The sequence below is a fragment of the Mycolicibacterium tusciae genome (assembly GCF_002086795.1).
Lineage (GTDB): Bacteria > Actinomycetota > Actinomycetes > Mycobacteriales > Mycobacteriaceae > Mycobacterium > Mycobacterium tusciae.
The window spans coordinates 115,344-170,512 of the sequence record NZ_MVIM01000004.1 but is presented as its reverse complement, the minus strand read 5'-3'; the positions used below and the strand labels follow the sequence as shown (position 1 = coordinate 170,512).

The 55,169-nt window shown below is 65.9% G+C and carries 60 protein-coding genes (2 of these 60 cut by a window edge); 29 read left to right on the top strand and 31 right to left on the bottom strand.

From position 1 onward, the window contains the following. The 4 genes from cysT to BST47_RS09430 form a co-directional block, all read right to left on the bottom strand. A protein-coding gene (cysT, locus tag BST47_RS09440; protein ID WP_083125270.1) for a sulfate ABC transporter permease subunit CysT crosses the window boundary here: on the bottom strand, positions 1-748 show its 5' portion. Its footprint begins 131 nt before the window's first position; the window shows 748 of its 879 coding nt (coding positions 1-748); the start codon lies at positions 746-748; its stop codon lies off the left edge, out of view. Beyond that, positions 745-1,776 (bottom strand): sulfate ABC transporter substrate-binding protein, encoded by a 1,032-nt coding sequence (locus BST47_RS09435; RefSeq protein WP_083125269.1) that lies wholly within the window; start codon positions 1,774-1,776, stop codon positions 745-747. Before BST47_RS09435 ends, cysT begins: the two co-directional genes overlap by 4 nt. 116 nt (positions 1,777-1,892) lie before the next feature. Further along, positions 1,893-1,985 carry an Ms4533A family Cys-rich leader peptide gene (locus tag BST47_RS31600; protein WP_416366905.1) on the bottom strand — a complete coding sequence of 31 codons (93 nt, stop codon included), beginning with the start codon at positions 1,983-1,985 and terminating at the stop codon, positions 1,893-1,895. Between the two features lie 136 nt (positions 1,986-2,121). After that, positions 2,122-2,322, bottom strand: coding sequence for a hypothetical protein (locus tag BST47_RS09430; protein WP_083125268.1), 201 nt, complete (start codon positions 2,320-2,322; stop codon positions 2,122-2,124). 32 nt (positions 2,323-2,354) lie between these two features. On the opposite strand from BST47_RS09430, the gene BST47_RS09425 reads away from it, so the two are divergent. Beyond that, positions 2,355-3,578, top strand: coding sequence for an FAD-dependent oxidoreductase (locus BST47_RS09425; protein WP_083125267.1), 1,224 nt, complete (start codon positions 2,355-2,357; stop codon positions 3,576-3,578). A gap of 67 nt (positions 3,579-3,645) precedes the next feature. Beyond that, positions 3,646-5,655, top strand: a complete 2,010-nt coding sequence (locus tag BST47_RS09420) for a glycoside hydrolase family 15 protein (RefSeq protein WP_083125266.1) — start codon at positions 3,646-3,648, stop codon at positions 5,653-5,655. Positions 5,656-5,689: 34 nt separating this feature from the next. On the opposite strand, the gene BST47_RS09415 is transcribed toward BST47_RS09420, so the two are convergent. The 3 genes from BST47_RS09415 to lepA are packed head-to-tail and all read right to left on the bottom strand — an operon-like array spanning position 5,690 to position 9,037. Continuing rightward, a complete protein-coding gene (locus BST47_RS09415) occupies positions 5,690-6,403 on the bottom strand; it encodes a sensor domain-containing protein (RefSeq protein ID WP_083125265.1) in 714 nt (237 codons plus the stop codon). Positions 6,404-6,459: 56 nt separating this feature from the next. Continuing rightward, positions 6,460-7,173, bottom strand: a complete 714-nt coding sequence (locus BST47_RS09410; protein WP_083125521.1) for a sensor domain-containing protein — start codon at positions 7,171-7,173, stop codon at positions 6,460-6,462. A gap of 16 nt (positions 7,174-7,189) precedes the next feature. Continuing rightward, positions 7,190-9,037 (bottom strand): translation elongation factor 4, encoded by a 1,848-nt coding sequence (gene lepA, locus BST47_RS09405; protein ID WP_083125264.1) that lies wholly within the window; start codon positions 9,035-9,037, stop codon positions 7,190-7,192. A 95-nt stretch (positions 9,038-9,132) separates the two neighbouring features. On the opposite strand from lepA, the gene BST47_RS09400 reads away from it, so the two are divergent. Beyond that, positions 9,133-9,723 (top strand): type II toxin-antitoxin system PemK/MazF family toxin, encoded by a 591-nt coding sequence (locus BST47_RS09400; RefSeq protein WP_083125263.1) that lies wholly within the window; start codon positions 9,133-9,135, stop codon positions 9,721-9,723. On the opposite strand, the gene BST47_RS09395 is transcribed toward BST47_RS09400, so the two are convergent. Then, the gene (locus BST47_RS09395) at positions 9,720-10,328 is read right to left on the bottom strand and encodes a GNAT family N-acetyltransferase (RefSeq protein WP_083125262.1); all 609 of its coding nucleotides are present in this window, start codon (positions 10,326-10,328) and stop codon (positions 9,720-9,722) included. The two genes, BST47_RS09400 and BST47_RS09395, sit on opposite strands and share 4 nt — an antisense overlap. Continuing rightward, positions 10,321-10,749 (bottom strand): CBS domain-containing protein, encoded by a 429-nt coding sequence (locus BST47_RS09390; protein WP_083125261.1) that lies wholly within the window; start codon positions 10,747-10,749, stop codon positions 10,321-10,323. The genes BST47_RS09395 and BST47_RS09390 overlap by 8 nt, the downstream gene beginning before the upstream one ends. Before the next feature lie 162 nt (positions 10,750-10,911). Between BST47_RS09390 and BST47_RS09385 the strand changes: the two genes are divergently transcribed. The 3 genes from BST47_RS09385 (at position 10,912) to BST47_RS09375 (ending at position 14,006) form a co-directional block, all read left to right on the top strand. Beyond that, complete coding sequence (locus BST47_RS09385) at positions 10,912-11,931, top strand: aldo/keto reductase (protein WP_083125260.1); 1,020 nt, start codon at positions 10,912-10,914, stop codon at positions 11,929-11,931. Positions 11,932-11,968: 37 nt separating this feature from the next. Further along, entirely contained in the window at positions 11,969-12,832 is an 864-nt protein-coding gene (locus tag BST47_RS09380; RefSeq protein ID WP_083125259.1) for a ribonuclease Z, read from the top strand. A 235-nt stretch (positions 12,833-13,067) separates the two neighbouring features. Further along, entirely contained in the window at positions 13,068-14,006 is a 939-nt protein-coding gene (locus BST47_RS09375) for an esterase family protein (protein WP_083125258.1), read from the top strand. 2 nt (positions 14,007-14,008) lie between these two features. Here the strand turns inward: BST47_RS09375 and BST47_RS09370 are convergent, their stop codons facing one another. Genes BST47_RS09370 through BST47_RS09360 form a run of 3 tightly spaced genes read right to left on the bottom strand, consistent with a single transcriptional unit; the run spans position 14,009 to position 17,546 of the window. Further along, positions 14,009-14,848, bottom strand: a complete 840-nt coding sequence (locus tag BST47_RS09370) for a transglutaminase family protein (protein WP_083125257.1) — start codon at positions 14,846-14,848, stop codon at positions 14,009-14,011. Beyond that, positions 14,848-15,825 carry an alpha-E domain-containing protein gene (locus tag BST47_RS09365; protein WP_083125520.1) on the bottom strand — a complete coding sequence of 326 codons (978 nt, stop codon included), beginning with the start codon at positions 15,823-15,825 and terminating at the stop codon, positions 14,848-14,850. Before BST47_RS09365 ends, BST47_RS09370 begins: the two co-directional genes overlap by 1 nt. Next, positions 15,825-17,546: a circularly permuted type 2 ATP-grasp protein gene (locus BST47_RS09360; RefSeq protein ID WP_234809632.1), complete on the bottom strand. Its 1,722-nt coding sequence runs from the start codon at positions 17,544-17,546 to the stop codon at positions 15,825-15,827. Before BST47_RS09360 ends, BST47_RS09365 begins: the two co-directional genes overlap by 1 nt. A gap of 150 nt (positions 17,547-17,696) precedes the next feature. Between BST47_RS09360 and rpsT the strand changes: the two genes are divergently transcribed. After that, complete coding sequence (gene rpsT / locus BST47_RS09355; RefSeq protein ID WP_083125256.1) at positions 17,697-17,957, top strand: 30S ribosomal protein S20; 261 nt, start codon at positions 17,697-17,699, stop codon at positions 17,955-17,957. A gap of 34 nt (positions 17,958-17,991) precedes the next feature. On the opposite strand, the gene holA is transcribed toward rpsT, so the two are convergent. From holA to BST47_RS09340, 3 genes are read right to left on the bottom strand one after another with little or no spacing between them, the layout of a single operon-like run. Then, positions 17,992-18,954: a DNA polymerase III subunit delta gene (holA, locus tag BST47_RS09350; RefSeq protein WP_083125255.1), complete on the bottom strand. Its 963-nt coding sequence runs from the start codon at positions 18,952-18,954 to the stop codon at positions 17,992-17,994. Further along, positions 18,951-20,486: a ComEC/Rec2 family competence protein gene (locus BST47_RS09345; protein ID WP_083125518.1), complete on the bottom strand. Its 1,536-nt coding sequence runs from the start codon at positions 20,484-20,486 to the stop codon at positions 18,951-18,953. The genes holA and BST47_RS09345 overlap by 4 nt, the downstream gene beginning before the upstream one ends. A gap of 5 nt (positions 20,487-20,491) precedes the next feature. After that, a complete protein-coding gene (locus BST47_RS09340) occupies positions 20,492-21,316 on the bottom strand; it encodes a ComEA family DNA-binding protein (RefSeq protein ID WP_083125254.1) in 825 nt (274 codons plus the stop codon). 158 nt (positions 21,317-21,474) lie between these two features. Between BST47_RS09340 and BST47_RS09335 the strand changes: the two genes are divergently transcribed. The 4 genes from BST47_RS09335 to BST47_RS09320 all read left to right on the top strand — a co-directional run bounded on the left by BST47_RS09335 (position 21,475) and on the right by BST47_RS09320 (position 23,839). Further along, positions 21,475-22,227: a hypothetical protein gene (locus tag BST47_RS09335; RefSeq protein WP_083125253.1), complete on the top strand. Its 753-nt coding sequence runs from the start codon at positions 21,475-21,477 to the stop codon at positions 22,225-22,227. 109 nt (positions 22,228-22,336) lie between these two features. Then, the gene (nthB, locus tag BST47_RS09330; RefSeq protein ID WP_234809631.1) at positions 22,337-22,975 is read left to right on the top strand and encodes a nitrile hydratase subunit beta; all 639 of its coding nucleotides are present in this window, start codon (positions 22,337-22,339) and stop codon (positions 22,973-22,975) included. Beyond that, positions 22,965-23,558 (top strand): nitrile hydratase subunit alpha, encoded by a 594-nt coding sequence (nthA, locus tag BST47_RS09325; RefSeq protein ID WP_083125252.1) that lies wholly within the window; start codon positions 22,965-22,967, stop codon positions 23,556-23,558. Before nthB ends, nthA begins: the two co-directional genes overlap by 11 nt. Then, the gene (locus BST47_RS09320; protein ID WP_083125251.1) at positions 23,555-23,839 is read left to right on the top strand and encodes a nitrile hydratase accessory protein; all 285 of its coding nucleotides are present in this window, start codon (positions 23,555-23,557) and stop codon (positions 23,837-23,839) included. The genes nthA and BST47_RS09320 overlap by 4 nt, the downstream gene beginning before the upstream one ends. On the opposite strand, the gene BST47_RS31595 is transcribed toward BST47_RS09320, so the two are convergent. Beyond that, complete coding sequence (locus BST47_RS31595; RefSeq protein WP_420094027.1) at positions 23,836-24,114, bottom strand: DUF6841 family protein; 279 nt, start codon at positions 24,112-24,114, stop codon at positions 23,836-23,838. The genes BST47_RS09320 and BST47_RS31595 overlap by 4 nt on opposite strands. A 159-nt stretch (positions 24,115-24,273) precedes the next feature. On the opposite strand from BST47_RS31595, the gene BST47_RS09315 reads away from it, so the two are divergent. After that, positions 24,274-25,131, top strand: coding sequence for an alpha/beta fold hydrolase (locus BST47_RS09315; protein ID WP_083125250.1), 858 nt, complete (start codon positions 24,274-24,276; stop codon positions 25,129-25,131). Between the two features lie 4 nt (positions 25,132-25,135). Here the strand turns inward: BST47_RS09315 and BST47_RS09310 are convergent, their stop codons facing one another. Genes BST47_RS09310 through BST47_RS09300 form a run of 3 tightly spaced genes read right to left on the bottom strand, consistent with a single transcriptional unit; the run spans position 25,136 to position 28,375 of the window. Next, entirely contained in the window at positions 25,136-25,963 is an 828-nt protein-coding gene (locus BST47_RS09310; RefSeq protein WP_083125249.1) for a mycofactocin-coupled SDR family oxidoreductase, read from the bottom strand. A gap of 2 nt (positions 25,964-25,965) precedes the next feature. Further along, on the bottom strand, positions 25,966-26,766 hold the full coding sequence (locus tag BST47_RS09305; RefSeq protein ID WP_083125248.1) for a mycofactocin-coupled SDR family oxidoreductase: 801 nt from the start codon (positions 26,764-26,766) through the stop codon (positions 25,966-25,968). After that, positions 26,753-28,375, bottom strand: coding sequence for a flavin-containing monooxygenase (locus BST47_RS09300; protein WP_083125516.1), 1,623 nt, complete (start codon positions 28,373-28,375; stop codon positions 26,753-26,755). Before BST47_RS09300 ends, BST47_RS09305 begins: the two co-directional genes overlap by 14 nt. A gap of 374 nt (positions 28,376-28,749) precedes the next feature. Here BST47_RS09300 and BST47_RS09295 point away from each other — a divergent pair, with 374 nt between their 5' ends. The 7 genes from BST47_RS09295 to BST47_RS09265 all read left to right on the top strand — a co-directional run bounded on the left by BST47_RS09295 (position 28,750) and on the right by BST47_RS09265 (position 35,194). Then, a complete protein-coding gene (locus BST47_RS09295; RefSeq protein WP_083125247.1) occupies positions 28,750-29,928 on the top strand; it encodes an acyl-CoA dehydrogenase family protein in 1,179 nt (392 codons plus the stop codon). A gap of 3 nt (positions 29,929-29,931) precedes the next feature. Beyond that, on the top strand, positions 29,932-30,840 hold the full coding sequence (gene bphC / locus BST47_RS09290; RefSeq protein WP_083125246.1) for a biphenyl-2,3-diol 1,2-dioxygenase: 909 nt from the start codon (positions 29,932-29,934) through the stop codon (positions 30,838-30,840). A 3-nt stretch (positions 30,841-30,843) separates the two neighbouring features. After that, positions 30,844-32,307 (top strand): FAD-dependent oxidoreductase, encoded by a 1,464-nt coding sequence (locus tag BST47_RS09285; RefSeq protein ID WP_083125245.1) that lies wholly within the window; start codon positions 30,844-30,846, stop codon positions 32,305-32,307. Between the two features lie 165 nt (positions 32,308-32,472). After that, a complete protein-coding gene (locus BST47_RS09280) occupies positions 32,473-33,300 on the top strand; it encodes an IclR family transcriptional regulator (RefSeq protein ID WP_083125244.1) in 828 nt (275 codons plus the stop codon). Further along, positions 33,297-34,232, top strand: coding sequence for a LipP1 family hormone-sensitive lipase (locus BST47_RS09275; protein ID WP_083125243.1), 936 nt, complete (start codon positions 33,297-33,299; stop codon positions 34,230-34,232). Before BST47_RS09280 ends, BST47_RS09275 begins: the two co-directional genes overlap by 4 nt. After that, positions 34,225-34,572 carry an alpha-amylase family protein gene (locus tag BST47_RS09270; RefSeq protein WP_083125515.1) on the top strand — a complete coding sequence of 116 codons (348 nt, stop codon included), beginning with the start codon at positions 34,225-34,227 and terminating at the stop codon, positions 34,570-34,572. The genes BST47_RS09275 and BST47_RS09270 overlap by 8 nt, the downstream gene beginning before the upstream one ends. Then, on the top strand, positions 34,565-35,194 hold the full coding sequence (locus BST47_RS09265) for a Dabb family protein (protein WP_083125242.1): 630 nt from the start codon (positions 34,565-34,567) through the stop codon (positions 35,192-35,194). The genes BST47_RS09270 and BST47_RS09265 overlap by 8 nt, the downstream gene beginning before the upstream one ends. On the opposite strand, the gene BST47_RS09260 is transcribed toward BST47_RS09265, so the two are convergent. Both BST47_RS09260 and BST47_RS09255 read right to left on the bottom strand, forming a co-directional pair. Beyond that, the gene (locus tag BST47_RS09260; RefSeq protein ID WP_083125241.1) at positions 35,191-36,078 is read right to left on the bottom strand and encodes an SDR family NAD(P)-dependent oxidoreductase; all 888 of its coding nucleotides are present in this window, start codon (positions 36,076-36,078) and stop codon (positions 35,191-35,193) included. The two genes, BST47_RS09265 and BST47_RS09260, sit on opposite strands and share 4 nt — an antisense overlap. After that, entirely contained in the window at positions 36,075-38,063 is a 1,989-nt protein-coding gene (locus BST47_RS09255) for a flavin-containing monooxygenase (RefSeq protein WP_083125240.1), read from the bottom strand. Before BST47_RS09255 ends, BST47_RS09260 begins: the two co-directional genes overlap by 4 nt. 35 nt (positions 38,064-38,098) lie before the next feature. On the opposite strand from BST47_RS09255, the gene BST47_RS09250 reads away from it, so the two are divergent. The 6 genes from BST47_RS09250 (at position 38,099) to BST47_RS09225 (ending at position 44,415) form a co-directional block, all read left to right on the top strand. Next, entirely contained in the window at positions 38,099-39,250 is a 1,152-nt protein-coding gene (locus BST47_RS09250) for an acyl-CoA dehydrogenase family protein (RefSeq protein WP_083125239.1), read from the top strand. A gap of 11 nt (positions 39,251-39,261) precedes the next feature. After that, on the top strand, positions 39,262-40,818 hold the full coding sequence (locus BST47_RS09245) for an acyl-CoA synthetase (RefSeq protein ID WP_083125514.1): 1,557 nt from the start codon (positions 39,262-39,264) through the stop codon (positions 40,816-40,818). Between the two features lie 49 nt (positions 40,819-40,867). Then, on the top strand, positions 40,868-41,353 hold the full coding sequence (locus tag BST47_RS09240; protein ID WP_083125238.1) for a polyketide cyclase: 486 nt from the start codon (positions 40,868-40,870) through the stop codon (positions 41,351-41,353). Continuing rightward, a complete protein-coding gene (locus BST47_RS09235) occupies positions 41,350-42,198 on the top strand; it encodes an SDR family oxidoreductase (RefSeq protein ID WP_083125237.1) in 849 nt (282 codons plus the stop codon). Before BST47_RS09240 ends, BST47_RS09235 begins: the two co-directional genes overlap by 4 nt. Then, positions 42,195-43,139 carry an alpha/beta hydrolase gene (locus BST47_RS09230; RefSeq protein ID WP_083125236.1) on the top strand — a complete coding sequence of 315 codons (945 nt, stop codon included), beginning with the start codon at positions 42,195-42,197 and terminating at the stop codon, positions 43,137-43,139. Before BST47_RS09235 ends, BST47_RS09230 begins: the two co-directional genes overlap by 4 nt. A gap of 199 nt (positions 43,140-43,338) precedes the next feature. Then, positions 43,339-44,415 (top strand): hypothetical protein, encoded by a 1,077-nt coding sequence (locus BST47_RS09225; RefSeq protein ID WP_083125235.1) that lies wholly within the window; start codon positions 43,339-43,341, stop codon positions 44,413-44,415. A 3-nt stretch (positions 44,416-44,418) separates the two neighbouring features. Here BST47_RS09225 and BST47_RS09220 read toward each other — a convergent pair whose 3' ends face one another. Genes BST47_RS09220 through BST47_RS09210 form a run of 3 tightly spaced genes read right to left on the bottom strand, consistent with a single transcriptional unit; the run spans position 44,419 to position 46,707 of the window. Further along, complete coding sequence (locus BST47_RS09220; protein ID WP_083125234.1) at positions 44,419-45,225, bottom strand: SDR family NAD(P)-dependent oxidoreductase; 807 nt, start codon at positions 45,223-45,225, stop codon at positions 44,419-44,421. A 10-nt stretch (positions 45,226-45,235) separates the two neighbouring features. Continuing rightward, positions 45,236-45,526, bottom strand: a complete 291-nt coding sequence (locus BST47_RS09215) for a ferredoxin (protein WP_083125233.1) — start codon at positions 45,524-45,526, stop codon at positions 45,236-45,238. Then, positions 45,526-46,707, bottom strand: a complete 1,182-nt coding sequence (locus tag BST47_RS09210; protein WP_083125232.1) for a 3-ketosteroid-9-alpha-monooxygenase, oxygenase component — start codon at positions 46,705-46,707, stop codon at positions 45,526-45,528. Before BST47_RS09210 ends, BST47_RS09215 begins: the two co-directional genes overlap by 1 nt. A gap of 100 nt (positions 46,708-46,807) precedes the next feature. On the opposite strand from BST47_RS09210, the gene BST47_RS09205 reads away from it, so the two are divergent. After that, positions 46,808-48,511: a 3-ketosteroid-delta-1-dehydrogenase gene (locus BST47_RS09205; protein WP_083125231.1), complete on the top strand. Its 1,704-nt coding sequence runs from the start codon at positions 46,808-46,810 to the stop codon at positions 48,509-48,511. On the opposite strand, the gene BST47_RS09200 is transcribed toward BST47_RS09205, so the two are convergent. Continuing rightward, a complete protein-coding gene (locus BST47_RS09200; RefSeq protein ID WP_234809629.1) occupies positions 48,512-49,183 on the bottom strand; it encodes a PadR family transcriptional regulator in 672 nt (223 codons plus the stop codon). It abuts the gene before it with no gap. 121 nt (positions 49,184-49,304) lie between these two features. Between BST47_RS09200 and BST47_RS09195 the strand changes: the two genes are divergently transcribed. The 3 genes from BST47_RS09195 to BST47_RS09185 are packed head-to-tail and all read left to right on the top strand — an operon-like array spanning position 49,305 to position 51,813. Continuing rightward, positions 49,305-49,886 (top strand): PaaI family thioesterase, encoded by a 582-nt coding sequence (locus BST47_RS09195; RefSeq protein ID WP_083125230.1) that lies wholly within the window; start codon positions 49,305-49,307, stop codon positions 49,884-49,886. 60 nt (positions 49,887-49,946) lie between these two features. Further along, the gene (locus BST47_RS09190) at positions 49,947-50,750 is read left to right on the top strand and encodes an SDR family NAD(P)-dependent oxidoreductase (RefSeq protein ID WP_083125229.1); all 804 of its coding nucleotides are present in this window, start codon (positions 49,947-49,949) and stop codon (positions 50,748-50,750) included. 10 nt (positions 50,751-50,760) lie between these two features. Further along, positions 50,761-51,813: an NAD(P)H-dependent amine dehydrogenase family protein gene (locus BST47_RS09185; protein WP_083125228.1), complete on the top strand. Its 1,053-nt coding sequence runs from the start codon at positions 50,761-50,763 to the stop codon at positions 51,811-51,813. Here BST47_RS09185 and BST47_RS09180 read toward each other — a convergent pair. From BST47_RS09180 to BST47_RS09155, 6 genes are all read right to left on the bottom strand, one after another. Continuing rightward, entirely contained in the window at positions 51,810-52,646 is an 837-nt protein-coding gene (locus BST47_RS09180) for a DegV family protein (RefSeq protein ID WP_083125227.1), read from the bottom strand. The genes BST47_RS09185 and BST47_RS09180 overlap by 4 nt on opposite strands. Beyond that, positions 52,637-53,365, bottom strand: coding sequence for a diglucosylglycerate octanoyltransferase (octT, locus tag BST47_RS09175; protein ID WP_083125226.1), 729 nt, complete (start codon positions 53,363-53,365; stop codon positions 52,637-52,639). Before octT ends, BST47_RS09180 begins: the two co-directional genes overlap by 10 nt. Beyond that, positions 53,355-54,023 carry a glucosyl-3-phosphoglycerate phosphatase gene (gene gpgP, locus BST47_RS09170; RefSeq protein ID WP_083125225.1) on the bottom strand — a complete coding sequence of 223 codons (669 nt, stop codon included), beginning with the start codon at positions 54,021-54,023 and terminating at the stop codon, positions 53,355-53,357. The genes octT and gpgP overlap by 11 nt, the downstream gene beginning before the upstream one ends. Further along, positions 54,020-54,421 (bottom strand): ribosome silencing factor, encoded by a 402-nt coding sequence (rsfS, locus tag BST47_RS09165; protein ID WP_083125224.1) that lies wholly within the window; start codon positions 54,419-54,421, stop codon positions 54,020-54,022. Before rsfS ends, gpgP begins: the two co-directional genes overlap by 4 nt. After that, positions 54,418-55,056: a nicotinate-nucleotide adenylyltransferase gene (gene nadD, locus BST47_RS09160; RefSeq protein ID WP_083125223.1), complete on the bottom strand. Its 639-nt coding sequence runs from the start codon at positions 55,054-55,056 to the stop codon at positions 54,418-54,420. The genes rsfS and nadD overlap by 4 nt, the downstream gene beginning before the upstream one ends. Before the next feature lie 90 nt (positions 55,057-55,146). Further along, a protein-coding gene (locus tag BST47_RS09155; protein ID WP_083125222.1) for a vWA domain-containing protein crosses the window boundary here: on the bottom strand, positions 55,147-55,169 show its final stretch. 1,426 nt of this gene lie beyond the right edge of the window; the window shows 23 of its 1,449 coding nt (coding positions 1,427-1,449); its start codon lies off the right edge, out of view — the gene reads right to left on this strand; the stop codon is at positions 55,147-55,149.

Below are 55,169 nucleotides of genomic sequence, written 5' to 3'. Positions count from 1 at the left end.
GCTGGCGGATGTACTGGGAAGAAACCTCTGTCTCACCCGGAACCGCACCGCCGATGAGCACCACGGAACCGTACTCGCCGATCGCGCGGGAGAACGCCAGGCCCGCTCCGGACAACAGCGACGGCAACAACGCGGGCAGGATCACCAGCCGGAAGATGGTGAAGTTGTCGGCACCCAACGACGCCGCCGCCTCCTCGACCTCCCGGTCCAGTTCCAGAAGCACCGGTTGCACCGAACGAACGACGAACGGCAACGTGACGAACGCCAGCGCGATGCCGATGCCCCAGATGGTCTGCTGGAGCGAGATGCCAACCGGACTGTTGGGGCCGTACAGGGCCAGCATCACGAGGCTGGCGACGATGGTCGGCAGCGCGAACGGCAGGTCGATGATCGCGTCGACGTAGCGCTTTCCGGGGAAGTCGTCGCGTGTCAGCACCCACGCGACGATCAACCCGAAGAACAGGTTGACCACCGAAACCGCCACCGACACCGTCAACGTGACACGGAACGACTCGAGCGCGCCGTTGGAGGTGATCGCCTGCCAGAACGCGGTCCAGCCGCCGCCTGCGGACTGCCACACGATCGCGGCGAGCGGCAGCAGCACAATGACCGACAGCCATGTCGTCGCGACACCGACGCGCAGCCGCGTGCTGCCGTAGCGCTTCGTGAAGATGCCGCGAGGCGGCCCGGCTCCACCGTTTCCGGTGGATTTCGGCCGGGTCGCCTCGTCGTCAAGGGCAGCTGTCATCCCGTCGCCTGCTTGTAGATCTTGGTGATCGACCCATTGTCCTTGTCGAACAACGCGGGATCGACCTCACTCCAGCCGCCCAGATCCGCGATCGTCCACAGCTTCTCCGGAGTCGGGAAGTCGGTCGAGAACTCCTCGGCGACCGCGGGGTCGACCGGCCGGAAGCCGGCCTGGGCCCAGATCTTCTGGCCCTCAGGGGTGTAGAGGAAGTTCTTCAGCGCGTTGGCCTGCTCCTGATGCGCGCTGGAGGTGACCACCGCGACCGGGTTCTCGATCTTGAAGGTCTGCGGCGGGTTGACGTGTTCGACCGGCTTACCCTGGCGCTCGATGTTGATCGCCTCGTTCTCGTAGCTCAGTAGCACATCACCAGTGCCCTGCAGGAACAGATCGGTAGCCTCCCGACCCGACGAAGGCCTCGTCCGGATGTGCTCGGTGACCAACTTGTTGACGAAGTCGAGCCCCGCCTGCTGATCCTGGCCGCCGTTGCTCTTGGCGGCGTACGGCGCCAGCAGATTCCACTTGGCAGACCCCGAACTCATCGGGCTCGGGCTGACGACCTCGAGCCCCGGCTGCAGCAGGTCGTCCCAGTCCTTGATGTTCCTCGGGTTGCCCTTGCGCACGACGAGCGAGACGACCGAACCGAACGGGATGCCCTGGGTGGCGTCGGCGTTCCAGTCCTCGGCGACCTTCCCGGCCCTGACGAGGCGTTCGACGTCGGGCTCGACAGAGAAATTCACCAGGTCCGCAGGCTTACCGTCGGCTACGGCGCGTGACTGGTCACCCGAGGCGCCGTAGGACACGGTCACGGCGGTGTCCGTACCCTCCTGGGTGGCCGCAAAAGCAGGAACGATTTTGCTCCAGCCCGGCTCTGGGACCGCGTAAGCGACCACAGTCAGCGTCGTCCCATCGCCGCCGGTCGCCTCTTCGCCTCCGGGGACGTCGCTGGCTCCTCCGCCGCACGCGCTGAGCACCATCGCGGTGGCTGCCACGACCGCGGCGGTGCGCCACGTCTTGCGAATGTTGACCATGATGACCTTTCGTTGCGGGAGTTACGTGGTGATCCCGTCACGACAGCAAGGTTATGCATCAGTATGTCGGCACTGTTCAGCCGCTACCGACACCAGACCGCGGGACGGGTGTGGAGTCAGCGACAACAACAGACATCAGCAACGGCGGTGAAACCCACGGCAATGAGGGCCAGGATATGACCACTCTTGTTGCCGGATGCCGTACGCATGGCGCGAACAATAACAGAGCCTTCCCAGGTTCTCCGCTCGCGTTTGCCCGCTAGCGCGTCAGCCACCACATGACGACGACCAGCACCATGAGGATGACCAACACCAACGTCACCCGTGACCTAGGCATGCCACCTCTCATCGCTGGTCCACGTCCTCGTCGTCGTGCTTGACCCGGCGCAAGACCCGTATCCCGTTCCCCAGTGCTCCGTCGAGCACCACGGCGACCCCGTAGGCCAGGGCCAGAACGACCGGCATCACCACCGCGGTTTGAGCGACGAACGGCAGTCCGGAGAGCCACAGCTCCACACCGTCCCACCAACTCAGGAAGCCGCCCATGCGGCCAGACTATTCGATGCGAAAATGACGTCGTGCCGGGCGAGAAAACAGAAACCACATGCATCGTCGCCGGTGGCGGTCCCGCGGGCATCATGCTCGGACTCCTGCTCGCCCGTGCGGGCGTGAACGTCACGGTCATGGAGAAGCACGCCGATTTTCTGCGCGACTTCCGCGGCGACACCGTGCACGCCAGTACCCTGCGCCTGCTTGACGAACTGGGACTGACATCCGAGTTCGCGCAAGTTCCGCACCGTGAGATCGACACCCTGACCATGAGCGTCCAGGGCACCGAGGTGGGCATCGATCTGGGCCGAATTCCCGGTCCGCACAAGCATATTGCGCTCGTACCCCAGTGGGATTTCTTGGAGTTGCTGGCGGCCGCCGCGGAGAAGGAGCCGACGTTTCGCCTGCTTCGCAGCACCGAGGTGCTCGGGCCGATTCTCAGCGGCGGGAAGGTGGTCGGGGTGCGCTACCGCGGCGCTGACGGCGAGGCACGCGAGATGAGTGCCGCTCTGACGGTGGCGTGCGACGGGCGCTCGTCGACGCTGCGCGCGGCGATGGGTCTGCGGCCCCGAAGCTTCGGGGCGCCGATGGACGTGTGGTGGTTCAGGCTCCCCCGTGCGGCCGGCGATCCGCCCGGCCTGGCCGGTGTCCTCGGCGCCGGGGCGGCGCAGATCGTGATCGATCGCGGCGATTACTACCAGTGCGCCTACGTGATCCCCAAGGGCCGGGATGCCGAACTTCGCGCGCAGGGCATCGAGGCACTACACCGAGGCGTGGTGGGCCTCGTCCCGTGGCTGGCCGACCACGTCGCCTCGTTGACGTCGTTCGACGACGTCAAGCTGCTCGACGTACAGCTCAACCGGCTACGGCGTTGGTATTGCGACGGCCTGTTGCTGATCGGCGACGCCGCGCACGCCATGTCCCCCGTCGGTGGAGTGGGGATCAACCTTGCGGTGGCAGATGCCGTCGCGGCGGCGGGGATGCTGGCGAGTCCGCTGCGGGAAGGCACCGTCTCGACCAGGACCTTGGCCCGTGTCCAGGCTCGGCGCTGGCTGCCGGCGGCGCTCATACAGTCGGTGCAACGCGTCGTGCACAACCGCGTCATCGCGGTGGCTGTGACCTCGACGGGGCCGGCCAACGCGCCGCTGCTGGTCCGTATCGCGGCGCGGGTCCGCGCGCTGCGCACTGTGGCCGGGTACGGGATCGCCATCGGGCCCCTGCCCGAACACGTGCCGGAGTTTGCTCGGCGCTGAGCACGCCGCCGCAGGACACGCAGGCGATAAGTGGACGCCAGGCAGGTCGGCAGTCGATGATGTCGGGATGGTTCTGCAAGACGCCGCCGCCTCCGGTGGACCATCGAAGGACATCGATTACGACGCCCCGTTGTCGGTGACGGCCCCGGTGCCGTACACCGCCGGCGGGTCCTTGCGGAATCCGTTCCCGCCCATCGCCGACTACGCGTTCCTGTCGGACTGTGAAACCACCTGCCTGATCTCCTCGGCGGGGTCTGTCGAGTGGTTGTGTGTCCCGCGCCCCGACTCCCCCAGCGTGTTCGGCGCCATCCTGGACCGTCGTGCCGGCCATTTCCGCCTCGCGCCGTACGGGGTATCGGTGCCTGCCGCACGCCGCTACCTGCCCGGCAGCCTGATTCTGGAAACCACCTGGCAGACCCACACCGGCTGGGTGATCGTGCGCGACGCGCTCGTGATGGGTCCTTGGCACGACCTCGAGACCCGGTCGCGGACCCACCGTCGCACCCCGATGGACTGGGACGCCGAGCACATTCTGCTGCGCACCGTGCGATGTGTGAGCGGCACCGTCGAGCTGGTGATGAACTGCGAGCCTGCGTTCGATTACCACCGGGTCGCCGCGACATGGGAGTACTCGGCCCAGGCCTACGGCGAGGCGATAGCCCGCGCCAGCCGCGATCCTGACGCCCACCCGACGATGCGGCTGACGACCAACCTTCGGTTGGGTCTGGAGGGTCACGAGGCGCGTGCGCGCACCCGGATGAAGGAGGGTGACAACGCCTATGTCGCGTTGAGTTGGTCCAAGCATCCGGCGCCGCAGACCTACGACGAAGCTGCCGACAAGATGTGGCAGACCAGCGAGTGCTGGCGGCAGTGGATCAATATCGGTGAATTCCCGGATCATCCGTGGCGCGCCTACTTACAGCGCAGCGCCCTCACGCTCAAGGGCCTCACATATTCGCCGACCGGCGCCCTGCTCGCCGCGCCTACCACGTCGCTGCCGGAAACCCCTCAGGGCGAACGTAACTGGGACTATCGCTACGCCTGGGTGCGTGACTCGACGTTCGCGCTGTGGGGTCTTTACACGTTGGGTCTGGACCGTGAGGCTGATGACTTCTTCGCGTTCATCGCCGACGTGTCCGGCGCCAACAACGGTGAGCGCCACCCACTTCAGGTGATGTACGCGGTCGGCGGTGAACGCAGCCTCGTCGAGGAGGAGCTTCACCACCTGACCGGCTACGACAACGCCCGCCCGGTGCGGATCGGCAACGGCGCCTACAACCAGATGCAGCACGACATCTGGGGCACGATGCTCGATTCGGTGTATCTGCATGCCAAGTCGCGTGAGCAGATCTCCGACACGCTCTGGCCGGTGCTCAAGCAACAGGTCGAGGAAGCAATCAAGCACTGGAAGGAACCGGACCGCGGAATCTGGGAGGTGCGCGGCGAGCCGCAGCACTTCACGTCCAGCAAGATCATGTGCTGGGTCGCACTGGACCGAGGCTCCAAACTCGCGGAGTTGCAGGGCGAGAAGTCCTACGCGCAGCAATGGCGCGTGATCGCCGAGGAGATCAAGGCCGACATCCTCAAGAAGGGCGTGGACTCGCGCGGCGTGCTCACCCAGCGCTACGGCGACGATGCGCTGGATGCTTCACTGCTGCTGGCGGTGCTGACCCGGTTCCTGCCCGCCGACGATCCCCGCGTGCGCGCAACCGTTTTGGCGATCGCCGACGAACTCACCTCGGACGGTCTGGTGCTGCGGTACCGCGTCGAGGAAACTGACGACGGATTGTCCGGTGAGGAAGGCACATTCACGATCTGCTCGTTCTGGCTGGTGTCCGCGCTCGTCGAGATCGGCGAGATCCATCGCGCCAAGCACCTGTGCGAACGGCTGCTGTCCTTCGCCAGCCCGCTGCACCTCTATGCCGAGGAGATCGAGCCTCGCACCGGCCGTCATCTCGGCAACTTCCCGCAGGCCTTCACCCACCTGGCGCTGATCAACGCTGTGGTGCACGTGATCCGCGCCGAGGAGGAGGCCGACAGCTCAGGGGTTTTCGTGCCTGCCAACGCGCCGTCCTAGACCGTCGAATCACGTTGCGTCGATCTGCCGGCCGTTACTTCTCAGCGGCGTTGGCGACGATGTCGTTGACGATGGTCGCGGCCTCGTCCTCCGGTGAGTAGCTGCACGCCCACACCTCGACCGTGATGTTCGAGACCGGTGAAAGCGCATGCTGGCATGCCCATCCGGCGGCGTCCCGTTGCGTCGTCACCTGGGTGACCATGGCGTCTTCCGCATTGAAATTCTCGATATCCCAGTCATATGCGTCGCCGCCCTCGCCGACCGAAACGGTGGCGTCGTTGCAACTCTCCCACTGCGTTTTGGACTTCTCGAAGAAATCCTGCGCCTTGTCGGCTGACGGATAAAGCACCACCGTCTGCTCGACCCAGTGCTCGTTGTCGTCGCCTTCTTCGCGCGAAATCTGGTCCAGTACTGCGGTCCAGCCGCTGCCCGCGTACACGGGCTCCTCGGCCCCGTAGATCGCACCGAGGCATTCCGCGTCGGAAACCGCGTCGGAATGGTCGGTCATCTCGTCCAGCTCGCTGGTGACCTCCATGGCGGACGAGCCCATGATCGCGTTGATCTCCCCGATCGAGAGCACCAGGTCGTCGAGTTGCGACTCGTCCAGCGGTGGCACGTCGCTGATTCCCGCGTTCGGTGGACGTATCGCGGTACCCGTCACGGTGCTCACGCAGCCGGTGAGCAGGACGGATGCCGCGATCACGGCCGCGGCGGCGTTTCTCCGCTTGGCCGTACCGATGTAGGTCACCGCGTTATTGTGACCGACTGACGGCGAATGCGTGCACCACCCGCGAATTCCGGTGTCTACGCGCTGGCGACCTTCTCCAGCATCAGGCGGGCCACGGTCGCGGCCGCGTGCGGGCCGCCCAACCCGTTCATATCGGAAACCTCTACGTCCACAACACAATCCGCCGCCACCCCGAGCGCGCGCTGCGACATCGAACCGGAATCCTGCATCACCATCGCCGAAACCATCCGGCCGTCGACGGTCACGTCGGTGATCCTGCTCGTACGTTGCGCACCGTGGTCGGGCTGGTTCAGTACCAGCGCCTGCCCGTTGCACCGGTGCCACTTCTCGGCCGCGTCGGCGAAGAACGCCCGCGCGTCGGCCTCAGAGGAGAACTGCACCACGCCGAAGAACCCCGACACCGGGGGTGCGTCAAACGATCCGCCTGTCCACGACTGGCTGGCGACCGATTGCACCGGAGCGGTGTCGTAGACCACCCGCTGCAGCCGATAGGTCGGGCTGACGCAGTCGGCTGGTGTGGCGTCAGCTTCGCCGATGCTGGCCAGGAGCATGTTCGGGCCGCCGTGGACGCGCTGGCCCATCATGCCGTTGGGTCCGAGGGCGGACAACTCCTCGGACGTGGGCAGAATCCGGTCGAGCGCGCGGGCAGGCGAAGGCTGGACGGCTTCGGCGATGCGGACCGTCGGCCGGGCGTCCTGGACAGGGGCGCCACACGCGGCCAGCAGGACGCACGCGCTCAACGCGACCGCCGTGCAAGTCGTTGAGCGCATCATCGTCTGGTGGAACCTACTTCTTGGTCTTGTCGGCCGGGGCGTCGGTGGACAGCGCCGCGACGAATGCCTCCTGAGGCACCTCGACCCGACCTATGGTCTTCATTCGCTTCTTGCCCTCTTTTTGTTTCTCGAGCAGCTTGCGCTTACGTGTGATGTCACCGCCGTAGCACTTCGATAGCACGTCTTTGCGGATCGCGCGGATGTTTTCGCGAGCAATGATTTTCGAACCTATCGCCGCCTGCACCGGAACTTCGAACTGCTGACGCGGAATCAGCTCCCTGAGTTTGGTCGTCATCTTGTTGCCGTAGGCGAACGCCGCGTCCTTGTGCACGATCGCGCTGAAGGCGTCCACCGCCTCGCCCTGCAACAAAATGTCGACCTTCACGAGATCCGCTTCCTGCTCGCCGGCCTCCTCGTAATCGAGGCTGGCGTAGCCGCGGGTGCGCGACTTCAGCATGTCGAAGAAGTCAAAGATGATCTCCCCCAACGGCATTGTGTAGCGCAGCTCGACCCGCTCCGGCGACAGGTAATCCATGCCGCCGAGTTCGCCGCGCCGCGACTGGCACAGCTCCATGATCGTCCCGATGAATTCGCTTGGCGCAATGATCGTCGTCTTCACCACGGGTTCGTACACCGTGCGGACTTTGCCTTCGGGCCAGTCCGACGGGTTGGTGACGATGATTTCGCTGCCGTCTTCCTGCACAACGCGATACACGACGTTGGGCGACGTCGATATCAAATCGAGATCAAACTCGCGCTCGAGACGCTCCCGGGTGATCTCCATGTGCAACAGACCGAGAAAGCCGCAGCGGAACCCGAATCCGAGCGCAACGGAGGTCTCCGGCTCCCACGACAGCGCGGCGTCGTTGAGCTGCAACCGCTCCAGCGCATCGCGCAGATCCGGGTAGTCGGAACCGTCCACGGGATAGAGCCCGGAGTAGACCATCGGCCGCGGCTCGCGATACCCGGTCAGCGGATCGGTCGCGCCGTGCTTCGCGCTCGTCACGGTGTCGCCGACCTTGGACTGGCGCACGTCCTTCACGCCGGTGATCAGGTAGCCGACCTCGCCGACGCCCAAGCCGTCGGACGCCTTGGGTTCGGGCGAGACGATGCCTACTTCTAGTAGTTCGTGAGTGGTGCCGGTGGACATCATCTTGATGCGCTCGCGCGGGACGATCTTGCCGTCGACCACCCGCACGTAGGTCACCACACCGCGGTAGGTGTCGTAGACCGAGTCGAAGATCATGGCGCGGGCCGGGGCGTCGGCGTCGCCCGTCGGCGGCGGTACCTCGCGCACGACGTGATCGAGCAGTTCCGAGACGCCGTCGCCCGTCTTGCCCGACACGCGCAGCACGTCGGTGGGTTCACAACCGATGATGTGGGCGATCTCGGCGGCGTAGCGGTCCGGATCGGCGGCGGGCAAGTCGATTTTGTTGAGCACCGGGATGATGTGCAGATCGCGGTCCAGCGCCAGATAGAGGTTCGCGAGCGTCTGGGCCTCGATGCCCTGAGCGGCGTCGACCAGCAGCACCGCGCCCTCGCATGCCTCCAGCGCCCGGGACACCTCGTAGGTGAAGTCGACGTGACCCGGGGTGTCGATGAGGTGCAGCACGTAATCGGAACCGTCGACGTTCCACGGCAGCCGGACATTCTGCGCCTTGATCGTGATGCCGCGCTCGCGCTCGATATCCATCCGGTCCAGGTACTGGGCGCGCATATCGCGATCGGCGACCACGCCGGTCAGCTGCAGCATCCGGTCGGCCAGCGTCGACTTGCCGTGGTCGATATGGGCGATGATGCAGAAGTTCCGAATCTGCGCCGGCGCGGTGAAGGTCTTGTCGGCCAAACTGCTGATGGGAATCTCCTGAGCCGGGTCGGATGGTGCGCTACCAGGGTATCTAGCGGGGCCCCCGCCGACACAATCGCGGGAACGGGCCTTCCCTTAAGCTCGTCGATATGGCTCCGCCGTGGAAAACCTTCCAGCGCTTTGCGGAGAACCTGGTGTTCAACGAGGCGCCGAAGTTCATCCGCCACCAGCTGCAACCCGAGACCGTCGCGCGCAGTCTTCAGTACGGCATCAAGCTCGGTTTCGACGCCATCGTCGGCGCGCCCGCCGAGGAGCCCCGCGCGATCACCGCGGGCCGTCCAATAAGCCAGAACTTCGTCCCGACCGCGCACCGGGCCCGCAAGCTGTCCTACGCGCCCGACCTCGACGGCCAGGCCGATCCCGGAGAGATCGTGTGGACCTGGGTGGTCTACGAAGACGATCCGACGAAGGGTAAGGACCGACCGGTGCTCATTGTCGGGCGTGATCAGGCCGTGCTGCTCGGCCTGATGCTCTCCAGCCAGGACCATCACCGCGAGGACCCCAATTGGGTCGGCATCGGCACCGGCACCTGGGATTACGAGAGCAGGGCGAGCTGGGTGCGGCTGGACCGCGTGCTCGACGTGCCGGAAGAGGGCATCCGCCGCGAGGGCGCCATCCTGGCGCGGGAGAAGTTCGAGGTCGTCGCCGCACGACTACGCGCCGAATACTCCTGGAGCTAGCGCGGATCCCGCCACATAGGCCACATCGACGGTCCCCCGTCGGGCAGCTTGATCTCGCCGATCACCTCGAAGCCGAACCGGAGGTAATACGCCTCGTTCTTCGGGTTGCTGTTCTCCAGATACGCGGGCACACGCTCGGCATCGCAGCGGTCGAGCCGCGACCGCATCAGCGCCTGGCCGAAGCCCGCCCCGCGCACTGATGGGTCGCTGCCGATCAGCATCAGATACCAGTGCGGTTCCTCCGGATGGTGCTTTTCCATGAGTTCCATCACCCGCATGGTCGCCGGTACCCGCGAGCGGAAAGCCCACAGCATCGTCGGCATCATCGCGAGCTCTTCGAACCTGCCGGCCTTGCGCTGACCCGGCGGATCCCACAGCGTGGCGGCGCCGACGATGCCGTCGCGCCGCGCGATCTCCGATCCTGCTCGCGGCAGGAAATGATGTCGTGCCAATCCGGTGAAGGCCCGGGTCAGTGCCTTGAGCCGGGTCCGGTCGTCCGGCAGCATCCATGAATTCACCGGGTCGTCGTAGAACGCGCGGGCGAGCACCGTGCCGATCTGTCGTGTGTCGCGCCGCTGCGCGGCCTCGACCTCGAGCTCAGCCACGTGTGATGTAAGCCTGCAGCTGCTCCTGCTGCGCTTCGAGCTCTTCCATGCGTGTCTTGACGACGTCACCGATGCTGACGATTCCGGTGAGCCTGCCGTTTTCCATCACCGGGATGTGGCGGACCCGCTTGGTGGTCATCAGCATGCTCAGACTGTCGACAGAATCGGTCGGGGTGCAGGTGGCGACGAACGTCGTCATGATCTCCGATACCGGCGCCCGCAGCAGGTCAGCACCGCGCTGCTGCAAGGCGCGGACGACGTCGCGCTCAGAGACGATGCCGATCACGCCGTCGGGCGAGACCACCACCATCGCGCCGATGTTGTGCACGGAGAGTTCGGTGAGCAGCCCGGATACCGAGGTCTCCGGGGTGATAGTCGCCACCGACGCGCCCTTGTTCCGCAATACGTCCGCGATCCGCATCGTTGCCTCCGCTCGTGACCTGGCTCACTTCAGGCTAGGTCCGACTCGCGCCGCGCGAAAGGTTTTGGCATAGGTGTCCCAAAGTGTCCTTCCGAGGAATAGAACCGTAGTAGGCGCCGCTGGACTCCTTTGACTTTCGAAGTCGACGCGAAAGGAACGACCATGGCAGCACAGAACCCTGTGCCCAGTGTTGCGCTGGGCGACGAACTATCGGTCAGCGCAATCGGTTTCGGCGCAATGGCGCTGACTCCGGTGTACGGCGAGGTCGACGACACCGAGTCGCTGGCCACCCTGCATCGCTGTATCGACCTGGGCGTGACCTTCATCGACACCGCGAATATCTACGGCGGCGGGGAAAACGAGCGGCTGATCGCCCAGCTACTGGCCGACCGTCGCGACGAGGTCACCCTGGCAACGAAGTTCGGCATCACCGGCAATCCGGCCAATCGCGCGACGCGAGAACTCGCGGCACGCGGAGATGCCGCGTACGTCCGCGCGTGCATTGACGAGAGCCTGCAGCGGCTGCAGACCGACGCGGTCGACCTCTACTACATGCACCGGCGCGATACGAGCGTGCCGATCGAAGAAACAGTGGGCGCCATGGCCGAGCTGGTGGCGGCGGGCAAGGTTCGGCACCTTGGGCTCTCGGAGGTCACGGCCGACGAGCTGCGGGCTGCGGTGGCCGTGCACCCGATAGCGGCGGTACAGAGCGAATGGTCGATCTGGAGCCGCGACGTCGAAGCCAACGTCGTCCCGACCGCCGCCGAACTCGGTGTCGGATTCGTCCCCTACTCGCCGCTCGGCCGCGGCTTCCTGACCGGCACGATCACGTCTAGCGACGACCTGCCGTCCGGGGATTTCCGGCGCACCATGCCGCGTTTCGGCGACGGTGCGCTGGACGCGAATCTGGCGGTTGTGGAACTCGTCAAAGGTGTCGCCGCACAACAGGGCGCGACGCCCGCGCAGGTAGCGCTGGCGTGGCTGCGGTATCGCGCGCAGACGCTCGGTGTGGCGGCGGTGCCGATCCCGGGCACCCGTCGGGCGGCTCGCGTCGAAGAGAACCTCGGCTCGCTGTCGGTGACGCTGACGGCGCAACAGCTCGACGCACTAAATGCTGCGGCGGCTGCGGTCGCGGGGCACCGCTTCGGAAACCTCGGCTGGGTGTCCGCGGGCCGCGAATAACGCCCATCGATCCGGCTCGGCGGGTATACCTAGCCCCATGATCGAGGTGACACTGCTCGGCACCGGAAGCCCCATCCCCGACGCGAACCGCGCGGGCCCGTCGACGCTTGTGCGAGCGGGCGGTCAGACGTTCCTGATCGACTGCGGCCGCGGCGTCCAGCAGCGGCTCACCGGCGCGGGCACCGGAGCCAATGCGTTGACGGCGCTGCTGCTGACCCACTTGCACAGCGACCACATCGCCGATCTGGGCGACGTGATCATCACCCGCTGGGTGTCCACGTTCACCCCCGATCCCGCACCGCTGCCCATCATCGGTCCCCCCGGCACCGCCGAGGTGGTCGAGAACACACTCAAGGCGTTCGGGTTCGACATCGGGTACCGCATCGCTCACCACGCGGACCTGAACTCGCCGCCGCCGGTAGAGGTCTTCGAGTACACCGACGGCCCGGTGTGGGATCGCGACGGTGTGCAGATTCGCGTCGCACCGACCGACCACCGCCCGGTGGCGCCCACCATCGGCTTTCGTATCGAGCATGCCGGGGCCTCGGTCGTACTGGCCGGCGATACCGTGCCGTGTGAGAGCCTCGATGCTCTGGCATCCGGCGCTGGCGCGTTGGTGCACACAGTGATTCGCAAGGACCTGATCGACGCCATGCCGATGCAGCGCATCAGGGATATCTGCGACTACCACTCCTCTGTCGAGCAGGCCGCGGAGACTGCGACGCGAGCCGGTGTGGGCATTCTCATCCTCACCCACTATGTGCCCGCGATCGCTCCCGGCGCCGAAGACGAATGGCGTGCATTGGCGGCGACCGCGTTCGATCGCCAGATCGAGGTGGGCGACGACCTGCATCGCGTCGAGGTCCACCCCGGCGTCTGCGCCAAGCCCGCAGGTTCATGACCGAACAGTGACGATTCCGGCGCGACAACGCCGGCGTTTGTAACGTGGCGTTGCCGGCTGCCGACGAATTGAATGGCGGCGCTGTTGGTCAGCGCTGACCTCTGCGGCAGGTGTGAAGCAGAAGCACCTGAACCGGCAACGTCGGGAACGCCGGCCCGTAGCTCGGAAATCGAAGACCGCAAGTACTGCGGCATTACCCGAAAGATGTGCGATACACATGACATCAGTGAGCAGAATGGCGCGCAGATTCTGTGCAGCCGCAATGGCCGCCCTTGTCCTGCCAGGTTTGATCGCGGTCGCAGGCGGAACGGGATCGGCCTCCGCCTACTCCCGGCCCGGACTTCCCGTCGAGACGCTGATGGTGCCGTCCGCCGCGATGGGCCGCGACATTCCCGTGAGATTCCAAGGCGGCGGCACGCACGCCGTGTACCTTCTCGACGGTCTTCGTGCCCGCGATGACAACAACGGCTGGGACATCGAGACCGCCGCGTTCGAGAACTACTACCAGTCCGGGTTGTCCGTCGTGATGCCCGTCGGCGGAATGTCGAGCTTCTACACCAACTGGCAGGGTCCGGCCGTCGGCAACGGCACCACCTACAACTACCAGTGGGAGACGTTCCTGACCTCGGAGCTGCCCGCCTACCTGTCCGCCAACAAGGGCATCTCCCCCACCGGCAACGCCGTGGTGGGACTGTCCATGTCGGGCAGCTCGGCGTTGATCCTGGCCTCATACCACCCCGGACAGTTCGTCTACGCCGCGTCGCTTTCCGGCTTCCTGAACCTCTCGGATGGTATTTGGCCGACGCTGGTCGGCGTCTCCATGCGTGACGCCGGTGGGTTCGACGCGAACGCGATGTGGGGACCCGGCGGCGGGCCGGCGTGGCAGCGCAACGACCCGACGGTCAACGTCAGCCGGCTGGTCAGCAACGGCACCCGGATCTGGGTGTACTGCGGCAGCGGTCGACCCGGCGACCTGGGTGACACCGGTCTGCCAGGTCAGGTCCTCGAGAGCATCACGCTGGACAGCAACAAGAATTTCCAGCAGCAGTACGTGGCCGCAGGCGGCAGTAACGGCACCTTCAATTTCCCCGCGACCGGCATCCATGACTGGGCGTACTGGGGTTCGCAGCTCAATGCGATGAAGGGCGACATCCAGGCCACCCTCGGGGCGTAACCCTACGCCAGCCGGGTGATCTCTACGACGACGTCGAGGTCGGTCGAGCCTTCGCCGGAGTAGATGCCCTTGAGCGGGCTGACATCCGAATAGTCTCGGCCGACACCGACACTGATGTACTGCTCGTTGATCTCGGCGTCGTTCGTGGGGTCGTAGTTCCACCAACCACCGGTCCACGCCTGCACCCACGCGTGGCTCTGCCCGTCGATGGTGTCGTCGATCTTGGCCTTCTTGTTCGGATGCAGATACCCGGACACGTAGCGGGCGGGAATCCCCATGCTGCGCAGCAGGATCAGCGTCAGGTGGGCGAAGTCTTGGCAGACCCCCTTGCCTTCGCGGTGTGCGTCCAGCCCGGACGAATGCACACCGGTGGTCCCGGGGACGTACTCGAGTTCACTGTGCACCCAGTTGGCGGCCGCGACAACGGCTTCCCGCGGGTCGTGGTCCTTGATGATGCGCTGCCCCACCCGCGCAATTCGCTTGCTCTGCGGTGTGTAATGCGTGGGGCCGAGCACTTCGTCGAACCGGTCGATCGCCGCGGCTGAACTCAGATCCTCCCAGCTGGCATCGTCTTTCGGCATGGCGCCGCGGTTGGTCTCCACCACCGACGACGAGGTCACCTCCAGTTCGGTGTGGGGCGCGTGCAGGTCGAACGCCGTCACCGCCGTGCCCCAATAGTCGACGTAGCGGTATGACCTTGTCGCGGGCACGGTTTCGACACGGTTCAGGATGACGTTCTGCCGGGCGTCCGAGCGTGGAGTCAGCCTGGCCTCGTTGAACGAGGCAGTCACCGGTGACTTGTAGGCGTAGCCGGTGGAATGAACCACCCTCAGCCGCCACATCAGACTTCGCCTTCCTCGATGACCAGAGAGCCGTTACGACCCGCGTCCGTCCATGCGACCCACGGCGCTGAGTGGAAGTACTCCAACGCCAACGCTTCTCCGACGTCGGCGCAGACCTTCTGCAATCCGGCGAGGCGCTCCTCGAGTGAATCCAGCAGCACTCCGGGGCGCAGGAACTCCAGCTCGCTGCGCGCGCGGCCCAGCAGCCGTTGGGTTTCCGCGGTGGCACCGACGCGATTTAGTGCGCGGTGACGCAGTTCGTCGAGGCTGTGTTCGGCCAGTCGCAGCGAATACATGACCGATCGTGGGAAAAGCCGGTCCAGCAGCATGAACTCGACGACACGGGCCGCATCCAGCACGCCACGATAGGTGCGCAGATATGTGTCGTGCGCGCCCGCCGAACGCAGCACCGTCACCCACGCCGGTGACGACGCACTGTCGCCGACACGGGCCAGCAGCAGCCGGACGGTCATGTCGACCCGTTCGATCGCGCGGCCCAGGACCATGAAGCGGTAGCCGTCGTCGCGGCTCAACGTCGAATCCGCCAAACCCGCGAACATTGCCGCGCGGCCCTCGACAAATGACAGGAACTCATGTGGCCCAAGACGTTTCGCTGCGCGCTCACGTTCAGCGAGTGCGTTGTAGGTCGTGTTGAGGCATTCCCATATCTCCGTTGAGGTGACCTCGCGAGCACCACGGGCATTCTCGCGCGCGGCCGAGATGGCCTCGACGATCGAACACGCGCCGTGCGAGTCCCTGCCGAAGGCGACGACGTCGGTCAACGACCACACGTCCAGCGACTCCTCAGGCGGCTCGATGCCGAGCACGCGCAGCAGGGTCCGTGACGCCTGGTCGGGGTCGACGCTGGAATCCTCGAGCAATTGGTGGACCGTCACGTCGAGGATGCGGGCGGTGTCGTCGGCCCGCTCGACGTAGCGGCCGATCCAATACAGCGATTCAGCGTTGCGAGCCAACATCATTGGCTCCCTTGGGCTTGCTGCTGTTGTTGCTGTTGTTGCTGGTCCTGATATCCGTTCGTGGCGCGCGACGGCTGCGACTGCTGTTGTTGCTGCTGTTGCGAATTCTCGGAACCGTTATCGCTCTTCGGCGCCTTCGGCGCCTTCGGCAGCGACCGCACCACTTCGGCCGCGGCGAGCTCGCGGTCGGCGACCGATGTGCGCGACGCCAGCACCCAGGTGTCCTTGGATCCCCCTCCCTGGCTGGAGTTGACGACCAGCGACCCTTCGGGCAGGGCCACTCGCGTCAGGCCGCCGGGCAGCACCCAGACATCGTCACCGTCGTTGACGGCGAACGGACGCAGGTCGACGTGCCGGGGCGCCAGGCTGTCGCCGATCTGGGTCGGGACTGTGGACAGCTGAACCACCGGCTGCGCGATCCAGCCGCGCGGGTCGCTGCGAATCTTCTTGCTGATCGCAGCGAGTTCCTTCTCCGATGCGTCGGGGCCGAACACGATGCCGTAGCCGCCCGAGCCCTCCACCGGTTTGATGACCAGTTCATCGACTCGATCGAGGACTTCCTCACGTTCCTCGTCGAGCCAGCACCGAAAGGTGTCGACGTTGGCCAGCAGCGGCTTTTCGCCCAGGTAGTACTCGATGATCGTCGGGACGTAGGTGTAGACCAGCTTGTCATCTCCGACGCCGTTGCCGACCGCGCTCGAGATGACGACGTTGCCCGCCCGCGCCGCATTGAGCAGACCGGCGACGCCGAGTACCGAGTTGGGATTGAACTGCATCGGATCGAGGAAGTCGTCGTCGATGCGCCGGTAGATGACGTCGACCTGGCGCTCGCCCTCGGTGGTGCGCATGTAGACGGTGTTGTCGCGGCAGAACAGGTCACGACCCTCGACGAGTTCGACGCCCATCTGACGGGCCAGCAGCGAATGTTCGAAGTACGCCGAGTTGTAGACGCCGGGCGTCAGCACCACGACGGTCGGATCGGCCTCATTGGAGGCGGCCGCGTTGCGCAGTGCCCGCAACAGGTGCGACGAATAGTCGCCGACGGCCCGCACCCGGTGAGTGGCGAACAGGTTGGGGAAGACCCGCGCCATCGTGCGGCGGTTCTCCATCACGTACGAGACGCCCGACGGTGAGCGCAGGTTGTCCTCCAGCACGCGGAAGGCGCCCTGCGCGTCGCGAACGAGGTCGATGCCCGCGACGTGGATGCGGACGCCGTTGGGCGGGGAGATGCCCACCGCCTCACGGTGGAAGTGTTCGCATGAGGTCACCAGCCGGCGCGGAATGACCCCGTCGCGCAGGATTTCCTGTTCACCGTAGATGTCGTCGAGATAGGCCTCGAGCGCCTTGACCCGTTGGGTGATTCCCTTCTCGAGCCGGGTCCACTCCGCCGCCGAGATCACCCGCGGGACGAGATCCAGCGGAAACGGTCGCTCCTGACCGGACAGCGAGAACGTGATGCCCTGGTCGATGAAGGCACGCCCGAGGGCGTCGGCGCGGGCCGCCAGCTCGGAGGCGTCAGACGGCTCCAGCTCGGCGAAGATGCCCTTGTAGGGGCCACGAACGTTGCCCTGGGCGTCGAACATCTCGTCGAACGCCTTCGAATAGCTGCCCAAGCTGTTGTAGCCCTCGAAAACGCCGTCGTGGCGTCGGGGCTTTGGCGAGCGGGTTCGCGACGATCGCGCGGTGTCGGCGGGAAGTGTTCGAAGACTCACCATTGACATGCTGCACCAAGTGCGGCGTTTCGGCAGGCCAGCGACGTCACTTTGGGCATTTACCCACTGCGCTGGTAATCTGAACCCTCGCTGCCCGCAGGTCGGGGGCCCATAACGTCTTTGCATTCAACCAACCTGGATTTACGAAGGAAAACACGCGTGGCCAACATCAAGTCGCAGGAAAAGCGCATCAAGACGAACGAGCGCCGCAGACTGCGCAACAAGTCGGTGAAGTCGTCTCTTCACACGGCTGTCCGCGGATTCCGGGAGGCCGTCGAGGCCGGGGACAAGGACAAGGCCAACGAGTTGCTGCTGAAGACCAGCCGTCAGCTCGACAAGGCCGCCAGTAAAGGCGTGATCCACAAGAACCAGGCGGCCAACCGCAAGTCCGCGCTGTCGCGCGCGTTCAACAAGATCTGATTCCGCCCGACCGCTTCTGTCTGATTTCGGGCAACTAGTCCTGGACGAGCTCGGCGACCTTTCGCACCGCTGACTCCAACGCGTAGTCGGCGTCCGCTGCGGCTCCCTTCACGTCGGCGTTCAACTCCGCGACGAGGCGCATCGCCTCCGCGACCGAGGCGCGAGACCACCGTCTCGCCTGCTTCTGCGCCTTCTGCACCCGCCACGGCGGCATGCCCAGCTCCGACGCCAGCCGGTAGGGATCGCCGGACAGCGGCGCTACCCGGGCGATCGTGTGGACGGCCTCGGCCAGTGCGTCGGCCAATACCACCTGGGGTTCGCCGGCCAGCATCGCCCAGCGCAGCGCCTCGGCGGCGCCCGCGACGTCGCCGACGACCGCCTTGTCCGCGATGTCGAAGCCCTTCACCTCGGCCTTTCCCGAGTGGTATCGACGTACGGCCGCGGCGTCGACCTCGCCGTCGGTGTCGGCGACCAACTGCGAGCACACTGACGCCAGGTCGCGGATGTCGGAGCCGACGGCATCCAGCAGCGCTGTCACGGTGTCGTCGCCGACTTTGACCTTCAATGAGCGAAACTCGCGGCGCACGAAGTCGGCACGCTCGGCGAATTTCGTGATCCGTGCGCATGGATGGATCTGTGCACCAAGGCTTTTGAGCTTGTCCGCCAGCGCCTTGGCGCGGCCACCACCCGAGTGCACCACGATCAACTCGGTACCTGACGGCAGGTCGGCGGCGACATCGGAGATGAGCGCGACCGCGTCCTTGCCCGCCTCGGCCGCGGACTCCAGCACCACCACACGTTCGTCGGCGAACAACGACGGGCTGAGCAGTTCGGCGAGCTCGCTGGTGCTGACCTCACCGGCACGCAACCGGTCGACCGGGATCTCCTCGGTGCCCGCTCGCTTGCGGGCACCTTTGAGCACGCCGGCTATCGCCCGTTCGACCAGCAGCTCTTCGTCTCCGAGCACCAGGTGCAAACGTGCAGCATCCTCAGTCACCCGACGATCGTGTCATGGCCGCCTGACAGAACCGACACCGTCCACGCCAACCCGACGACGATCGCCGCCCATACCCCCATCCGGGTCCAGCGCCAGCGCCACAGCACCACCACCGCGAGCCCGGCTGCCGCGATGATGACGACACCGACCAGCCCTGACGGGACGGCGAGCGACGCGCCCGGAACATTCGCCGACCAGTGCGCAACGTGAAGCAACCACCACAGTTCGGGTCCGGTGAACCTGATCAGCAGATCCGCTCCCGCAGGCCAGACCGGGCACACTGCCGCGGCGGCGGTGCCGACGACGGTGATCGGCGGAATGACCACGGCGACAGCCAGATTGGCGGCCACCGACATTACGCTGAGGGTGCCCGATATCCCCGCGATGAGCGGTGCGGTGACGAGTTGGGCGGCGATGGCGACGCACACCGCGTCGGCGAGCGGCTTGGGCCAGCCACGGCCGACCAGGCGCCGCGACCACGCAGGTGCGATGAGCACCAACGCCGCGGTCGCCGACACCGACAGCGCGAACCCCAGGTCGACAGCGAGTTCGGGCGAGGCGATCATCAGCACCAGAACCGTCGCCGCCAGGGCCGGAATGGCCTGTCGACGGCGGTGCGACACCACCGCCAACAGGGTGACCGCGCCCATGACCGCGGCGCGCAACACACTCGCCGAGGGCTGCACGACGACGACGAAACCAAGCAGCGCGAACGCCGCGAGCACGACCGCCACCCGCGGCCCGACGACACCGGCGCTCAACAGCACCGCTCCGCACACGATGGTCACGTTGGCGCCGGACACTGCGGTCAGGTGCGTCAGGCCCGATGCCCGGAACTCCTCGGTCGTCTGCGGCGACAGCGTTGACGTGTCGCCGAGGACCAGCGCGGGCAACATCGCCGCCTGATCCGCGGGCAGGGCAGCGCGCGCCGCCTCGGCGAAGCCCGCGCGGACGACATGTGCGGCCCGTAGCACCGTTGCCGCCTCACCCCACGTCGGCGTACCTGTCGCCGCCAGGACGGCGACCGTCAAATCGTTACGCGTCGGTCGACCGATCTGGGCGCGGAATGCGACGGGCCGGCCCGCAATCAGCTCTGAAAAGGCAGCGGCCGAGGCGAATACGACCACCCTTCCACTCGTCTCGTGATCGTCGAGTTCCTGCAACGTCGCGCGGAACATGATCCGGTTGCCGCCCAGTTCACGCGGGCTTTCCACCGGCGTGACGAGGACGGAGGCGACCGTGCCGTAGCGCTGGGAGACCGGATGCTGCCCCAGCGCGTCGACGCGAAGTCCGATCGCGATCGCGAACGCGGCACCGATTAGCGCGACGGCGAGCACCCCTGCACCGAGGGTGCGATCATCCCCGCCGCGGCCACGCCACCACCACCCCGCCGCCGCGGTCACCGCGACCGCAACCGTCAACATGACGATCACACCTGTTGTAGGCCAGAGGATTCCGGCAGCTGTCACCGACCAGCCGGTCAGCGCCGCCGGTACCAGGCGAAGGTCGAGCCGCGTGACGCCCGGGTCCATCGTGGTCACGCATGGACGCGATCGCGCAGTTTTTCCAGCCGCGCAGGCCCGATTCCGTCGACGTCGCCGAGTTGGTCGACGCTGCTGAAGCGTCCGTTGGCGTCACGCCACGCGACGATCGCTGCCGCGGTCACCGGGCCGATCCCCGGGAGGCTGTCGAGCTGCTCGACGGTTGCGCTGTTGAGGTCGACCAGACCGTCCGGCGCTGCGGGATCGCCGGGAATCGAGGGCGCCCCCGATGACACGGCCGGGGCCGCTCCCGGGCTGATGGAGCTGCCCATCGTCGCCGGCTCGCCCGGTACCGGAGCGATGCCGACGACGATCTGCTCGCCGTCGGCAACTCGCCTTGCCATGTTCAGTTCCAACAGATCCGCGCCGTCGAGCGCCCCGCCCGCGGCAGCGAGCGCATCGGCGATCCGAGCGCCCGGGTCCAGCGTGACCAGGCCAGGCTTACCGACAAGGCCGACCACGCTTACGACGACGGGCGTATCGGGTGCGGGCGCACCAGCGGATGGGGTCGGACTCGCCGACGAAACCATCTGCACCGGTGGCAGTTTCGCCGAAGTCACCGGCGGCGAGTCGTCGCGCGCCAGCGTGAACAGTGTGACCAGAACCGCGATGACACCCACGACACCCAAAGCGATGACCCCCGCCCTGCCCGGATCTGCTCGCACGGCCGCCAGCCAACTCGGCGGTCCGCCCGCATTGGAATCGGGTAACCACCGCGACAACAACGTGTCGGGTTGGGGCTCGCCGTCGGCATCGGTATCGGGCTCACTCTCGGCGCCGAGACGGCGATGCAGACGCTCGGTCGGCAATTCCGTTCGCATGAGCCGAAAGTAGGCCCGACGTCGGACCGCACCTGCCGAGAACTAGGGACACGCAACGCGCGCTGGGGATCAAATGACGGTTGTGGATAGGTGCGTTGTCTAGGGTTGATGTCCGGTGTCCGCGCCTATGAGTCTCACCGCGGCACGAGGGGGTGCACATGGATCGTCGAACCCCGATGACGGCCGGTATTGCGTTCGCGGTGCTGTACGCCGTTGCACTGGTGCTGACTCCGAGATTTCCCGGCATCGACAAGCCGGGCTCGGCGATCGTCGCGCACGTCAACGAGCACTCGGCGGAAATGCGCGCGCAGGCACTGCTACTCGCATTCGGGTCCCTCGCGCTGGTGGTGTTGCTCGGGTATGCACGTGAACGGTTGGCGGTACCGGCGAGCTACGTGTTCACCATTGGTGCCGCGGCGCTGCTGGTGCAGGTGTTCATCGCGACATGGTTCACCGCCGGGCTGGCGCTGCACCCCGAACAGCTCGGCTCGGGCACGGCACGAACGATCACCGACGTCGTGACCATGTGGGGACCGATGTTGACGGTCACGAACCTCATGATGGCGGTACCGATTCTGTTGGCCGCCAATGCCGGTCAATTCCCGCGCTGGCTCGGGATAGTTGCCGCCGTGTTCGCGGTGGAGCAGCTGATCGAGACGATCACGATCATCGGTCCGCCGGGAAGCTTCATCTCGCCCGGCGGCCCGATGAACACCTATCTCGGCGCGCCGCTGTTCATCCTGTTCTTCCTGGCGCTCGGTGTCGCATTGTCGTTGCAACAACAGCGCGACAACCGGCCCGCGATCGTGGATGTGGACGATCCGGTCGACGATCCAGACCGTGTGGGCGAACCGCAGACCGGCGATGGGGATATCGTCCGGCCGGTCACCGTCGAGGATTCCGCCAATTGATCGGCGTTCTCTGACCCCTCGGATTCGTATTTCCGCACATCGGGCCACCCGGGAGAAAAGTTCGATTCGCGAACACGTTCTGCTGAGGACCGTGATCGCCGTAAAGTCGATGGCTGTGGATGGGGTGCACGACCTCGGTGGAATCGCCGGGTTCGGCGCTGTCGAATACGACGCCGACGAGTCGTCGTTCGCCGAGGACTGGGAGCGACGGGTGTTCCGTCTCCAGATCGGCTCCGGACCGCTGCGAGAAAACCTGCCCGCCTTCCGGCATTCGATCGAGCGGATGGTGCCGGCGCATTACCTTTCCTCGCCCTATTTCGAACACTGGCTGACCGGCGCCGCGACCAGGGCCGTCGAGGCGGGACTGACGACGCGCGAAGAGCTCGAACAGCGCGCCGGTGGATGCTTCCCGCTGTCACAGCCGGACCGCGGCGTCCTCCCCGACGATCTCACCTCCCGAACGGAGCCGCGATACGCGGTCGGTGACGAGGTGCGGGTGCGCAATTGGCACCCTCCCGGACACACCCGGGCGCCGCGGTATGTCCAGGGCAGGCGCGGCACCATCGCGCGTGTGCTCGGGGTGGCGAACGTCGATGACATCCAGGCCCACGGCGGTGGCTTGGTGAGCGATCCCTTCTACTCGGTCCGATTCACCTCCCACGAGCTGTGGGGCGAGGGCGGCGGCGACGGTGAGGTCGTTCACGTCGATTTGTTCGAGCGATACCTGCAGGATGCCAATGACCACTGATCATCACCACCCCGCCGAGCTGGCGCCGATCGAGGCCCGCGTCGCCGCGATCGAGTCGGTCCTCGTCCAAAAGGGAATCCTGGACACCGCTGCAGTCGACGCGATCGTGACGCATCTCGAGGACAACCTCGGCCCGATGAACGGTGCGCAGGTCATCGCCAGAGCGTGGACCGATCCGGTGTACAAGGAGCAGCTTCTCGACGACGCGACGGCTGCGATCGACGCACTCGGTTTCGGTGGGCCGCAGGGCGAGCACATGGTCGTCGTGGAGAACACCCCCGCGGTGCACAACATCGTGGTGTGCACGCTGTGCTCCTGCTACCCGTGGCCGACTCTCGGGTTGCCGCCGAAGTGGTACAAGGAGCCGGCCTATCGTGCACGCGCGGTGCGTGAACCACGAAAGTTGCTCGCCGAGATGGGCACGGTGGTGCCCGATAACGTCGAGATCCGCGTGTGGGATTCCAGTTCGGAGGCAAGGTATCTCGTGCTACCGATGCGTCCGGACGGCACCGAGGGGATGTCGGTGAGCGAGCTCGCCGGGATAGTCACCCGCGATTCGATGATCGGTGTGCAGCGGTTGTGACCATCCCCGACGACGACTCACTCCCCCGCGACAACGGGAATCTGGTCTTCGACGCACCGTGGCAGGCGCGGGCGCTGGGAATCGCTGTCGCGGTCGTCGAAAAGCTGGACCTGCCGTGGGATGCGTTCCGGCAACGTCTGATGGACGAGATCGCCGCCGATCCGCAGCGTTCGTACTACGACAACTGGGGCAGGGCCCTCGAGTCGATGGTGCTCGACCTCGACCTCGCCACGCCTGCCGCGCTCGATGCCGCGACGCCTACCGAGCGTGCGCCGCTCTAACCTCCGTGGGCGGCGAGCATCGATATCCGCAGGCCGTCGTCCGCACCGGTCACGACGTAAGTGATTGTCGGGCTGTCGATCTCGTCACTCCTGTCGTCGTAGCGGGATAGGCTGGCACGATAGATCGCTGACGTCGCGTTCAGACCGATGACCTCGGATTGAAGGACCTTGGTACCCCGGTACCGCCGGGCCCGCAGCCCGTCGACCTGGCCCTGGATGACCGTCGCGACCTCGCTGTCCGTGGTGAGCCCGATGACGCCGTCGTCGCTGGTGATGACCCAGCGGCACCGCGTACCAGGTCAATAGCGTCGCGAGCATGAGTCCTCTCCCGGTACCGGCCGTGCTCACGGCCCGGTCACCGGGACGGCGGCCGCGACGCCGTATGCCACGATGCCAGTCTGAGGTATGCCCAATTGTCGGCGACGGGATCGGTGATGACAGCGGAATTGACCTATGACGGCACGCTTCGCGAGATGCCCACCGAGGCGGGCGTTCTTCGCTACCACGAAGCGGGTGATGGTCCTCCCCTGTTGCTCTTGCACGGGTCCGGTCCGGGGGTGACGGGCTGGCGCAATTTCCGCGGCATTCTGGGCACCTTCGCCGAGCGCTTCCGCTGCCTCGTGCTGGAGTTCCCCGGCTTCGGTGTGAGCGACGACTTCGGTGGCCACCCGATGATCACCGCATTCGGTGCCGTGGGCACGTTCGTCGACGCGCTGGGACTCGACTCCGTCGACATCATCGGCAATTCGATGGGTGGCGCCGTCGGCATCAATTACGCGACCCATCAGCCGGCGAAGGTGCGGCGCCTCGTCACCATCGGCGGGATTGGCACCAACATCTTCTCGCCGGGCCCCAGTGAGGGCATCCGGCTCTTGCAGGAATTCACCGAGGACCCGACGCGGCAGCGGCTGGTCGACTGGTTGCACTCGATGGTGTACGACCCGGCACTGGTGACCGAGCAACTGATCGAGGAGCGGTGGGCGCTGGCGACGGATCCACCGACGCTGGAAAGCGCCCGCCGCATGTACGGCAAGGCGGCGTTCACGCAGATGATGGCGGCGATGCGGGCGTCCGATGGTCCACCGCCCTGGGCGACGATGCACAAGCTCGCGGCACCGACGCTGCTGACGTGGGGCCGCGATGACCGGGTGAGCCCGTTGGACATGGCCCTGATCCCGATGCGGACCATCCCCAACGCCGAACTGCACGTGTTCCCCAACTGCGGGCACTGGGCGATGATCGAGGCCAAGGACGCATTCGTAAGCACGGTGCTGGCGTTCCTGACCCGCTGAGTTCTCAGCGCTGAGTGCTGCCCGCGTCCACCGGCAGCGTGACCGCCGTGATGTAGCGGGCCTCGTCCGAGGCCAGGAACAGGCATGCGTTGGCGACGTCGACGGGGTCGACCCACGGAATCGGCAACATGTTCATCGAGCACGCCGCCTCCGCGAACTCCTCCCGGGAGACCTGCTGGAGGTCCGGCCGGAACGCGGCGCGGACGTTGTCGTTCTGGATCATCGGCGTGTCGACATTTGTCGGATGCACCGAGTTCACCCGGATATTGTGCGGTGCAAGCTCATTGGCGAGGGTGCGCATGAGCCCGACCACACCGTGTTTGGCCGAGGTGTAGTGCGCGACCCCGACCAAACCGCGTAGGCCCGCGATGGAGCTGATCAGAATCATCGACCCCGCCCCGCGTTCGATGAGATGCGGTGCGGTGGCACGACAGGTCCGCCAGACACCGGTCAGGTTGACGTCCAGCATTGTCTGCCACGCAATCTCGGACATCTCCATGGCCATCTCGCGCGATGTGATCCCCGCGGTCGCGCACACGATGTCCAGACCACCGAGGGACTCGACACCGCGGTCCGTCGCGGCCTGCACAGCAGCGGTGTCACGGACGTCGACGACCTCGGTGACGACACGGCCGCCGGCTTCGGATACCAGTCGGGCCGTGTCGTCGAGATCGGCGGGCGTCGCCGGCGGCGTGACGACGGTGTCCACTGGGCCGCAGATGTCGAGGGCGATGACGTCGGCACCCTCCTGGGCGAACCGAACCGCCTGCGCGCGTCCGATACCCCGCGCCGCGCCGGTGATCAGTGCGACCTTCCCCTGCAATCGACCCATTGTCATACCTTCTGCGTCAGACCGGCGTCGACCACGAGTTGGGTTCCGGTGATGTAGCGGGCTTCGTCGGAGGCCAGGAACACCACGGCGTTGGCGATGTCGACGGGCTCGACCCATCCCACCGGCAGCAGGTTGCGAGCCTTGAGGACTTCGGCGGCGTCGGCCGCCGTGGGGTTGGGCACGTCGGGACACAGCCGACGGAATGTCGCGTCGTTGAGCACCATCGCGGTACCGACTGCCCCGGGATGGACGGTGTTGACCCGAATCCGCTGGGACCCCAGCTCATTGGCCAGCGTGCGGGCAAGGCCGACCAGCGCATGCTTGCTGGCGGTGTAGTGCGCGCTGTTAGGAGTACCACGTAATCCGTTGGTGGAACTGATGATCACCACAGATCCCCCGCCCTCACCGATGTGCGGCACCGCCGACTTCACGGTGTGAAACACCCCGGTCAGATTGATGGCCAGCGTGTTCTGCCAGGTTTCGTCGCTGAGCTCCCATGTCGGTGCGCCTGCGGTGTGTACACCGGCATTGGCCACAACGACGTCGAGGCGACCCAGTTCGCCGACGGCCGCGTCGATCGCGGCCGACATCGCATCGGCATCGCGCACGTCGACCGTCGCGGCCACGCATCGCCGGCCGCGATCGTGCACCTGAGTTGCGGTGGCGTGTAATTGGTCGCCCAACTCGACGGTGTCGAGGGCGATCACATCCGCACCCTCATCGGCGAACCGTTGGCAGTGCACGCGGCCAGTACCCTTGGCGGCACCGGTGACAACGACCACCTTGCCGTCAAGCCCGGACATCACGGCGCCTTGACGAGAGCTCGAAGCCCTTGTAGCCCGCGCTGACGACCTCGTTGCAGATGTCGAGGTAGGCGGCGAACCCGCCGATAAATAGCATGAAACCCCGTGGTTTTCCAGGCACATTCGCCCCCATGTACCAGGAATTCGCCCGTGTGAACAGTGACGCGTCCGCACGACGGTTCAGTTCGGCGTGCCAGTCCTCGACGGCGTCCGCCGTGGCCTCGATGGCGGTGTGACCATGGTCGTCGAGATAGGTGATGGCATCGGCGATCCAGTTCACGTGCGCTTCTGCATGCAGCACCATGTTGGCCAGCACCGCAGGGGCGCCGGGGCCGGACACCAGGAACAGATTCGGAAAATCGTCCACCGCCAACCCGAGATAGGTGCGTGGCCCGTGCGCCCAGTCGTCGCGCAGCGTGTGGCCGTTGCGCCCGACGATGTCGATCTTTGCCAAGGCGCCCGTCATCGCGTCGAACCCGGTGGCGAGCACAATCGCATCGACGTCGAAACGTGCGTCGGAGGTGGTGATGCCGGTGGCGTCGATGGACTCGATGGGTGTCTTGCGGACGCTGACGAGTTCGACGTGTGACCGGTTGAAGGTCTGAAAGTAGTTGGTGTCGGTGCAGATCCGTTTGGTGCCGATCGGGTGGTCGTTCGGGATCAACAGGTCGGCGACTTCGGGATCATCGATGACGACGCGGACCTTTTCCTCGTAGAACTTCCGGGCTTCGTCGTTGGCTTCGATATCCGTCATCTGGTCGCTGAAGGTCTTGGAGAACAACACGCCGCCGAGTTCCCAACGCTTTTCGAATGCGGCCCTGCGCTCCTCCGCGGTGGCCTCCATCGTCAGCTTGGGGTGCGCGATGTGCGGTGAGCCTCCGCCGCTACGCCACGACAACCGCCGCCGCTCGTCGTAAGAAGCCTTGTAGTCGGCGACGTCCTTGTCCGTCAAGGTTCGATTACCGGCAGGGACACTGTAATTCGGGGTGCGTTGGAAGACGACAAGCTTCTCCGCCGCCTCGGCGATGATCGGTATCGACTGGATGCCGGACGATCCGGTGCCGATCACGGCGACGCGCTTGCCGGTGAAGTCGACGGTCTCCTTCGGCCAGTGCGCGGTGTGGTAAAGCTCGCCCTCGAACGAGGACAGGCCTTCGAAGTCCGGCGTCAACGCAGCCGACAACGGTCCCGTCGCCATCACGCAGAATCGTGCGTTGACCGACTCCCCCGTGTCGGTGTTCACCGTCCAGCGCACGGCGGCGTCATCGAACACCGCCGATGTCACACGCGTGTTGAACGTGATGCCGTCACGCAGATCGAGTTCGTCGACGACCCAGTTCAGGTACCGCAGGATCTCGGCCTGTGTCGCATATTTCTCGCTCCACGACCATTTCTGTTGCAACTCGTCGGAGAACGAGTAGCAGTAATCGACACTTTCTACGTCGCAGCGCGCTCCGGGGTACCGGTTGAAGTACCACGTGCCGCCGACCTCCGGCGCGGCCTCGAACACCCGCACCGTCAATCCCAGCGACCGGAATTTGTGCAGGGCGTAGATTCCGGCGAACCCTGCGCCCACGACGACGACGTCTACGTCTGCCTCGTTGCTCACGACCACACGGTAGGTCGTAGCGGACGCCGAGCCGGGCGGTTTCCCGGTGACCGGACGCTGACGATTTCGGATCCCGAACACCGGGCGGTGGCTGTCCGTCTCAGCCGCCCAAGGCCAACACTGTCCGCCATGGCAAGAGCAGACGTGGACCTCGACGGAAACTGCATCGTCTCCGGGAAGGTCGACATGACACAGTGATGTCCTTGAACCCGAGGACCTCGGGTCGGCCTGATCCTGGCGTATCAGGCAAGACCCGTCTCGGCCTCGGTGCACATCGAGTTCTGACGGCGGCAGTCCACTGACCGGGATTGCCTGCGGCGTCGGGGCCACCTGAGGTAGACCATGAATCAGCCCACACAGCGTAAGGACACAGAATGACCGAGCGGGTAATCGACCGAGTGATGGAGATGGCCGCCCAACTGCGTGAGCAGGGCGCCGAGGCCGAGAAGATCGGCCAACTCACCGACCAGACAGCCAAGGCTATGAAGGCGGCCGGCAATATCCGGCTGCTGCAGCCCGCCAAGTACAACGGCTACGAGGTCCATCCGCGCGAGTTCGCCGAGACCGTGATGGCAACGGCGACGCTCGATCCCGCCGCGGGATGGATCAACGGCGTCGTCGGCGTGCACCCGTATCAGTTGGCCTACGCCGATCCCAAGGTGGCAGAGGAGATCTGGGGCGCCGACGTCGACACCTGGGTCGCCTCGCCGTACGCGCCGCAGGGTGTGGCAAAGCCGGTCGACGGGGGCTACATCTTCAACGGGCGCTGGCAGTTCAGCTCGGGCACCGACCAATGCGAGTGGATCATCCTCGGCGCGATGCTGGGTGACGCCGAGGGCAAACCGCTCATGCCGCCGCAGATGCTGCACATGATCCTGCCGCGCAAGGACTACGAGATCGTCGAGGACTCCTGGAATGTCGTGGGTCTGCGTGGCACCGGATCCAAGGACGTCATCGTGCGCGACGCCTTCGTCCCCGACTACCGGACGATGGACGCCACCGAGGTGATGGACGGCACCGCCCAGCGCAAGGCCGGTATGTCGTCGACGCTTTACCTCATGCCGTGGTCGACCATGTTCCCGCTGGGCATCACGTCCGCGGTGGTCGGCATCGCCGAGGGAGCACTGGCCGCCCACCTCGATTACCAGCGTGACCGCGTCGGCGCCTACGGTGCGGTCAAGGACGACCCGTACGTCATGTACGCCATCGGCGAGGCCGCCGCGGACATCAACGCCGCCCGCCAGGAACTGCTGGCCAACGTCGACCGCATCTTCGACATCGTCGACACCGGCAAGGAGGTGTCCTTCGAAGACCGTGCCGCCGGACGACGGACACAGGTGCGCGCGGCGTGGCGCGCGGTCGCCGCAGTCGACCAGATCTTCGCCCGATCGGGCGGCAACGCGTTGCGGATGGACAAACCGCTGCAACGGTACTGGCGCGACGCGCACGCCGGTCTGGCTCACGCGATCCACATCCCCGGCACGCCGTATCACGCGTCGGCGCTGAGCTCGTTCGGAGTCGACCCCGAGGGTCCGTTGCGGGCGCTGATCTGACCGATGAGCATTCTCAAGAGCCTCGGCTACATCACCGTTGCAACCAGCGATATCGACCGGTGGCGTCAGTTTGCCTTCGGCGTGCTGGGATTCGCCGAGGGATCGGGTCCCGATCCCTCGGCCCTGTACCTGCGGATGGACGAGCGCGCAGCGCGCATCATCGTCGTGCCCGGCGACGTCGACCGGGTTCTGACGGTCGGCTGGGAGGTGCGCGACCACGCCGCTCTCGAGGAAGTCAAAACCTCGTTGGACGGGGCGTCGATCGCGTTCAAGGACTTGTCCCCCGCCGAGGCCGACGAACGGCGAGTGGAGGAAGTGATCACGTTCTCCGACCCAGCGGGTACGACGCTGGAGGTGTTCCACGGCGCGGTGCTCGACCACAGCCCGGTCATCACCCCGTTCGGGGCGCGGTTCGTCACCGGCGACCAGGGTCTCGGCCACGTGGTGGTGCCCGCGATGGATGCCAACGGCCTGTTCGACTTCTACACCGGCGTCCTGGGTTTCCGCTCGCGCGGAGCCTTCCGGGTACCAGCCCCGCCGGAGTTCGGTCCGATACGGGTTCGCTTCCTCGGCATCAACGAGCGGCACCACAGCCTGGCGATCTGCCCGTCGATGAACCAGGACAAGCCCGGCCTGGTCCACGTCATGGTGGAGGTCGACAGCCTCGATGCGGTCGGGCGGGCACTCGACCGCGTCAACGCGGAGGGTTTCCAGCTGTCCTCGACGCTGGGCCGACACACCAACGACAAGATGGTGTCCTTCTACGTGCGCGCACCCGGCGACTGGGACATCGAGTTCGGCACCGACGGCATGCGTGTGGACGAACGGTATTACACCGCAGAGGAAATCACCGCCGACAGCTACTGGGGCCACCAGTGGATGGGCGAACCGCCAGCCGCGATGCGGATGTAGCCGATGGATACCGACGTCTACCCCAAGTCTGCTGACCAGATCGAGAGTTGGGACTACGAAGCCGATGTCGTGATCGCGGGGTACGGCATCGCCGGTGCGGCCGCGGCGGTGGAAGCCGCCTCGGCCGGCGCCGACGTCCTGGTCCTCGAGCGCACCGGCGGTTGGGGCGGGGCCGCCGCGATGGCGGGCGGGTTCATCTACCTCGGCGGCGGCACCGATCTGCAAAAGGCCTGTGGCTTCGACGATTCCGTCGACAACATGGCCGCCTTCCTCAACGTGGCGATGGGCCCGGGCGCCGACGCGAACCGCGTCGGCGACTATTGCGCCGGCAGCGTCGACCATTTCGACTGGCTGGTGCGCTGCGGCGTGCCGTTCAAACCGGTGTTCTGGGGTGAGCCCGGCTGGGAGCCGCCCGGCGACGAAGGCCTCATGTTCACCGGCGGCGAGAACGCCTTCCCTTTCAACACCATCGCGAAACCCGCTCCGCGGGGCCATATTCCGCAGATGTCGAACAAGAAGGCCGGCGAGGCCAGCGCCGGTTACATGCTGATGAAGCCGCTCGTCGACACTGCGACATCGCTGGGAGTGCGGGCGGTCTACGACGTTCATGCGTCGTCGTTGATCGTGGCATCCGACGGCCGCGTCGCCGGACTGGTCGCCCGTCAGTACGGGAAGTCCGTGGCGATCCGCGCGCGACGCGGCGTCGTGCTCGCTGCCGGCAGCTTCGCCTACAACGACGCCATGATGGCCCAATACGCGCCGCGGCTCGTCGGCCGACCGGGCGCGTCGATAGAACAGCATGACGGGCGAGCGATCCGGATGGCCCAAGCGCTCGGCGCGGACCTGGCCCACATGGATGCCACCGAGGTGGCGTTCCTGATCGATCCCCAGCAGACCGTCCGCGGCATCCTCGTCAACGGGCGCGGACAGCGCTATGTCCCCGAGGACATGTATTCCGGCCGCATCGGCCAGCTCACGCTGTATCACCAGGACGACACGGCGTACCTGATCATCGACGGCGATGCGCAGGAGGAGGCGATGGCCGCGACCTCCCCGACGCCGTTCCTCAAACGTCCGGCGACGTGGGTCTGCGACACGGTCGCCGAGCTCGAGGGCGAGATCGGCCTTCCGCCTGGCTCGTTGCAGGCCACGGTCAGCGCGTACAACGAGGCCGCGGCGCGCGGTGAGGATCCGCTGCTGCACAAGAAGGCCGAATGGCTGGAGCCCATCGGCACGCCCGTCGGCGCGATCGATCTCCGGGCGAGTTGCGCCGGGTTCACCCTGGGCGGGCTGCTGACCACGTTGAACTCGGAGGTGCTGCACGTCAGCGGCGAACCGATTCCCGGTTTGTATGCCGCGGGCCGCTGCACTGCGGGTGTGGCCGCGTGGGGTTACGCCAGCGGGATCTCGCTCGGGGACGGCAGCTTCTACGGCCGTCGCGCGGGCCGCTCCGCAGCCAAGGGCTGACAGTCGCTTCTGCACGTTGACTCTGCGCCCAGGGCGCAAAAACGCGAGTGCTCCGCGCCCTCACCGCAGAGTCAACGCGTTTCGGCATGCCTACGTGACAGCCGCCACACCCATATGCTACAAATAGGCATATTTCTATTAGTCATATGACCGCGAGGAGGCGTCATGACAACGATTGCCGGGGCTGTCGAAACTCCGAGTGCTGTGATTGATCGGGTGTCGCTCGTGTTGGACGCCTTCGACGGACCCGGACGTCTCAACCTGGCCCAGATCGTTCGACGCACAGGCCTGCCCCGGTCATCGGCGCACCGGATGCTCGAACGGTTGGTCGCGCTGCGCTGGCTGCGCCGCAACGGCCGTGACTACGAGCTGGGGATGCGGCTCGTGGAGCTCGGCTCGCTCGCCGTGCACCAGGACCGACTGCACCGGGCAGCGATCCCGTTGCTGCATGATCTGCATCGCGCGACGGGACTGGTCGTCCATCTCGCCGTGTTGGACGGCTCCGACGTGGTCTATCTGGAAAAGATCGGCGACCGGATGATGGCAGCGATACCCACCCGCGTCGGCGGTCGTCAGCCCGCGCATTGCGCGGCGGTGGGCAAGGCGATGCTGGCCTATAACAGCGAGGCCGACGTCGTCGATCTCAGCACCCGCAAGACCAGGTACTCGATCAGCACGCCCGCGCAGCTACGCGCTGAACTGGCCAACGTTCGCGGCCGCGGCGTTGCGTTCGACCGCGAAGAGTCGGTGCCCGGATTCGGTTGTGTTGCAGCGCCCATCGGCGCCCCGGGGGAAGCTGTCGCGGCGGTATCGGTGTGCGGCCCTGTCAGCCGAATGACGTTCGACCAGCGACTCGCGGCGCCGGTGCGCATGACCGCGATGGGGATATGGCGCGACGTCGAAGACGGGCCGCGGCGAGTGGCACCAACCCTGCAACACGCGCGGCCATTGCGCAGCGCCGCGCGCCAGGTCCCGGAGCTGCAGTACGCATGACGCTGGATCCGCAGATCGCCGAGATCATCGAAGCGCTCGACGCCGGATTCCCGCCCGTGCACACGATGACCGGTGCGACGGCGCGGGCGACGATCAGGTCCCGCTTCGTCGCGGCGGCGACACCCGAAGAGGTCGGCGACGTCCGCGACGTATCCGTTCACGGGCCCGCAGGCGATATCGCGGTGCGCATCTACCGCCCCGCTTCAGCGTCCGGGCCAGTGCCGACGGTGGTGTACGCCCACGGTGGCGGGTTTGTGTTCTGCGATCTCGACAGCCATGACGGACTGTGCCGCAGCTTGGCGAATCTGATTCCCGCCGTGGTGGTTTCCGTCGCATACCGGCTGGCGCCGGAAGCGCCGTGGCCGGCTGCCGCTGAAGACGTGTTCGCGGTGACGCACTGGGCCGCCCGTAACGCGGACGCCCTCGGCGGCTATCCAGGCCGAATAGTCGTGGGTGGCGACAGTGCGGGTGGCCACATCGCGGCAACGGTCGCGCTGATGGCACGCGATCGCGGAGCACCGACGCTCGCGGCGCAGTTGCTGCTGTACCCGATGATCTCTCCGCATTGCGACACGGAGTCGTATCGCTTGTTCGGCGAAGGGTACTACAACCCCCGACGTGCATTGCAGTGGTATTGGGACCAGTACGTGCCCGACCCCGTCGACCGCGAACATCCATACGCTGCACCGCTATCCACCGACTTGTCTGGTGTGCCACCCGCCGTAATCGTGACGGCAGGTCACGATCCTCTGCGGGATGAAGGAATCGCATTCGGCGAGGCGCTCACCGGTGCCGGCGTTCGATTGACGCATCGGCACTACGAGGGCGCCATTCACGGGTTCATGACCATGCCCGTGCTCGACCTTGCCCAACAGGCACGAAGGCAAGCAGGCGAAGACCTGTCCGCGATCCTCGCCGGTGCGCATGTCTGACGGTGCGGTCTACGTCGTCGACCATGTGGTGACGCAGCCGGGACGAGCCAAAGAATTCATCGACCGATACCTCGCTGAATACGCCCCTGGAGCCCGCGAACGCGGAATGACGTTGCGCGACATCCTCGTCAGCCCGCCCGTCTGGTTCACTGATCAGTCCAACACGGTCACCATCCGCTGGTCGCTGCCGAGTGCGCAGGCATGGTGGGAGATGACGTGGAAGGGCAGGCCCGACGCCAGCGTCGGCCGATGGTGGACGACGATCGGCGAGCTGATCCGTCAACGGTCACGCAGCGTGGCGGCCGCCGCCGACGATGTCGACGAGCTCTGCGATGTTTAATCTCACCAGGCTGATCCACCTCGCACCGGGCGAAGAACCCCATGCACTGATACCCGCCCTCCGTGCCACCGCGGAACCATCGGCGACGCACGTCCTCATCGAACCGACGCTGCCAGGTGTCCGCAACGGCGGCGACATTCTGATGCACCTGCGCTTCGCCGATCTACAGAGGCGTACCGAGACTGCCGCCGAGCTCGACAAAGCGCTCGATTGCGCCGCGGTCCAGCACGCCGACGGGGCCGAATATCGTGGTGCGGCACACGAAACCGCCGGCGAGCAGTCCGCGACTGTCTATCGGACCCTGCTGCTGCGGGTGGCGCCCGAAACCGATGAGGCCCTCATCGAGCGGTTCGAGAGCGACCTCGCCCTGATGCCGCACTATGTGCGCACGATCACGGCATGGCAGTTGAGCCGGGTGGAGCGCGCCGTCGGTGCGTCGCCGTGGACCCACGTGTTCGAACAACATTTCACCGACGTCGACGGCCTGATGGGACCGTACTTGATGCATCCGATCCACTGGGCCCATGTCGACCGATGGTTCGATCCCGAGTGTCCCGATGTGATCGTGCGGGACCGGGTGTGTCACAGCTTCTGCCGAAGTGACACCGTGGTTTTGGGCTAGACGCCGGCCGGCAGGATGTTCGGGTTCGCGGTGCTCGGTGGTTCCAACGGCGGCAGCACCGAGCTGCCGTCGAGGGTGTGTACCACGAGTTGCTGAGACCATGGATAGTGCAGGCTGAAAGCCACCAGCCCCGTGCGCTCGGCAGCGGGCCGGTGACACATCGCCAACACGGTCTCGGCGAGATACTCGACCGGTTCCGTCGGGAACGTATCCGGGATCAGCGCTGAGGCACCGGGTGTGCGCACCGCGGTGGACGGACCAACACAGTTGACCGCGATGTTCGCGTCGAGCAGTTCGGCAGCGACGCCCTGCGTGAACCGATGCAAGGCCGCCTTGATCGACGCGTAGATTACGTCGCCCGAGGTCTTGTTGTACTCGCGGTACGGCCGGACCGGCGCGACTCCGGTCACCGATCCGATGTTGACGATCCATCCCGCGCCTAGTGTGCGCATACCGGGCACCGCCGCCTTGGTCAACACGAACGGCACCCGTAGATAGTGCTCCACTGTGCGTTCGAAGGTGTCCAGCGACATGTCCTCGACCTTCGAATAGTCAGCGAAACCAGCGTTGTTGACCAGGATGTCGAGCCGGCCGGTGCGGTCGAGTACCCGCTGGACGAGGTGGTCGCGATCATCGGGTTTCTCCAGGTCCGCCGCCATCCCGATCGCCTGTCCGCCCGCGGCCTCGATGAGCTCGATGGTTTCGCCGATCGTGCCGGGAAGCGCCGCGGACGATCCCCAACGCAAAGACTGTGACGGCTCATACGAACGCGCCGTCACCACGACCGTCGCGCCCTCGGCCGCCAACCGCTGCGCGATCGCCCGGCCGATCCCCCGGCTGCTGCCTGTGACCAAAGCTGTTTTACCGCTTAGCAATTGAGTCATCGCAGTTCGTAATGCTCTTCGATGGGCGCACGGTGCTGATGCCACAGATCGACCAGACGGTACGGAGTGGCCACCACGACACGGCCCGAACCGGACCGGTAATACGTGTGCGCGTTCGGCGTGTGGCACCACACTGTGCCCGCCATCGCCTCGTCGATCGCGGCGACGTAGTCGTCGTGCGCCTGCTGCGTCACCTCGATCGCCGTCGCCCCGCGCAGCGCCATCAGTTGCAGGCATTCGATGATGTAGTGCGCCATCACCTCCATCGAGAAGTTCGCGCCCGCACCGTGGCCCGGACTGTAATTCGGTGCCGAGTTGATGAACAGGTTGGGGAAGCCGGGTACCGTGCCACCGCGATAGGCGCGGGGACTGTCGCCCCATTCGCCGGCGAGAGTGCGACCACCGCGGCCACGAATGTCGATGGTCGACAGGAAGTCCAAGTGATAGCCGGTGGCGTAGATGATGACGTCGAGATCGATTTGGCGGCCGTCGGCCGTGACGATTCCCCGCTCGTTGACTTCGGCGGGCTCACTGGCCTCGACGTCCACGTGACTGCGGGTCAGTGCCGCGTAGTAGCCACCCGGATCCCGGATGATGCGCTTACCGTACGGTGCGAAATCAGGCGTCACCTTCCTCGCCAGTTCGCTGTCCGCCCCGAAGGTTCGGTCGATGTATTCCAGGCACATCTGCAGCAGCACGTCGTTGGCCGGTGAGATCGACAGGTGCTCACTTGCCCACTCCGGATCCTGCAGTATCACCGGATAGTTGTTGTCGGACGTGGCCCAGTACGACTTGAGCCGGTGCCAGTTCGCGTAGTACGGCACGTGGCGCCCCAGGTAGCGCCGAAACTCGGGCACGTCGTCGGTCGGCCGCTTACGCGGAGCGACCCAGTGCGGCTGGCGCTGGAAAACCGTCAGGTGCGCGACCTCATCGACGCAGGCGTCGACAATCTGCACGGCCGTACAGCCGGCGCCGACGACCGCGACCCGCTGACCGGTGAGATCCAGCGACGAGTCCCACTGCGCCGAATGAATACTCGTGCCCGCGAAAGTTTCCCGGCCGCCGACGTCCGGCCAGCGTGGACGGTTGAGGTATCCGGCGGCGGTGATCACCACGCGGTGATGGCTGATCCGACGATGGCCGTCACGATCCACCGTCTCGATGCGCCACTGCCGTCGGTCTTCCTCCCACGTCAGCGCCTCGACCTCGGTGCCGAACCGGATGTGGTCGCGCAGTCTGTACTTGTCGGCCAGCGACACCAGGTAGGCCTGGTACTCCGCACCCTGCGGGTAGTAGCTCGTCCAGTCGGGATTCACCTCACGCGAGAGCGAGTAATACGCCGACGGCGTATCCACACCGATCCCCGGGTAGGTCGTAGTCAGCCAGGTCCCTCCGACTTCGTCGTTGCGGTCGAAGATCTCGTACGCGACGCCGGCGTCCGCGGCAGCGAACGCGGCGATCATCCCCGCGAGACCCGCGCCGATGATCGCCACACTCGTCGTCGCCGGGATTGGCACAGTGCGAGGCAATGTCGGCTGCGACAGCTGAAAGCCACCCTGTTCGAGCAACAGGGGAACGAACTCGTCGTCGACCTCAGAGCCGAGCGCGAGCGGCAGCAACCGGGTGAACAGTTCCTGGTCGTGGGCAAACCGATGATTTGACGGGCTGTCGAGCGCGTCGAGGACTGCCGATGCCAATGCCTCCGCGGTATCGGGGTCGGTGACCCCCGCGCGCTCGGGCGGGTCGGGCACGTGTGTGATCGCCGGCCCGAACCTGTCGATCACCGACGCGTCGCCGGTGAGCTGAGCCAGCACCGCAACCAGCACACCCGGGTCGGCCTGTCGCAGGTTCGCCCGGACCTCGACAGGATCGAACCCGGAACCGGTGTTCGCCCGATGGGTTTCGGCATCAGTGGTCACAACAACGGAGTATCGAGCCCGCGACGATGGCTGCGGGGGGGCATGTCTACTGAGCGGGACACTCATCGTCCTCGCAGTGCACACGGGCCTACCCTGCGGCAATGGATCGCGTGCATTACGAACCCGACCACCGTGCATTCGGAGAATTGGCGGGCGATTTCGCGCGCAAGGAGGTCGCACCGTTCATCGCCGCCTGGGAGGACGACGGGATCATTCCCCGTCAGGTGTTCGCCAAGGCCGGAGCCGTCGGGCTGCTGGGCTTTGCGGCCGGCGAACAATTCGGTGGCGTCGAAGCGCGCGATTTCCGCTACAACCAGATCCTGATCGAATCGTTCATGGATGCAGACTGCGGTGCTGTCGGTTTGAGTTTCGCGGTTCACAACGACATCTGCCTGCCCTATCTCGCCGACCTGGGCACCGCCGAACAACGCGCTCGGTGGCTGCCGGGCTTCGTTTCCGGAGACCTCATCGCAGCCATCGGGATGACCGAGCCCGGCGCCGGCTCTGATGTGGCCGGAATCCGCACCTCGGCCGTCGACGCGGGCGATCACTTCTGCGTCAACGGCGCGAAGACGTTCATCACCAACGGACAGAACGCCGATCTGGTGATCACCTGCGTGCGCACCTCAGCCGACAGGCACCGCGGCCTGACGCTGCTCGTGCTCGAGCGGGGTATGCCCGGCTTCGAGCGCGGCCGCAACCTGGACAAGCTCGGACTGCACTGCCAGGACACGTCGGAGCTGATCCTCACCGACGTGATGGTGCCGAAACGGAACGTATTGGGCGAGGTGGGGCGGGGATTCGAATATCTGATGCGGAATCTGCCGCAGGAACGGATGCAGATCGCGGTCGGCAGCCTCGGCCGCGCCCGCGCGGCGCTGCGCTGGACGATCGACTACGTGCGCGACCGCACCGCATTCGGCAAACCCATTGGGGCACTGCAGAACACCCGCTTCGTCCTTGCCGATGTCGCCACCGAGGTGTCGGTGGCGGAGGCGTTCATCGACCGCTGCGTCGTCGAACTCAATGCCGGGCGGCTGTCACCCGCTGACGCCGCGAAGGCCAAGTTGTGGGCGACGGAGATGGAGTTCCGATGTCTCGATTCCTGCCAGCAGCTGTTCGGCGGCTACGGATACATGCGCGAGTACCCGATCGCCCGCTCCGCGATCGACGCCAGGGTCACCCGTGTCTACGGCGGCACCTCGGAGATCATGCGCGAGATCATCGGCCGCGAACTGAACCTCGCGCAGTGAAGGACCAACGTATGCAGGTGCGCAGCCATACCCTGGGCGACATCCCGCGCCGGACCGCCCGCAGGCATCCCAACAAGGTCGCCGTCATCGACGGCGACGTCACGCTGACCTTTGCCGAATTCGACGAGCTGGTCGACCGCGCCGCGGCGGCACTGCGAGACAACGGGTTTTCGCCCGGTGACCGCGTGGCATTGCTGGCCCACAACTGCTGGCAGTACGCGGTACTTGCGTTCGCCACCGCGAGGGCGGGCGTCGTGCTCGTGCCGATCAACTTCATGCTCATCGCCGACGAGATCGCCTACATCGTGAGCCACAGCGGCGTCCGGGGATTGATCGTCGAACAGGACCTCATCCCCACCGCGGACGCAGCGTTGGCCCGCGTCGGATCGGTAGTCACCAAGGTCACCTTGAATGCCGATGGGCAGCGCGCACCGTACGGCTGGCATGACTTCGCGCGTTGGCTGACCACCACCACTTCGCCGCCGGACGTCGAGATCGGCGATGATCAGTTGCTTCGCCTGATGTACACCAGTGGCACCGAATCGCGTCCCAAGGGGGTGATGCACTCCAGCCGCAGCCTGATGTCCAATTACGTCAGCACCATCGTGGCCGGGTCGATGTCGGAGGACGATATCGAGATTCACTCCATGCCGCTCTACCACTGCGCCCAGCTCGACAATTTCCTGGCGACCGACATCTACCTGGGCGCTACGAGCATCATCCTTCCGCGTCCTGATCCTGAGGTGATCTTGCGCAGCATCGGGAAACACGGAGCGACCAATTTCTTTGCCCCGCCGACCATCTGGATCAGCCTGCTGCGCTCGCCCATCATCGACGAAGTCGACCTGAGCAGCCTGCGCAAGGGCTACTACGGCGCATCGGCGATGCCCACCGAGATCCTGCTCGAGCTCCGCGAGCGCCTGCCCGACCTACAGTTGTGGAACTTCTACGGTCAGACCGAGATGGCCCCCCTGGCAAGCGCATTGGGGCCCACCGATCAGGCCGACCACGGCGGTGCGGCGGGCCGGCCCGCGATCAACGTCGAGACCACCATCCTCGACGACACCGATACCCCCGTTTCGGCGGGAACGGTGGGAGAGATCGCGCACCGCGGGCCGCATCTCATGCTGGGTTACCTCGACGACCCGATGCACACCGCGGAAGCGTTCCGCGGCGGATGGTTTCATTCCGGAGACCTCGGCTACTACGACGAGTTCGGGCTCCTGCACGTCGTCGACCGTAAGAAGGACATGATCAAGACGGGTGGCGAGAACGTCGCGAGCCGTGAGGTGGAGGAGGTGCTCTACCGGCATCCAGGCGTGGAAGAAGTCGCCGTGTTCGGTGTTCCGCATCCGGTCTGGGTGGAGGCTGTCGTCGCGGCAGTCGTCACGCGCGACGGCGTGAGCCCGACCGAGGCTGAACTGCTCACCCACTGTCGCGACCACCTCGCCGGGTACAAGACGCCGAAGCAGGTCCACTTCGTCGAAGCGTTACCGAAGAACCCGAGCGGCAAGCTGCTCAAGCGTGATCTGCGCACCCGATTCGGCGAGCAGAACGTGTTCCACTGACCGGGCACAGCCATTCCCCGGGAGAGCTTTTGAGAGTTCACTCACTCGCATGAGCGACGACATCACGCTGTCTGAGATCCAGGAATTCATCGCCGGGTTCTGGTACCACTACGACCAGGGCCACTTCGACGAGCTGGCCACCCGAATCGGTGACGAGATGGAGTACCTGAGCCGGTCCGATTCCGGCCACTGCCCGTTCGAGGATCTGTTGGCGGCCGAACTGCACGGCGGCGCCGAGACGCTGGCGTGGCTCACGCAGCACCGGAACGAGAACCCCTACCCGCTGCGCCATCACGCGACCAACATCTTCCGTACCGGTAGCGATGGTGCCGTGACCGATGCGCGCTTTTATCTGTACGTCAATCAGATCACCAACAATGTCCCGTTCGACGTCTCCAGCGGCGTCGTCGATGTCGGGATACGGCGGGCCGGTGATGGCCTGGTGTTCACGTCGATGAGGGTGGTGCTCGACGCCGAGGATTCGATTCCCTTTGCCGAACACAGCGCGAAGAGTGCGGCCACGGCAGGCACATGAGCGCACCCTTCGGCGGCGGAGTCGCCGTGATCACGGGCGCCGGTGCGGGCATTGGCGCGGGTTTGGCCCGCCATGCGGCCGAGCTCGGCATGACGGTGGTGCTGGCCGACATCGACGCCGACGCGGTTGCGGCGCTTCGAGACGAGCTCACCAGGGCGGGCATAGTCGCCATTGACGCAGTCTGCGACGTCCGCGATCCGGGGGCCGTATCGGCGCTCGCCGAGAGGGTGTACCGCGACGTCGGTCCGGTGCGGCTGCTTATCAACAACGCAGGCATCGAGCAGTTCGGATATCTCTGGGATACGCCCGTCGAGAACTGGAATCGACTGGTCGCTATCAACGTCAGCGGAGTCTTCCACGGTGTGCGAGCCTTCCTTCCGCTGATGATCGAGGCTGGGGAGCCTGCTTGGGTGTGGAACCTGTCGTCCATCGGTGGAGTCGCCGTCGTCCCGCTGCAGGCGCCCTACATCATGAGCAAGCACGCGGTGTTGGCGCTCACCGAGTGCCTACGGCTGGAGGTAGAACTGGCCGGCCACGACCACATTCACGTCCAGGCGGTGCTGCCGGGGGCCGTCGTGTCGAACATCTTCGAGTCGGCGGGTGGGGTGACCGACGGCGACGTGGTAGCAGCCGAATCCCAGCGTGCGGCCATGCTCGACATCAAGGCCGACGCGATGGATCCGCGCGCCGCCGCCGAGGCGGTGTTCGAACAGGCCGCCGAAGGGCGATTCTATCTTCTGACGCAGCCGGACTATGTCGGCTCGGCGATGGCTGAACGCGCCAATGTGCTTGCCTCTCAACAGCCCCCGAAGTTGCGCACGCAACGCCGATTCGATCCCGCGTGACCGCTCCGCAGCTCGATCCCGATGCCGCCGAGCGCGTCGCCTCGTTCGGTGAAATGCCGCCCATGCGTGAACGAGGTCTCGACGCGATCCGGGAGGCCATCGAAACCGCTCCGCTGCCCGAGACGATGCCTGAAATGGCGGCGGTCGACGATTGCGCCGCACCGGCCGCCGCCGGGCCGGTGCCGCTGCGGATCTACCGACCCAACGCCGACGCCAATGCGCCGGTGTTGGTGTACTTCCACGGCGGCGGCATGGTGATGGGCTCCAATCACTCGTTCGAGCCGCTGGCGCGAACGCTTGCCGCCCAATCCAACGCCACCGTGGTGTCGGTGGACTACCGGCTCGCTCCAGAGTTCCCCGCACCTGCTCAGTTCGACGACGCATTCAGGGCCACCGAATGGGTTGCGCAGCACGCGCAGCAGATAGGTGCCGACGTCACACGACTGGCGGTCGTCGGTGACAGCGCGGGTGGCTCGCTGGCCGCGGCGGTGGCGCTCGCGTCCCGCGACCGCGGCGGTCCCGCCATCTGCTGTCAGGTGCTGCTCTACCCGGGCCTCGACCGCGATATGGCCGTGGAGTCGATCGCCGCACTTCCAGATGCCCCGATGCTCAGCCACGACGACATCGTCTACATGCACGAGCTCGCCGACGTCGGCGCGGCCACGGCGCATGACCAGTACCGCGTTCCCGCCTACGCCGCCGACCTGGCCGGGCTTCCCCCGGCGATCGTCGTCACCGCCGAATGCGACCCGATCCGCGACTGGGGCGAGCGGTACGCAGCTCGCCTGCGAGAAGCGCGCGTGCAGACCACTGTCACCCGGTATCCCGGCATGTACCACGGTTTCCTCATGCGATCGGATGCGACGGCACGTGGTCGGCTCGCGATTGCGGAGATCGGCGGACTTCTGCGCGCGAAATTCGCCCATCCCCTGCCTTTCTGAACTCACAGGCCGGTCGATCTCCTCCTCAGGCAGCGCTCCACATCGGGAGGCTGCGTACGCAATGTCAGCCTGAGAGCTTCGCGGTGAATATATATGTGTGGTGAGGCCCGCAGACTGACATTGTGGTCCGGTCAAATGAACCTCCCGATGACTGGACACGCGGTGATCCGATAGGTGTCCGCACCACCACAATCGAGCCATGCTCAACGAACAGCAGCGCATGCAACTTTCCGAGGTTCTGCGACCGGCCTCGCCGCCGCGCGAGGTCGAGAACGTCTATACGGACGATCAACTCGAGCGCCTGTTCGAGATCGTGCGGACCGAGGGTCCGTGGCGATTGATCATCTCTCAGCATTTCGCCTCGGCGGAGGAGTTGATCGCCACGATGAGTGGCATGTTCCCGGAGGGCTACGAACCGTCGCTCGACTTGTTCTTGACGCCGACATTCCGCGGCTATTTGGCCAATTATGGCGCGGTGCTGTACCCGGAACTGCACGACTGCTTCTACAACCAGCGATTCGTGGACTATGCGAAAAGTTATTGGAGCGCTGAGTACGCCAAGCCCCAAATGATGCTGTTCAACATCAACGGACCGTGCGCCAATCGCGATCCCGGACATCTCGACGCCCCCAGCTTCCGCGGTGTGCGCCATGAGAATGCACCCACGTGGTTGACCAGTGTGATGGGCAAATCCGGATTGTTCCAGGACTACCTGATCAAAATGGCCCAGGTCATCACGTGGTTCTCACTCGATGAGAGCAGCGGCTTCACCTATTGGCCCGACGGGCCGCTCAAGGCGCCTCGGCGCGTACTGCCGCCGGTCTACAACCGCGGCGTGCTGGTGCAGAACGAGATGATGATGCACCGCGGTGAGGCGAACGGACCACTCGAGCAGCAGATGCCGGAAGGGCTTGCGTTCGACACCGTGTTCGCGGGCGACCCGGCGGATAAAGACTTCTGGCTGCTCAAGAACGGCAACAACGTCATCGCCCGGCACCACACTGACGAATTGCGGTTCCTGGTGCATTGGTCAGCAGAGGTGTTCGCCGACTACGACGAGCTCAAGAAGAACATGGACGGCAGCGCCGACCTGACAATCGACAAGGCCATCGACATGCTCGTTGACGACGCCGCGAAGAAGGGCATCGAGCTCAACGTGCCCAGCGAGCCGCTGCACGACCCAGAGTTCATCGGGGCGCTGAATGCGGTCTATGACCTCGGCGCGCCCGCTGAGTATCCACAGGAAGCGCCCCTCTCTGCGTTCCAGGTCGCCTGAGGGTCAGCGCACCACCACTGCACTGGGTTCGCGCGGGTCGCCCATCATCTCGCGGTGCGACGGCGGCTGCCTACCGTCCTCGTCGGTGAGGCCGTACCGCTGCGCGATCTCCGCGCCGATCACCGTACGGCCGGACAGCTGGGCGAGATCGGGGTCGCGATACAGGGCGTTGATCACATGTCCGGTGAACTCGGGGGTTTCGGCGTGCTCGGCCGTCTTCGCCAACGCCTCGGGATGGCCGCCAAACGCCGCACGGAAGCGCTCGGTGAGCAGGATGCCCATCCAGATCGACACCGTGGCCACCCCGGTGTCGCGGAAGTCGACCGCCATGTCGGCGGCCATCTTGTCGACGCCGGCCTTCTGGGCGCCGTAGGCCGGACCGTGCATGTAGCACACCGACCCCGGCGACGAGGTGAATGCGATCAGACCTCGACCCCGACCCACCAGCAGCGGCGCGGCATGCCACGACGCGACGTACGCCGACCGCAGCCCGACGTCAAGAACATCGGCGAGTTCGAGTGCCTTCTCCCAGAACGGCTTTGGATTGACCAGCTCATCGGATATGGCTGCGGCGTTGTTCACCAAAAGGTCCAACCCGCCGTTTTCCTCGTCCACGCGCTTGAACAACTGGGCTACCGCGTCGTCGTCGCGGTGGTCGACCTTCACGGCGATACCGCCGTCACCAGGGTCGCGCACGGTCCTGCCGGTCAGATACACCCGCCACCCGTCAGCGACGAGCGCGGCCGCGATGCCACGTCCCGCGCCGCGACTGGCACCCGTCACGACCGCAACCGGTGGAATGTCTTTCACAGGATCGAAGTTACGTGCTCACCCGTGCTGATTCATCGACCACCGGCAGATCGCCGGTGCGGACCGCGTCGATGATGGAGTCGTTCAGCGCTGAGCAGGCCAGGAACAGGCCGCGCTCCGCATGCTCGGTCAAGTGCTCGGCGTCGCGGCGTTCCAGACAGCGGGCGGAGGCGTCGGCATTCCACTGCACGCTGGTTTGATTCCAGCTGCTTTTTCGCGCCTGCACGCACGCACCGCAACGGTGGCAGCCCACCGACACCATCGGAGCGTCGGCGAGTCGGTTGTCGGGCCGGACGGCCATCAGACGCTTCCCGACCTCGCCGCTTGAGCGCTGATGTTCTCGTCGACGACCTTCATCCACTCCTCGTACGGGCTGGTGGTGTCGAGTTCGTATTCGAAGCGGTCCACCATGTCAGGCTCGACATCGGCGGCGTCGACGTAGAACTGCTCGTACCACCGGCGCAACTGGTAGACCGGTCCGTCCTCCTCGCACAGCAGCGGATTGTCGATGCGGGCCTTGTTCTTCCAGATCTCGACATCCTGCTCGAAACCCACCTTGACCCAATCGCCTAGCGCGATCGCCGCTTGCAGCGCCGCATCACCGGGCAGCGCCTCCGACTTCTTCACGATGATGCCGTACTGCAGCACAAAGGAATTGGCGTCGATCGGGTAATGGCAGTTGATCAGAACCGTGTTCTGGTCGTCGTTCTCGAAGTGGTAGGTCAGGTCGTCGATCATGAACGACGGGCCGAAGTACGAGGCCACCGAGGTCGTACCGAGCAGCCGAGGCTGTCCCTCGGGATTCGGGATGTCACCGCGCGAGCCACCGTTCATGTACTGCGTGGCGACGTGGCCCTCGAAGATGTTCTTGAAGTGCGTCGGCAGCGAACCGTGAATGTAGAAGAAGTGCGCCATGTCGACGACGTTGTCGATGATCTCGCGGCAGTTGGTGTTGACGACGGTGGTGTACCAATGCCAATCGGTCCAGTCGTCACTCGTCGCACCCTCGATCCGGGGAATCGCGACCTCGGCGGGCGGCGGATTCTTCTCGGGGTCGTTCCAGACGAACAGCATGCCGTCCTGTTCGAGGGTGTTCCACGTCGCGGTGCGGGCCAGCCTCGGCGTCCGCTTGCTGTAGGGCACCTTCTTGCATCGACCGTCGCCGCCCCACCGCCAGTCGTGGAACGGGCAGGCGATCTCGTCGCCCTTCACGGTGCCCTGACTGAGGTCCCCGCCCATGTGACGGCAGTAGCCGTCGAGCACGTTGATCTTGCCGTCGCCGCTGCGGAACACCACCAGCTTCTGGCCGAAGGCGCTCACCGAGTGCGGCTCGCCATCGCCGAAGTCCCTGGTCAACCCCAGGCAGTGCCATCCGCGCGCAAATCTGGTCGGTGCTGCTGCGGCTTCGATCTGCCGAATCTCGTCAGTCTGATTGTCGGCTCGGCCGACGGTGGTTTCTGCGGTCCCTGGCTGCGACGTCATACGCTCGTTTTACGCCCGCGAGGCGGCTCGTGGAGCGAATCGTCCCGCTGGGAGGGAAGATCGTCCGCACCGGCGATTGCCCCGACCTACTGTCGAAGCCGTGACGACTGCTGCGCCCGCCACCGTTCCCGCCGGGATGCCCCTGCGCGATACGTCCGTCGATCTGCTCGTGGTGGGGTCGGGCACCGGCATGGCCGCCGCGCTGGCGGCCGCCGAGCACGGACTCAAAGTGCTGATCGTCGAGAAATCGCAATACGTCGGCGGTTCCACCGCGAGATCCGGCGGGGCCCTGTGGATTCCCGCGAGCCCGGTGCTCGAAGAGTACGGAGCCGGGGACACCGCACAGAAGGCACGGACCTACCTGGACTCGGTCGTCGCCGGCACCGCTCCGCCGCAGCGGTCAGCGGAGTTCGTCACCCACCTGGCGGCGACAGTCCAGATGTTGCGACGCACCACGCCCATGCGGTTCACGTGGGCACGCGACTACTCCGACTACCACCCCGAGCTACCCGGCGGAAGTGCCGACGGGCGGACGTGTGAGTGCAGGCCGTTCAACACCTCGCTCCTAGGTCGATACCGCTCGTTGCTGCGCCCGGGGTTGATGGAGCCGACGATCCCGATGCCGACCACGAGCGCGGACTATCGCTGGATGAATCTGATGGTCCGGGTACCACGAAAAGGCCTGCCGCTCATCGTCAAACGGCTGGCCCAGGGCGTCGGCGGCTTGATGCTCGGCCGACGGTACACCGCAGGCGGACAAGCGTTGGCCGCAGGGTTGTTCGCAGGCGTCCTGCGCGCGGGCATCGGTGTGTGGACGCAGACCACGCTCGTGCGGCTGATCACCGACGGCGACCGGGTCACCGGCGCCGTCGTCGCACACAACGGACGCGAGGTCACCGTCGAAGCACGACGCGGTGTCGTGCTGGCCGCGGGCGGCTTCGACCACAACATGGACATGCGGTGGAAGTTCCAGTCCGAATCACTCGGCGAGCACGCCAGCCTCGGCGCGGAAACCAACACCGGTGACGCGATCCGCATCGCCCAAGATGCCGGTGCCGGGATCGACTTGATGGATCAGGCCTGGTGGTTCCCTGCGGTGGCGCCGCTGCCGGGGGCCGATCCGCTGGTGATGCTCGCCGAACGATCCCTGCCGGGCTCGCTGATCGTCGACCAGACGGGTCAGCGGTTCACCAACGAGTCGTCCGATTACATGTCCTTCGGCCAGTGCGTGCTCGAAAGGGAGCGTGCCGGTAATCCTGTCGAGTCCATGTGGATCGTTTTCGATCAGCAATACCGCAACAGCTATGTCTTTGCCGCGGATCGCTTTCCGCGCATGAGTCTGCCGCAGGCGTGGTACGACGCGGGGATCGCCCACCGCTCCGAGGATCTGGCCGAACTCGGGCGCATGATGAAGGTGCCCGAGTCGCAGTTCGTCGCCACAGTCGGCCGATTCAACGAGATGTCGCGCGCCGGAGACGATTCCGACTTCGGCCGCGGACGCAGCGCGTACGACCGCTACTACGGCGACCCCACGATCACCCCGAACCCGAATCTGCGCCCGCTCGACCACGGCCCGTTCTATGCGGTCAAGATGGCGCTCAGCGACCTGGGTACGTGCGGCGGCCTGCGCGCCGACGAGCGCGCCCGGGTGCTGCGCGAAGACGGTTCCGCCATCGCAGGGTTGTATGCGATCGGCAACACCGCCGCGAACGCGTTCGGCGCCACCTATCCCGGTGCGGGCGCGACGATCGCGCAGGGTCTGGTGTACGGCTACATTGCCGCCCTGGACGCCGCCGCGACGTAATCACGCGTCGTCGGCGTCGGCCTTCTTCTCGATCTCGTACCAGTAATCCGGTGCAGGCCAAGGGACTTTCGTTCGTCCGCCGTCGCCGACGCGCGGGAACTCCGCTTCGGCCTCATCGAGTTCTTTGATCATCTTCAGCGTCAGCTCACGCTCGTTCGCGTAGTAGCGCTCAGCCCAGTTCAGCGCGACGCGGGCGTACGCCCACGACGGATCGGCGCCTGCCCATTTTGCGTCTTTCGCCGCGTTGCGGTGCATTTCGTCGGCGTAGGCCAGGTGTTCCTGCAGGATTTCTTTCAGCCGGGCCGGATCGGTCAGATGTCCCAAGGTCACCCGCAACAGGGCGCTGTGCTTGAGTACCGGCGGATCGAGGGGTGAGTCGTTCGCCCATCGGGTGACGGCGTCGAGTCCCTCGCCGGTGATCCTGTACAGCCTGCGATTGCGGGTGCCTGCGCTGTTCTCGACGCGCGAGGTCACCAGGCCGAGCTGTTCGAGCTTCTTGAGTTCGGAGTAGATCTGGCTGTACGCGGGACTCCCGTAGAAGAAGCGCATGCTCCACTCGATCCACTTCCGGATGTCGTAGCCCGAAAGCTCGTACTCGTAAGAGAGCATGCCCAGTAGCGCCCAGCTGGTCGCCGCAAGATTCGGCTTCTCCGGCGGATCGCTTTCTACCACGATTTCAGACTAACAACACAGGTCACGGCACTAGGCCAACTCACCACTGGGCGGGACACCGCGTTGCGGACCGCTTGCGCTGCGGCCAAGGTGTACCACGAACACGAGCGAAGGAGTCCAGATGTCGAGCGACGCGCACGAACGCCTGACTGCGTCCGTTCGTCGACTGATCGACGCCACCATTCGGACTGAAGTCGACCTGGCCGCCATCGCGGATGCAGCCGACACGATCGACGCGGCGACAGCCCGTTTGAGCAACTCCCTGCTTCCGGGATCGTTCGGCGTGCAGACCACCCCCGATGGGCGCTCCATCGCGTTGGGCAACGTGGTGATCGGCGGTCGAAATCCGATCGCGCCTCCCTTGGTCGTCGACCATGACGCCGATGGCGCAGTACACACCGACTTCGTGCTCGGTGCCGCGTACGAGGGGCCGCCGGGCCACGTGCACGGTGGAATCTGCGCTCTGATCCTCGACCACGTTCTCGGCGCCACCGCGCACAAGCCAGACCAGCCCGCCGTCACCGGCACGCTGACCCTGCGTTACGTCCGCGGCACACGTCTTGGCCGGCGCCTTCGCGCGCAGGCGCAGGTCGATCGAATCGACGGGACGAAGACCTTCGCGGTCGGCAGTATCACCGACTCCGACGGCGTCACGGTCGAGGCAGAGGGCATCTTCATCCATCCGAGGAGTACGCGGCCCTGACAGGCCCACGGGGCGGGACAAACGGCTGACACCCCGGCGTTTTCACGCGATTATCTGCCTATGCCTCTTCAGCGATACAACGATCGTCGAGTCCTGATCACCGGCGGCGGCTCCGGGATCGGTCAAGCAACCGTGCTGCGGATCTTGGACGAAGGTGGCCGGGTGGCGGCGGCGGACGTGAGCGAGTCCGGTTTGAAGGACACCGTCGCCAAGGCCGAGCCGCACCGCGACCGGCTGACGACGGTGGTCCTCGACGTCTCCAGTGAGGAGTCGGTGAAGCAGGGCGTGGCCCAGGCCGTCGAAGCGCTCGGGGGTCTCGATGCGCTGGTGAACGCCGCGGGGATATTGCGATCGGTGCATTTCCTCGAAACCACGCTCGCCGATTTCGAACAGGTGCTGCGGATCAATCTGATCGGCACGTTCCTGATGACGCGAGAGGCCATCCCCGCGTTGCGCAACGGCGCCGACCCTGCCGTCGTCAACTTCAGCTCCACCTCCGCGGCCTTCGCGCACCCCTACATGTCCGCCTACGCTGCGTCCAAGGGCGGGGTTCAAGCGATGACCCACACGCTGGCACTGGAGTTCGCGAAGGAGCGGATCCGGTTCAACTCGGTTCAGCCCGGCTCGATCTCGTCCGGGATGACCGACGGCACCGGCGAATCCAAACAGAGCATCGGTCCCGGACTGCCCGCCGACGCCGACTTCTCGCTGTTCGGCAAGATCATGCCGACCCTCCCGGTGGACGGCGGCGGCATGTTCGCCAAGCCGGATGCCGTCGCCGCTGTGGTGGCGATGCTCGCCTCCTCGGATGCCTACTTTGTGACGGGGACCGAGGTGCGAGTCGACGGCGGAACCCACATGTAACGTGCTTCCAATGACGACCCCCGAGCGACCCCTCCGCGTCATTCAGTGGACCACCGGCAACATCGGCCGACGATCGCTGCACGCGATCATCGGCCGCGACGACATGGAGCTCGTCGGCGTGTACGCCCACGACGCCGACAAGGTGGGGGTCGACGCCGCGGAGTTGAGCGGCTGGCCAGAGCCCACCGGCATCAAAGCCACCAACGACATCGCGGAGCTCATCGCACTGAAGCCCGACGCCTGTTGTTACAACCCGTTGTGGCCCAGCGTCGATGAACTCGTCGCGCTGCTCGAAGCCGGCGTGAACGTGTGCTCCAGCGCCGCCTGGATCACCGGCGGCAAGCAGACACCCGAGGATCTGACGCGCATCCGGAAAGCTTGCGAGAAAGGCAATTCCACGATCTTCGGCAATGGCGCCCATCCCGGCATGACGAACATGGTGGGCATGGTGCTGTCAGGCTCGTGCGAGCGGGTCGACGAAATCCGAATCACCGAATCGGTCGACTGCTCGACGTACGAGTCGGCGGGAACGCAGACGGCGATGGGCTTTTCGCAGGATCCCGACACCCCGGGTCTGGCCGAGAGTGTGCGACGCGAGAGCGAGGTGTTCGCCGAATCCGCCGCCATGATGGCCGATGCCATCGGCGCCAAGCTCGACAGAATGACGTTCGACGTGACGTTCACGCCCGCGACCGGCGACAGCGATCTGGGATTCATGCAGATCCCCTCGGGCACCGTCGGCGGTGTCATGGGCTATCACCGCGGCTGGGTGGGCGACAAGAACGTCGTCAGCGTCGGGTTCAACTGGATCATGGGCAGCCACGTCACCCCGCCCAAGCCGCTCGAACACGGACACGTCATTCAGGTGTTCGGCCTGCCGAACATGCGCACGGTGCTGCACTGCCTGCCGCCCAAGGACTGGACCGAACCCGGGTTCATGGGCCTCGGCATGATCTACACCGCGATGCCGGTGACCAACGCCGTGCCCGCAGTCGTCGCGGCCGCACCGGGCATCGTCACGCTCAAGGATCTCCCGCCGGTCACCGGCCGGGTAGCCCGCTAATCGGCGGTCTGGACGACGACGCCGATGGCGCCGGCGCCGAGGTGAATCGACAACACCGGGCCCATATCGGCGACGGTGAGCGAATCGATCTGCGGTAGGCGCGCGGTCAGCGCGGCGCCCATTTCGTCTGCGCCATCGTGATTGTCGACGTGGTGGACGGCGATCCTCGCACCGCCCTCGCCGACGATCTCCGCGACCCGCTCGACCATAGCGGTGTGCGCCTTGGTGAGCGTGCGCACCCGCTGATCCAGCACGAGCCGGCCGTCCACATCCAGACACAGCAACGGCTTGAGCGACAGCGCCGTGCCCAGCCATGACGCGGCCGTGCCGATCCGTCCACTGCGCCGCAGGTTGTCCAGGCGGTGCACAACGATGAACGCATGAGTGCGTGGCACCGCCGAACGGGCTTCCGCCTCAACGATTTCCAGATCCTCGCCCGCGGCCGCGGCGTCTGCCGCGGCACACGCGACAAACCCGACTCCCATCGCCGCCGATCGCGAATTGACCACGCGGACCGAGGAGCCGAACTCGCGGGCCGCCTGCACCGCCGTGCTGAAGGTGCTCGACAGCGCGGCGGAGAGGTGGACCGCGACGACACCGTCGCCGTCGCTGTCAGCCAGTGCCTGCCGGTACGTCTCGGTCAGCGCCGCGGGCGATGCCCCCGACGTCGTCGCGCGCGGGCGGTCATGAATGTCGTTGGGCACGTCGTCGATACCGTCTCGCAGATCGGCGCCGTCGACCAGGACATGCAGCGGCACCTGACGGATGTTGTTCTGCTTCAGCTCATCTGCGGTCAGGCGTGACGACGAGTCCGTCACGACGATTACGGACATGCCACGCCGGCCTCCGCGAGCGCCTTGAGCATCAGGTCGGCCACGGCCTGATGCGCTTCGAAATTCCAATGGATGCCGTCTGGATTCCCCCGGCCGCTCATGACCTCGTCGCCGACCGCGGCCTTGAGGTCGACGAGGGGAATGCCGTGTTCGGCCGCCCACGCGGTGATCGCCTTCACCGTGCCTTCGCGGCCGTGGTGCGCCTTTCCGTAGGTCTCGGCGATGTGCACCGAAGGCAACGACGCCACCACCGGAATTCCGGGACGGTTGAAATCGATGGCCCCCCGCGTCATCTCGAGGTATTCGACCGAGACGTGCGGCGGCAGCGCCGCACGGGACACCGGCGACAGGCGCGGCTGCAGCCAGCCGTACCCGTCGCGCGCCCAGCGCCGCAGCCACGCCGGACGGATGTACCGGATCAGCTCGCGCAACGCGGTGGGCAGCGGCGACGGCAGTGAATCCATTCCACATGTCGCGAACACGACCGCACCCGCACGCGGCAACGCCGCCCAGGCCCGCGGGTCCTGGGTGGCCGCCCACCAGACGTCGCGGCAGGTCCAGCCGATCCGGCCGATGAGCTCGACATCCCAATCAAGCTGTGCAGCAACGATGTTAGGCCAGATTCGCGGATCGTCGGACGGGAGCCCGCCGGTCGGACCGTAGTAGGACAGCGAGTCGCAGAACAGCAGCAGCGTCGGGCGGCCGGGATCAGAGGACATCATTGGCAACCTGCGCCGAGGCGTTCCAGACGTCGAGCCGCCAGCGAATGTCCGTTGGCGCGGCGTCGACGTCGCTATGCGCGGACAACTGCACCCAGCTGCAGTTGCCCATGCCGCCGAGGATCGGCCAATTGTCGACGGGCAAACCGAGCAACGCCGCGGTCAGCGCGGCGATCAGCCCACCGTGGGCGACGAGCACCACCGGCCGTTCCGGCTCGTCGACCCCCCAATCCGCCTGCTCGGCGAGCAGCTCGTTCACCAGCGGCATGCTGCGCACCGCCACGTCGACCCGGCTCTCTCCGCCGTGCGGTGCCCAGCGGGCGTTCTCGCGCCACGCCAGCCGGGCGCCCGGCGCCCGGGCGTCGACCTCGAGATGCGTCAAGCCCTGCCAGTCGCCGAGGTGCGTCTCGCGCAGCCGAGTGTCCACCTGCACCGGCGTTCCGGCGCGCTCCCCCAGGCTGACCGCGGTGTCCAGCGCCCGTCGCAGGTCAGAGGACACGATGAGCAACGGCTGCCGCTTGGCCAGCACCTCGGCCGCGGCAACGGCCTGGTCCCGGCCCAGGTCGGACAGGTCGGTGTCCAGTTGGCCCTGCATGCGGCTGCCCGCGTTGTACTCGGTCTGCCCGTGACGCAGCATGACCAGTCGGCGGATCCTCACGACTCGGAGTCCTCTGCTCTTCGCGCAAGCGGCTCATCGCCATCCAGATCCACTGTCAGCACCGGGCAATCACGCCACAGCCGATCCAGCGCATAGAAGTCGCGCTCGTCCTGATGCTGGATGTGCACGACGATGTCGACGAAATCGAGCAGCGTCCACCGTCCCTCGCGCCCGCCTTCCCGCCGGGCCGGCTTGTGCCCCGCGAGCCGCATCTTCTCCTCGACCTCGTCGACGATCGCGTTGACCTGCCGCTCGTTGGACGCCGAGGCGATGACGAAGCAGTCGGTGATGACCAGCTGCCCCGAAACGTCGATCACGATGACGTCCTCGGCGAGCTTGGCCGACGCCGCCCGTGCGGCCACCGTCGCCATGTCGATCGCCTCTTGGGATGCGCTCATCGGGTGGACTCCTCCGTCAACGAATTGGCCTCGTACAGCTTGCGTTTGGCCACGTACTGCACCACACCGTCGGGCACCAGATACCAGATGGGCCTGCCCTTTTCGGCGCGCTTACGGCAGTCGGTCGACGAGATGGCCAGCGCGGGGACCTCCACGAGGCTCAGCGCTTCAGGGGGCAGCTCGGCCATGGCCGCCTTGATGTGCTGACCGTCGAGTTCGTAGCCGGGCCGGCTGACTCCGACGAATTTGGCGATGGAGAACATCTCCTCCCAGTTCTGCCAGGACAGAATCGATGCCAGCGCGTCGGCTCCGGTGATGAAGTACAGGTCCGCGTCCGGGTTGAGCGCATGCAGGTCGCGCAGGGTGTCCTTGGTGTAGGTCGGACCGCCGCGATCGATGTCGACGCGGCTGACCGAGAACCTCGGGTTGGACGCGGTGGCGATGACGGTCATCAAATAGCGGTCCTCGGCGGCGGTGACGTGGCGGTGATGCTTCTGCCACGGCTGACCGGTCGGGACGAACACCACCTCATCGAGCTCGAACAAGTCGGTGGCCTCGCTGGCTGCGACCAGGTGGCCGTTGTGGATGGGATCGAACGTCCCACCCATCACGCCCAACCTTCGTCGCGAAACCACGATTGACCAGCTTACTTCTCGCGCCGAGCGTGGGCTTGACGCACGGTTTCGGCCGACAAAGCGTGCGGGTAACCCACGTTCGCGCCGAACCTAGACCGGCAGCAGCGCATCGA

What these genes read in the sequence shown, in the direction of transcription:
- BST47_RS09435 (WP_083125269.1), bottom strand. Translation starts at nt 1,776, where the DNA reads ATGGTCAACATTCGCAAGACGTGGCGCACCGCCGCGGTCGTGGCAGCC.
- BST47_RS31600 (WP_416366905.1), bottom strand. Translation starts at nt 1,985, where the DNA reads ATGCGTACGGCATCCGGCAACAAGAGTGGTCATATCCTGGCCCTCATT.
- BST47_RS09430 (WP_083125268.1), bottom strand. Translation starts at nt 2,322, where the DNA reads ATGGGCGGCTTCCTGAGTTGGTGGGACGGTGTGGAGCTGTGGCTCTCC.
- BST47_RS09420 (WP_083125266.1), top strand. Translation starts at nt 3,646, where the DNA reads ATGGTTCTGCAAGACGCCGCCGCCTCCGGTGGACCATCGAAGGACATC.
- BST47_RS09410 (WP_083125521.1), bottom strand. Translation starts at nt 7,173, where the DNA reads ATGCGCTCAACGACTTGCACGGCGGTCGCGTTGAGCGCGTGCGTCCTG.
- BST47_RS09400 (WP_083125263.1), top strand. Translation starts at nt 9,133, where the DNA reads ATGGCTCCGCCGTGGAAAACCTTCCAGCGCTTTGCGGAGAACCTGGTG.
- BST47_RS09390 (WP_083125261.1), bottom strand. Translation starts at nt 10,749, where the DNA reads ATGCGGATCGCGGACGTATTGCGGAACAAGGGCGCGTCGGTGGCGACT.
- BST47_RS09385 (WP_083125260.1), top strand. Translation starts at nt 10,912, where the DNA reads ATGGCAGCACAGAACCCTGTGCCCAGTGTTGCGCTGGGCGACGAACTA.
- BST47_RS09380 (WP_083125259.1), top strand. Translation starts at nt 11,969, where the DNA reads ATGATCGAGGTGACACTGCTCGGCACCGGAAGCCCCATCCCCGACGCG.
- BST47_RS09375 (WP_083125258.1), top strand. Translation starts at nt 13,068, where the DNA reads ATGGCGCGCAGATTCTGTGCAGCCGCAATGGCCGCCCTTGTCCTGCCA.
- BST47_RS09370 (WP_083125257.1), bottom strand. Translation starts at nt 14,848, where the DNA reads ATGTGGCGGCTGAGGGTGGTTCATTCCACCGGCTACGCCTACAAGTCA.
- BST47_RS09365 (WP_083125520.1), bottom strand. Translation starts at nt 15,825, where the DNA reads ATGTTGGCTCGCAACGCTGAATCGCTGTATTGGATCGGCCGCTACGTC.
- BST47_RS09360 (WP_234809632.1), bottom strand. Translation starts at nt 17,546, where the DNA reads ATGTCAATGGTGAGTCTTCGAACACTTCCCGCCGACACCGCGCGATCG.
- BST47_RS09345 (WP_083125518.1), bottom strand. Translation starts at nt 20,486, where the DNA reads ATGGACCCGGGCGTCACGCGGCTCGACCTTCGCCTGGTACCGGCGGCG.
- BST47_RS09340 (WP_083125254.1), bottom strand. Translation starts at nt 21,316, where the DNA reads ATGCGAACGGAATTGCCGACCGAGCGTCTGCATCGCCGTCTCGGCGCC.
- BST47_RS09335 (WP_083125253.1), top strand. Translation starts at nt 21,475, where the DNA reads ATGGATCGTCGAACCCCGATGACGGCCGGTATTGCGTTCGCGGTGCTG.
- nthB (WP_234809631.1), top strand. Translation starts at nt 22,337, where the DNA reads ATGGCTGTGGATGGGGTGCACGACCTCGGTGGAATCGCCGGGTTCGGC.
- nthA (WP_083125252.1), top strand. Translation starts at nt 22,965, where the DNA reads ATGACCACTGATCATCACCACCCCGCCGAGCTGGCGCCGATCGAGGCC.
- BST47_RS09315 (WP_083125250.1), top strand. Translation starts at nt 24,274, where the DNA reads ATGACAGCGGAATTGACCTATGACGGCACGCTTCGCGAGATGCCCACC.
- BST47_RS09310 (WP_083125249.1), bottom strand. Translation starts at nt 25,963, where the DNA reads ATGGGTCGATTGCAGGGGAAGGTCGCACTGATCACCGGCGCGGCGCGG.
- BST47_RS09305 (WP_083125248.1), bottom strand. Translation starts at nt 26,766, where the DNA reads ATGTCCGGGCTTGACGGCAAGGTGGTCGTTGTCACCGGTGCCGCCAAG.
- BST47_RS09295 (WP_083125247.1), top strand. Translation starts at nt 28,750, where the DNA reads ATGACCGAGCGGGTAATCGACCGAGTGATGGAGATGGCCGCCCAACTG.
- bphC (WP_083125246.1), top strand. Translation starts at nt 29,932, where the DNA reads ATGAGCATTCTCAAGAGCCTCGGCTACATCACCGTTGCAACCAGCGAT.
- BST47_RS09285 (WP_083125245.1), top strand. Translation starts at nt 30,844, where the DNA reads ATGGATACCGACGTCTACCCCAAGTCTGCTGACCAGATCGAGAGTTGG.
- BST47_RS09280 (WP_083125244.1), top strand. Translation starts at nt 32,473, where the DNA reads ATGACAACGATTGCCGGGGCTGTCGAAACTCCGAGTGCTGTGATTGAT.
- BST47_RS09275 (WP_083125243.1), top strand. Translation starts at nt 33,297, where the DNA reads ATGACGCTGGATCCGCAGATCGCCGAGATCATCGAAGCGCTCGACGCC.
- BST47_RS09270 (WP_083125515.1), top strand. Translation starts at nt 34,225, where the DNA reads ATGTCTGACGGTGCGGTCTACGTCGTCGACCATGTGGTGACGCAGCCG.
- BST47_RS09265 (WP_083125242.1), top strand. Translation starts at nt 34,565, where the DNA reads ATGTTTAATCTCACCAGGCTGATCCACCTCGCACCGGGCGAAGAACCC.
- BST47_RS09260 (WP_083125241.1), bottom strand. Translation starts at nt 36,078, where the DNA reads ATGACTCAATTGCTAAGCGGTAAAACAGCTTTGGTCACAGGCAGCAGC.
- BST47_RS09255 (WP_083125240.1), bottom strand. Translation starts at nt 38,063, where the DNA reads ATGAGTGTCCCGCTCAGTAGACATGCCCCCCCGCAGCCATCGTCGCGG.
- BST47_RS09250 (WP_083125239.1), top strand. Translation starts at nt 38,099, where the DNA reads ATGGATCGCGTGCATTACGAACCCGACCACCGTGCATTCGGAGAATTG.
- BST47_RS09245 (WP_083125514.1), top strand. Translation starts at nt 39,262, where the DNA reads ATGCAGGTGCGCAGCCATACCCTGGGCGACATCCCGCGCCGGACCGCC.
- BST47_RS09240 (WP_083125238.1), top strand. Translation starts at nt 40,868, where the DNA reads ATGAGCGACGACATCACGCTGTCTGAGATCCAGGAATTCATCGCCGGG.
- BST47_RS09235 (WP_083125237.1), top strand. Translation starts at nt 41,350, where the DNA reads ATGAGCGCACCCTTCGGCGGCGGAGTCGCCGTGATCACGGGCGCCGGT.
- BST47_RS09225 (WP_083125235.1), top strand. Translation starts at nt 43,339, where the DNA reads ATGCTCAACGAACAGCAGCGCATGCAACTTTCCGAGGTTCTGCGACCG.
- BST47_RS09215 (WP_083125233.1), bottom strand. Translation starts at nt 45,526, where the DNA reads ATGGCCGTCCGGCCCGACAACCGACTCGCCGACGCTCCGATGGTGTCG.
- BST47_RS09210 (WP_083125232.1), bottom strand. Translation starts at nt 46,707, where the DNA reads ATGACGTCGCAGCCAGGGACCGCAGAAACCACCGTCGGCCGAGCCGAC.
- BST47_RS09195 (WP_083125230.1), top strand. Translation starts at nt 49,305, where the DNA reads ATGTCGAGCGACGCGCACGAACGCCTGACTGCGTCCGTTCGTCGACTG.
- BST47_RS09190 (WP_083125229.1), top strand. Translation starts at nt 49,947, where the DNA reads ATGCCTCTTCAGCGATACAACGATCGTCGAGTCCTGATCACCGGCGGC.
- BST47_RS09185 (WP_083125228.1), top strand. Translation starts at nt 50,761, where the DNA reads ATGACGACCCCCGAGCGACCCCTCCGCGTCATTCAGTGGACCACCGGC.
- BST47_RS09180 (WP_083125227.1), bottom strand. Translation starts at nt 52,646, where the DNA reads ATGTCCGTAATCGTCGTGACGGACTCGTCGTCACGCCTGACCGCAGAT.
- octT (WP_083125226.1), bottom strand. Translation starts at nt 53,365, where the DNA reads ATGTCCTCTGATCCCGGCCGCCCGACGCTGCTGCTGTTCTGCGACTCG.
- rsfS (WP_083125224.1), bottom strand. Translation starts at nt 54,421, where the DNA reads ATGAGCGCATCCCAAGAGGCGATCGACATGGCGACGGTGGCCGCACGG.